Below are 55,265 nucleotides of genomic sequence, written 5' to 3' on the forward strand. Positions count from 1 at the left end.
GACGGCGTCGGGCTCGCGGACCTCGTCGGCGGCAAGCTGTACGCGCGGTAGCGCCCCGAGCGGCGCTACGCCTCCGTCGCGTCGATCACGTCGAAGTCCGCGAGCGTCTTGTCCGTGCGAGCGATCCGCTCCGCGACCAGCAGCTTCTCCCGGCGTTCCAGCCGGTCCCAGTCGAACTCCGACGGCGGCGACGCCTCGAGCGACTCGAACTGCTCGATCACCGCCTCGTTCGCGAACCGCTCGAACGACTCGCAGTTCGGACAGGTCATCGAGAGGTGAGAGGTGTCGAACGAGCGCGTGACGGTCTCGTCGAGGCAGTTCAGACACCGGTAGGTGCGAGTCCGGGACACGACCGTACCGAGGGGCCGAACGGACGAATATCTGTGGGCGCCGGCGCGGGGGTCGCCGACCGAAAGCCGCCGCGTCGGTCCGACGCCGCGACGGTCGGCGCCGTCGCTGGGGGCGTGAGACGCGTGGAAAGAAGAGCGGTTCCGCGGCCGCTCTAAAACAGCGCGGAGGCCGCCGCCTCGGCCGTCTCGATGACGGGGCCGAAGCCGGGCAGGAGCAGCACCGTCGCGACCGCCGCGAAGACGACCGCGGCGTACAGCGCCGTCGGTCGCACGTCGATCGCGTCGAGCGCGCTCGGCGACTCGGGGTCGTCGAGGAACAGCGCCTTCACGACCCGGCTGTAGTAGTACAGCGACACGACGCTGTTCACCGCGCCGAGGCCGGCCAGCCACAGGAAGCCGTTGTCGATGGCCGCCTGGAACAGGAAGTACTTCGAGAAGAACCCGGCGAACGGCGGGAGCCCGGCCAGCGAGAACATGAACACGGCCATCGCGACGGAGGCGACCGGCGCGCGCCGCCAGAGCCCCGCGTAGTCGGCGAAGGTCCGGCCGACGCCCCACCGCTCCGCCATCGCGACGAAGAGGAACGCGCCGGTGTTCATGAACCCGTAGACGAGCAGGTGCGCCATCGCGGCGCCCATGACCGTGCCGTTGGCGGGGCCGTCGACCGTGAGCGCGGCGACGCCGATGAGCGCGTACCCGGCGTGCCCGATGGAGGAGTACGCGAGCATCCGCTTGACCTCTTCCTGGACCGCGGCCGCGAAGTTGCCGAGCGTCATCGTGACGGCCGCGAGGACCGCGAAGGCGAGCATCCAGTCGACGTTCGCGGACACCGCCATCTCCAGCGGGAACGCCTCGGTGAACACGCGGAACGCGACGACGAACCCGGCGGCCTTCGAGGCCGACGAGAGGAACGCGCTCACCGGCGCGGGCGCGCCCTCGTACGCCTCCGGCGCCCAGAAGTGGAACGGGACGGAGGCGGTCTTGAAGGCGACGCCGCCGATCATCATCACGACGCCGACGCCGAGCACGCCGGCCAGACCCTCGATCGACGCCGACGCGATGTCGGCGAGGATGAGCGACCCGGTCGCGGCGTACACGAGCGAGATGCCGAACAGGAAGACCGCGGACGAGAGCGCTCCGACGAGGAAGTACTTCATCCCCGCCTCGACGCTGCCCCGGTCCTCCTTGAGGTACGCGACGAGCACGTACGACGGCAGCGACACCATCTCCAGGGCGACGAACACGACCGCGAGCGAGTTCGCGACCGCGAGCAGCGCCATCCCGGTCGCCGCGAACGTCACGAGCGAGTAGAACGCCGCCGGGTTGGCGTGGTCGTGGAAGTAGTCGTGCGCGGCGACTAACACCAGCGCGGTCACCGACGCGAAGATGGCGGTGAAGAACAGCGCCAGGGTGTCAACCTTCACCGCGTCGGCGAACAGCAGCACCGCGCCGCCGTCGGGGCTCACGCCGCCGCTGGCGGTGAGCCAGACGGTGGCCGTCAGCGCGGCGAGCGACCCGACCGCACCGACGACCGCCATCGACGTGTTCGAGCGCGCGTCCGGCCGCACCGTGTCGACCAACAGCAGCGCGAGTCCGGTGACGGCCAACAGCAGCGCCGGCAGCAGCGCCGTCACGGCGGGCAGTCCGTTAACCATCGATCGTCACCCCCTCGACGACCGGCAGGGCAGCGTCACGGATCATCTCGAAGAAGATGTCGGGCGCGACGCCCAGCACGATGATCGCCACCAGAAGCACCGCGAGCGGGGCGACGTCGTGGAACGCCGCGGGCCCGACGTCGTAGTCGGTCTCCAGTTCGAAGGGACCGAACAGCGTGCTCTGCATCGCCGACAGCAGGTAGCCGGCGACGATGACGATACCGAACATCGCCAGCGCCGTGAACACCGGTGCGTACGGGAGCGCCGGCGCGGACAGGGAGCCGACGAAGATGAAGAACTCGCCGGCGAAGCCGGCCATCAGCGGCAGCCCCATGTAGCCGAAGGCGCCGGCGACGAGGATGCCGACGGTGACCGGCATCCGGTCGGCCATGCCGGCCATGTCGCCGACCATCCGGGTGTGGGTCGCGTTGTAGATGACGCCGACCGCCATGAACATGAGCCCCGAGATGAGGCCGTGCGCGACCATCTGGAACGTCGCCCCGCCGATCCCGTACTCGGTGAACACGATGAGCCCGAGGATGACATAGCCCATCGACGAGACGGACGAGTAGGCGACGATCCGCTTGAGGTCCTTCTGTGCGAGCGCCAGCATCGCGCCGTAGATGACGCTGATGACGGCAATGGCCGCGATCGGGACCGCGAGCATCGACGCCTGCTCGGGGAGCATCGTGAAGTTGAACCGGAGCAGCGCGTACGTCCCCATCTTCAGGAGGACGCCCGCCAGGAGCACCGACGCCGGGGTCGGCGCCTGAACGTGGGCGTCCGGCAGCCACGTGTGGAACGGCACGATCGGGACCTTCACCGCGAACCCGAGGAACATCGCGAGGAACGCGGCCATCGCGATGCGGTCCGCCGGGATGCCGAACCACGCGCTCAGGTCGCCCGCGGCGATCGCCTGCGCGATCTCCGGCAGGGCGAACGACGACACCGAGTCGCCGAGCGCGAACACGAGGCTCATGAAGCCGATGAACATCAGCAGCGACGCCGCGTTCGTGTAGACGAAGAACTTGATCGCGGCGTACTTGCGGCGCGGACCGCCCCAGATCCCGATGAGGAAGTACATCGGGACCAGCACGGCCTCCCAGAAGACGAACCACAGGAAGAAGTCGAGCGCGGCGAACACGCCGAGCAGGTTCGCCTCCATGAACAGCATGAGCCCGTAGAACTGGCTCTGTCGCGTGTCGACGGGCGTCCACGCGCTGAGGATCGCTAACGGCACGAGGAACGTCGTGAGCACGAACAGCGGGAGGCTGATCCCGTCGAGCCCGACGAACCACGAGACGCTCCGGCCGCCCACTTCGAGCCATTCCATCCGGGTCGCGTAGGCTATCTCGCCGCCGAGCAGCGCGTTGCCGCCGGCTTCGAAGCCGGACCAGAGGGAGAGGCTGCCGACGAACGGGATCAGGCTGATCGCGAACGCCAGCCGGCCGGCCCACTCGTCGGGCGCGAGGAACACCGTCAGCGCGCCGACGAACGCGGCCGCCATGAGCGCTTCGAGTATCACAGGAACCACCCCCCGGTCGCGCCGAGCACGAGCAACAGCGCGACGAGTCCGAAGGTGAGCAGCGCGGCGTACTGCGAGACGACCCCCGACTGGAGCTTGCGGATCCGGCCGCCGCCGGTCAGGCTCACCGAGGAGACGCCGTTCACGACGCCGTCGATGATTCCCTGGTCGAAGGTGTTCGCGCCGCCCGCGACGTCTTCCGTCCGATACGCGAGCCAGACCTGCAGTTCGTCGAGGTAGTAGTTGTTGTACAGCACGTCTTTGATCCCGCCGAGTTTGGCGGTGTGTTCCGTCGGCGACGGCACGTTGTACAGCCGCCAGGCGAGTCCGAGTCCGAGCAGCGCGAGGCCGAGCGAGACGGCCGCGCCGACGAGGACGGTCCCGGCCTCACCGCCGACGAGGTACGCGCTGCTGTACGGACCGATGTCGGCGTAGTGGTGCGAGGAGAGCCCCTCGATGCCGCCCCACTCGTTGTCGAGCCAGCGGTGAAGCACGTCGATCCCCTTGATTCCGAGCACCTTCTTCACGGGGACCATGTTGATGAAGCCGGTGACGACCGCGAGCGAGCCGAGGACCGTCAGCGGACCCTTCACGTTCCAGCGGACGGACTCGGGGTCGCGGGCGGTGTCGCTGCGGGGCTCGCCGTGGAACGTCAGGAACACCATCCGGAAGGTGTAGAACGCGGTGACCGGCACCGCGAGCAGCCCCATCAGGTAGCCGCCGAGCAGCAGCGGGTCGTTGAGCCCGTGGACGAGCGCCTCGTAGAGGATCTCGTCTTTCGACCAGAAGCCGGCGAACGGGAAGATTCCCGCTAGCGCCAGCGAGCCGGCGAGGAACGTGTAGTAGGTGACGGGGAGCTTCGACTTCAGCCCGCCCATGTCCCACATGTCCTCGTTGTGGTGCATCGCGATGATTACCGACCCGGCGCCGAGGAACAGCAACGCCTTGAAGAAGGCGTGGGTGGTCAGGTGGAAGACGGCGGCCACGTACCCGCCCGCGCCGAGCGCGAGCATCATGTAGCCGTACTGCGAGATGGTCGAGTACGCGAGCACCTGCTTCAGCTCGTCTTTCACGAGCCCCATCGTCGCCGCGAACAAGGCCGTGAAGCCGCCGACGAAGGCGATGACCGCCATCGTCGTCGGCGTCAGCACGTAGAACCCGTACATCCGCGCGACGAGGTAGACGCCGGCCGCGACCATCGTCGCGGCGTGGATGAGCGCGGAGACGGGCGTCGGGCCCTCCATCGCGTCGGGGAGCCACGTGTGGAGCGGGAACTGCGCGGACTTGCCGACGACGCCGCCCAGGACGAGCAGGCCGACGACGGTCAGCCATGTGCCGAGGTCGAGGCCGCCGGGAGTCCACGCGACCGACCCGGAGCCGTTGAGCGCCGCGTCGGCCAGTGCCGGGAACGAGTCGGGACCGGCGAACTGCGCCGTGCCGAAGGTGGCGAACACCGCGACGACGCCGACGAGGAAGAAGTAGTCACCGAAGCGGGTGACGAGGAACGCCTTCTTCGCGGCCGACGGCGGACCCGGCTCCCGGAAGTGGAAGCCGATGAGCAGGTACGAGCAGAGCCCGACCAGCTCGAAGAACATGAACGCCATCAGCAGGTTGTCGGCGACGACGAAGCCGAGCATCGACGCCGTGAAGAGGCCGAGCCCGGCGTAGTAGCGCGGCAGCCCGGTCTCGCCCTCGTCGTTCATGTAGCCGAGCGAGAACACGTGGACGAGCAGCGCCACGAGGGTCACGATGACCAGCATGAGCGCCGACAGCGGGTCGATCAGGACGCCGAACGTGAGTTTGATGTCCGTCGGACCGATGCCCGCGCCGCCTTCGCTCGCCCAGTGGTACAGCGTCTCGTTGTACGCCCGTCCGCCCGCGACGGTCGCGGCGACCCAGATCGACAGCAGGAACGAGCCGGCCGTCGCCGCGATGCCGCCGAAGGCGCCGCCCTTCGGGAGGTACCTGCCCGCGCCGAGCGCGACCAGGAACGAGAAGAACGGGAGGAGTACGATCGCCGGAACGTATGCGAATGCGTTCACCATCTTACCACCTCATCTCCGCGGGAACAGTCACGTCGGTCGTGCCGAAGTTGCGGTATAACACGAGTATGATGCCGATACCGATCGCGACCTCGGCGGCGGCGAGCGCGATGACGAACAGCGCGAACACCTGCCCCGTGAGGTCGCCGTAGTACAGCGCGAACGCGACGAAGTTGATGTTGGCCGCGTTCATCATGAGCTCGACGCTCATGAGGAAGTACAGCGCGCTCCGCCGCGTCAACACGCCGAACAGGCCGATACAGAAGATGGCCGACGCCAACAGCAGGTACCACGACGGCGGGATCGAGGACGCGAGCGCCGTCATCGACGGTCACCCCCGTCGCGTCCGCCGTCGGTGAACGCCTGTCCGACCGCCGCGACGACGGAGCCGTCCTCCTCGCGTTTGGCCAGGTAGACGGCGCCGTCGACCGCCACGTCGAGTGCGACCGCGGCGATCAGGAACGCCGCGAGGAACCCCTCGGACGGAACCGCGCCGAGGTCGTACTCGGCGAGGTTGAAGAGGGCGTACCCGATGTTGTGGACGACCGAGGCGTCGGCCGGGAAGCCGACCTCCTCGAAGCCGAACGTCGCCCCGTTGACGGTCGCGGCCAACACCGCGAACAGTCCGCCCACGGCGATCGCGGGCGCGATCCGGGAGCCGCGGCTCTCGTCGCTGCTCACGCGCTACTCACCTCCGTTTCCGAATCCGATCGCGTGAGCATCACGGCGAACGTGACCAAGATGAGGACCCCGCCGACGTAGACGAGGATCTGCATGGCGGCGATGAACTCCGCCCGCAGCATCACGTAGTGCACCGCGACGCTCGTGAGGGCTCCGCCCAGAAGCAGCGCGGCGTGGAACACGTCGCGCGCCAGGACGACCCCGAGGGCGAACGCCAGCGTGACCGCGGCGAACAGCCCGAACGCGATAGTAGCATAAACCATTGTGTTTGTCTCCTATGAGAACCCCTTTGAAGATTTCGAGACGTGCCCGCTACTGGTAGTCGACCTCGCCGTCGCCCTCCCCGATCCACGCGCCGCGATCGGGGTTGCGGGACTCCAGCGGGTCGATGCCCTTGTACCACGGGACGTTCTTGAGCTGTTCTTTGTTGAACACGAAGTCGTCTTTCGTGTCCGCGGTGAACTCGAAGTTCTGGGTCAGCAGGATGGCGTCGACGGGACAGACCTCCTCGCAGAGCCGGCAGTAGATGCACTGCCCGATATGGAGGTTGTACTGCTCGCCGTTGCGCTGGTCGTCCTGAACGATCTGGATCGTGTCGTTCGGACAGACGTTCTCGCACTGCCGACACCAGATGCACCGCTCTTGGCTGAACTTGTGGACCCCGCGGAACCGCGGGCTCACCTCGGGCGCGTCCTCCGGGTATTCCACCGTGAACGTCGACCCGTCCAGCGCGTGTTTCATCGTCGTCGCCATGGATTTCATCAGTCCGATCATATCAAGCGATCACCCCCACGATTACGGCCGTGAGAACCAGGTTCGCGAACGACAGCACCAGCATTCCCTTCCAGCCGATCTCGATCAGCTGGTCGATGCGGACGCGCGGCAGCGCCGAGCGGGCCCACTGCGTGAACAGGAAGAAGCCCCAGATCTTCACCACGAACCAGATGAAGCCGATGCTCTCCGGGCCCGGGCCGGACGCCCCGCCGAGGAACGTCACGGCCAGGATCGCGCCGCCCAGGAAGATGTGGACGAACTCCCCGAGGTAGAACAGGACGAAGTAGGCCGAGGAGTACTCCGTCTGGTACCCCGCGACGATCTCCGTCGGCGCCTCGGGGATGTCGAACGGGTTCCGACCGATCTCGGCCATGTTCGCGGTGAGGAACAGCACGAACGCGAACGGGTTGACGAACGCGTACCACGACGGGATCGCGAGCCCGCCGATCGTCACGAGCGTCTGCGTCTGCGCGCCGACCACGCCGCTCATCTGGAGCGTGCCGGCGAAGATGACGACCGACATCGCGGTGACGATGAGCGGGATCTCGTACGCGAGGTTCTGCGCGACGGCCCGCAGCCCGCCGAGGAGCGAGTACTTGTTGTTCGACGCGTAGCCGGCCATCACCAGCGAGACGGAGGCGATGGAGGCGAACGCGAACACCAGCGCGAACCCGACCTCGGGGTCCGCGAGATGCAGGTTGATCGGGCCGAGGTGGCCCATCGGGATGACGGAGAAGCCGAGGAGCGCCGACGCGGGCAGCAGGATCGGCGCGATGTCCCACGAGGGGCGGTCGACGCCCTCGGGGATGATGAGCTCCTTCGCGAGGAGCTGGACCGCCGCCGCCGGGATGATGAGGAGCCCGAAGGGACCGATCCGGTCGACCGCGATCCGGTCGGTGAACGCGGCCGTGATCTTCCGTTTCGCCCACGGGCCCGCGACGCCCGTGAACGCCAGGATGATGTTGCCGACGACGAAGGCGGCGACGAGCGACGCCGCCACCTCGCCGATGACGCTGTCGAGGCCGAGCGTGTCGACGATGAACTCGGGGAACAGCTGCGCGGGCGCCGTGCCCATCAGCGGTCCACCTCCCCGAGAACGACGTCGAGGCTACCGAGCGCGGCGATCACGTCGGGGATGTACTCCCCGTTCGCCATTTCCGGCAGCGTCTGGAGGTTCGAGAAGCACGGCGACCGGATCTTGAACCGGGCGGGCTTGTCCGTCCCGTCCGACCGGATGTAGATGCCGAGTTCGCCCTTGGCGCCCTCGACGGCGCGGTAGATCTCGGTGTCGTCGTCCGGGCGCAGCGTGCGCGGCACGTTCGCCTGAATGTTCCGCTCGTCTTCGGGCCAGTCTTCGAGCAGGTCGACGCACTGCTCGATGATCTTCGCGGACTCCTCGACCTCGCGCATCCGGACGAGCAGGCGGCTGAAGTTGTCGCAGCCGTCCTCGGTCACCACGTCCCAGTCGAGCTCGTCGTAGTAGCCGTACGGGTCGTCGCGGCGCAGGTCGTAGTCGACCCCGGAGCCGCGGGCGACCGGGCCGGTGGCGCCGTAGTTCTTCGCGACGTCCGGCGGGAGGATCCCCGTGTCGATCGTCCGCATCTGGAAGATCTCGTTCGAGGTGATGAGGTTGTGGTACTCCTCGACGGACTCGGGGAGCTGGTCGAGGAAGTCCCGCGTCTTCGAGAAGAACTCCTCGCGCGGCTCCGGCAGGTCCCAGACGACGCCGCCGAGCCGGAAGTAGTTGAACATCAGCCGCTGGCCAGTCAGATCCTCCAAGAGGTTCTGGACGCGCTCGCGGTCGTTGATGGCGTACATGAACGTCGCCGTAAAGTCGCCGTTGATGTCGAGCGCGAACGTCGCCAAGGCGAGCATGTGCGCGGCGATCCGACACATCTCGGCGCCCATCGTGCGGATGACCTGCGCGTACTCGGGCACCTCGATGTCCGCGAGGTCCTCGGCCGCGCGGGCGTACGCCCACTCGTTGAGCAGCCCCGCCGAGATGTAGTCCCAGCGGTCCGGGTACGGCATGATCTGGTGGCGGTACGTCCCGGACTGCGCCATCTGCTCCTCGCTGCGGTGGAGGTAGCCGATGTCCGGCTCGACGTCGGCGACCTGCTCGCCGTCGAGGACCGTCTTCAGGTGGAGCACCCCGTGGGTCGCCGGGTGGTGCGGCCCGATGTTGAGGAACATCGTGTCGGACTCGGAGTCCTTGTGGTGGTCCTCCAACGGGTTCGCGTGCTCCGGGAGCGTGGCGATCTGCGGCCGGTCCTTGTCGTAGTCCATCGACAGGGGGTGGCCCTGCCAGGTCTCCGGCAGGAGGATCCGGCGCAGGTCGGGGTGGTCGTCGTACTCGATCCCGATGAGGTCGTACGCCTCCCGCTCGTGCCAGTCGGCGGTGCGGAAGACGGGCTCGCCCGACTCGGAGACGGGGTCGTCCTTGTCGGCGGGGACGACGACGCTGACCTCCTGGGTCGGGTCGTCGTACTTCTTCAGGTGGTAGATCGACTCGTATCGGTTCTCGTACTCCTGTGCGGAGACGACGGAGAGGTGGTCGTACCCCGCCTGCTCTTTCAGGGTCCGAAGCGTCTCCTGAACGGTGTCCGGGCGGATGACGAAGCCGGGCGCGTTCAGGTGGTCGTCGCGGTCGACGACGAGGTCACCGAGCAGCGCCTCAAGCTCGTCGGGCGTCTGCTCGACGGTGCCGTCGTCGACGGTGTCTGGTCGTTCGAGGCTCATGGCGAATCAGCGAAGTTGTACCGCATGACGAGCTCGTCGTCGTCGATCTGGTCGGCCAGCTTGTCGACGAGTTCGTCGCGTTCGAGGTCCGAGAACTCCTCCAGCTCGTACGGCTTGACCGTGACGGGCGCGGCCTCGCCGTTGGCGACGCGCTCCTGTAGCTTCACGACGCCGTACACGAGCGCCTCGGGGCGAGGCGGGCAGCCGGGGACGTGGATGTCGATCGGGATGACTTCCTCGGCGCCTTTGATCACGTTGTACCCCTCCTGGAACGGGCCGCCGGAGATGGTACACGAGCCCATGCCGACGACGAACTTCGGCTCGGGCATCTGGTCGTAGACGCGCTTCATCCGCGGGGCGAACTTGGAGACGATCGTCCCGGGGACGATCATCACGTCGGCCTGCCGCGGCGAGGCGCGGGGGACGCCCGACCCGAAGCGGTCGAGGTCGTGTTTCACCGCGTAGGTGTGCATCATCTCGATGCTGCAGCAGGCGATGCCGAACTGCAGCATGAACATCGAGGATCCCCGACACCAGTTCAGGAACTTGTCGAACTTGGTGAGGATGAACGGCGAGGAGCCGAACGCCTCACGCAGGCGGGAGTTGAACCGGTCTCCCTGCCCGGTCATCCGGGCGTCTCGGGTCTCGGTTACGACTTGCGAATCGTCGGTGATAAACGGTTGATCGCTGCTCATTAGTTGAGGTCCTCCGTCGTCTTTCTGCTGGTCGCGCGGGGGCTGCGGGCCCAGCTGATCGCCCCCGACCGCCACGCCCAGACGAGCCCGACGGCCAGGATCCCGACGAACGCCAACATCGGCCACAGCAGGTCGGCCATCGGCACGCCGGCCTGGACGGCCGGACGGTAGATGACCGCCCACGGGAACAGCAACACGGTCTCGATGTCGAACACGACGAACAACAACGCGACCATGTAGTACTGGATGTTGAACCGGATCCGCGTCCCGCCCGTCGGGGTCTCGCCGGACTCGTAGGTGGTACTTTTACCGGTCTCAGGCACGCTCGGGCGGAGCAGCGCCGACACTGACATCATCGCTACCGGGATGAGCAGGCCGACGACCGCCAAGGCGCCAATCGCTATCCAATCGCTCATATAGGTCTCCGTAACGTGCTGGGGTTTGGACCGCCCCCTCATAAGCGTTGAGTCTTGTGCGTCCGCGTGCGTGCGGGCCGGTACCGGCCGTTCGCGGTCGAAGCGCCGGAAATGTCACCGAGAGCCGCCGAACGGGTTCGTCGCGGAATGAAAGGGCGACGCGTCCGGGGCAAGCCGGCCGAACGCGACGCGTTCCCGCTACCGCTCGCGGAACCCGTCGAGTCCGCGGTCGTGGAGGGCCGCGGAGACGTCCGCGACGTCCGCCCGCTGCTCGTCGTGGAGTTCGACCAGTCGTTCCTCGACCGCCTCGTGTTCGCGCGCGAGCACCTGCGCGGCCGACAGCGCGGCGTTGTACGACTTCCCGGCGTCGACGGCGACGATCGGCGCGCCGGTCGGCATCCCGATGACGGAGTCGACCGACTTCTCCTGAACCGGCACGCCGATGACGGGCACCGGGTACGCGATCGACGCGGTCATGTTCGGCAGGTCCGCGGACTTCCCCCCGGCCCCGGCGATGATCACGTCGAGCCCGCGGGCGGACGCCGTCTCCCCGTACGCGTACATCAGCTCCGGCGTGCGGTGCGCGGAGACGACGTAGCTCTCGTAGGTGAACCGGGCGTCCGGCGGCTCGTCGAAGTCGGTCTGTTCCGCGAAGCCGAGGTCGTCGAGCGCCTCGTAGGCGTCCTCCATGACGGGGAGGTCCGAGTCCGAGCCCATGATGATCCCCACGTCCGGGGTAGTCGCCGGGTCGGCGTCGGCCGCCGCCTCCGCTTCGAGCCGGTCGATCAGGTCGTCCACCGTGGTCATGGGCAGGGATTCGGCGGAGGCCGGTAAGGAAGTGCCGGATGCGGCGAGCCGGAGGGAACTTCCCCTCGAAGCGCGGTCAGAGGAGCCCCCGGAGCAGATCCCCGTCGTGGAGGTTCGCCGGGACTTCGTCGAACCACCTCGCGGCGCGGATCTCGTCCGGATCGACTCCGAGATCGGCCGTGTCGGGAATCCACCCCTCGGCGCGCGCCGCGAAGACGACGTACTCGGCCTCGAACGCGAACACGTCGCGCTCGGCGTCGACGTACGACTGCTCGAAGACGACGACCGGGTCGCCGATCGCCGCGTCGAGTCCGGTCTCCTCGCGGACCTCCCGCGCCGCCGCGGCCGCCGGCGACTCCCCCGGTTCGACCGCGCCGCCCGGGAGCACCCAGCCGTCCGACCACGAGGTCCTCACGAGCGCGAGCCGACCGTCGGGTCGCAGACGCGGACCGCAGCCGTCAGGGCGGTTCCCTCCTCCGCCCACTGGCGGAGCGCCTCGATCCGGTCCGGCGGGAGCCGGATCGACTGGCGTTCGCGTGGCGCGTCGGGTGCGAGACCGTCCGGCATCGAGTCGTCACTTGGTCGGCGCACCGGTATCAGTCGTTCGTCTGCCCAACCCTTATCAACGAAATCGGACGAAAGATACGGTAATGCCGAGCTCGACGGAAGACGGAGCGGACCGCGACGGGGAGATCCGCCTCTGGCGAGACGAGGGGTGGTGGATCGCCCGAGACGTCGGGACGGGCGTCACGACGCAGGGAGAGTCCCGGTCCGACGCGCTGGAGAACCTCGACGAGGCCGTCGCGCTCCACCGAGGAGAGATCGGTCGCGAGCCGACCGACGAGGAGCTTCGGGAACACGGGATCGACCCCGAGGAGAACGCGACCGGAGACGCGGAACCGCCCGACGTCCTCGAATAGCGTGGCGAGGCGCACGTTCTCTGGGCGGGAGGTCGTGAAGGTCCTCGTCAACCGCGGCGGTTTCGAGTGGCGACGAACGACCGGCGACCACGCGCAGCTGTACTACGAGCATCCGGCGAACGAGAGGGACAGACGGCACGTCACGGTTCCGCTACACGACGAGCTTCGGGAGGGAACCCTCAGCGGTATCGCGGACGACGCCGGCGCGCGTGACTTCGACGCCTTCTGCGCGTGGATCGACCGAAACTCCTGAAGACCGGACGGTCCACGGCTACGCGTCTCGGAAGGTCAGCCCGTCGCGGAGCTCTCGCGCCCGAGAGAGCAGCGCGTCGGGGTCGGCTTCGTCGGTCGCGCCCCGGTCCGTCACCGTCAGGTGGCCCATCTTCCGGAGCGGGTACACGTCGTCTTTGCCGTACCAGTGGAGGTCGGCGTCGGGCGCGTCGAGGACGGACTCGACGTTCCGGAGCGTCGCCGCCCCCCGCTCGTCCACGTCACCGGAATCACGCCGTGATTCCGGTTGGCTCACGAGAGCCCTGCTCTCGTGAACGTCGCCGAGCACGTTCACCGTGACCGCGGGCGCGACGAGGTCGGTCGGGCCGAGCGGCCAGCCGAGGACGGCCCGGACGTGGTTCTCGAACTGCGAGGTGCGCGCGCCCTCGATCGTCCAGTGGCCGGAGTTGTGCGGGCGCGGCGCGATCTCGTTGACTAACACCTCGCCCTCGCGCGTCTCGAACAGTTCGATGCCGTAGACTCCCCGGCCGTCGAGCACGTCGAGCACGTCGCGCGCGACCGACTCGGCCTCGGCGACGACCGCGTCGTCGGCCCGGGCCGGACTGACGCTCTCGCGGAGGATCTCCTCGCGGTGGACCGTCTCCGTGACCGGGTAGGTCCGCGTCTCGCCGTCCGCGCCCTTCAGACCCATCACGGCGACCTCGCGCTCGAAGTCGAGGAGCTCCTCGGCCATCGCGGCGCCGCCGATCTGATCGAGCGCGTCGGCCGCCTCGTCGGGCGTCTCCACCGGGACGTTGCCGCGGCCGTCGTAGCCGCCCTGGCGGGCCTTCAGCATGACGCCGCCGAACTCCTCGACGACGCGTTCGAGCCCCTCGGCGGTCGCGACCGCGACGAACTCCGGGACGGGGATCCCGGCGTCCGCGAGCGCCTCCTTCTGGACCAGCTTGTCCTGTATCGTCTCCAGGGTGCCGGGGTCCGGGTGGACCGGCACGCCGTGCTCCTCGCTCGCGGCCGCGAGGCGGTCCGGGTCCGCGAGCTCGATCTCGAAGGTCAGGGCGTCGACGCGGGCCGCGAGCTCGTCGAGTGCGTCCGCGTCGTCGAAGTCGCCGACGATCTGGTCGGTCGCGACCGGCGCCGCCGGACAGTCGGGCGTCGGGTCCAACACGACGAGGTCGACGCCGAGCGGCGCCGCGGCTTCGGCCAGCATCCGGCCCAGTTGTCCGCCGCCGACGACGCCGAGCGTCGGCCCCGGAAGGGTGATCGACATGTGCGAGTCGGTACCCAACAGAGATGAATAAGTATTGCCAAAACACGATCGAGATAGGCACGAACGCGCATCGATCGAGCGGGAGGAGCGCCCGACGACGTCGCTGAGAGCCGAGGCGACCGGTCGGTCACTCCCGGCGCAACAGGAGGAACCCGCCGGCCACGACCAGCAGCAGGCTCACGAGCCCGACGACCTGCGTGAGGCCGACGCCGAACCCTTCGAGCGGCGCGCCGTCGTCCGAAGCGTCCCCGCTCCCGTCGCCGGTCGCGCCGGCGCCGCCGCCGTTCCCGGAGTCGGCGTCGTCGGTGGACTCGACGACCGAGACGGTTCCGACCTCGGTCGAGCCCACGGCCACGTCGTACTCGCCGACCTCGGGGAACCGCGGCGTGAACGTGACGCGCCGCGTCGCGTCGGCGGGGACCGTGATCGTCCGGTCGGCGACGAGCTCGCCGTTGATCCGCAGGCCGACGTTCGTCGTCCCCTCGGCGTCGCCCGCGTTCCGCAGCCTGACCGCCACCTCCGTCTCGCTCTCGGGGGACACCTCGGCCGCGCCGAGCGAGGCCTCGGCGACCGTCACGTCGGACTGCGGGCCGCCGACCGCGAAGTAGGAGAACCCGGGCGTCTCGGCGACGTAGACGCCGTCGCCCTCGTACGTCGTCGGGAGCTCGCGCCACCGGTTGTTGACGTAGCGGTACAGGGCGACGCCCTCGGGCGACTCCGCGTCGGAGAACGCCGACATCTCCGTCTCGAAGCGGATCTCGGCGGACTCGACGGCGCCGGAGTCGAAGGTGGTCGGCTCGATCTCGAAGACCGACACCGTCTCCGCACCCTCGTGGTCGCGCACGCCGTCGGGCAGCTCCGAGGGGGCCATCGCCGTCGCCTCGACGCCGAACGAGAGGATCTCCGAGGAGGGGGCGACCGAGAGCGCGGCGAGCGTCGCGTTCGGCGTCGCCGTCCCGTTCGGCAGGTCGGCCTCGACGACCTCGTCGGTCCCGACGCTGCCCGCGGAGAGGGTCGCGGTGCCGTTCGCCATCTCGACCGAGGCCGCGGTCGTCTCGACGGCGTCGCCGCTCGGCGGAGGCGCGACGGCGCCGCCGCCACCGCCGCCATCGGTGTCGGCGCCGTCCGACCCGTCTCCGCCGCCCGAACCGTCACCGCCGTCCGACCCGTCCGAACCGTCGCTGCCGTCGGCACCGTCTGATCCGTCGCCGCCGTCCGACCCGTCCGAACCGTCGCCGCCGTCGGCGCCATCGCCGACCGCGAGGTCGACGCGGCGGACCTCGCCCGGCTCCCACTCGATCGCGTCGTCGGTCGAAGCGACCTCGCCGTTGACCCGGAACTCGACGGTCGCGCCCGCGTCGGCGTCGGTCCCCTCGACGACGAGCTTCCGGTCGAACGCCGAGGAACCGCCGTACGCGCCGATCTGGGTCGTGGTGAGGCTCCCGCGCAGTTCGCCGTCGACGTACGCCGTGACCTCGACGCCCTCGGGGGCGGGCTCGCCGTCGACGGTTATCTCGCCGAAGTAGGCGGCCGGCGTCGGAGGCGGCCCGTCCTGCGCGACGGCCGCCGGGGCGCCGGCGACCGCGGAGACGACCAGCAGCGAGGCGATGACGACCGTGAGCGATTTCGAGGGAGTTCGTGACATGAGGGATCGTCCCACGCCGGTCCGAACGGAGCGCCCCTGTGGGGCGTCCGAGCGTCGCGGGGGGAGGGACGTGAGACACCACGCCACCGAGGATAAGTAGGTATTAACCGATTGCTACGACGGATTACCGCGGCGGCGCCGGCGGTAACGAGTCGTTTCGCCGGCCGACGGCGTCGCGCCGTCGGCGGGACCCGGATCCGCTCCGGGCGGCGGCGACGGACCGGCGGACCCGCGCAGCGTTCCCGGCCGGCGTGACGCGACCGACTGAGGCAATCACTCATGTTCGTGATCATATCGGCCAATACATTAGTCGGCCGTCGCCGTAGAAAGTGGTATGTTACCAACAGACACGAGACGCGACGGGGAACGAGGTGGGAGACGCGGATTGCGCGCCGACGGCGGTGCGTCCGTGGGAGACGACGGACGTGGCCGCCGTGGGGACGCGACCGGAGACGACGGCGTCGGATCCGCCGACTCCGAGAGTGGCGACGACGGGCGGAGACCGCTCGGCCCGGCGGACTCGGAGTCGGTCGTCGACCGGGACGACCTGCTCGGGATCCTGGGGAACCGCCGGCGCCGGCTCCTGTGGGCACTGCTCCACCGCCGCGACGGCCCCGTGAGCCTCGCGGAGGCCTCTCGCCGGGTCGCCGCCCGCGAACGGGGGATCGATCCGGCGGCCGTCGCGAGCGAGGAGCGGAAGAGCGTGTACGCGTCGCTGTACCAGCACCACTGCCCGGTGATGGCCGAGGCCGGGGCCATCGAGTTCGACCGGGAGGCCTCGACCGTCGCGGCGGTCCCCGCCGCCGAGCGACAGCGGTTCCTCGACCTCGAGATCGACTCGCGGGCCGTCGCCCGAGCGGTCGCGGGCGCGCTCGCCGCCGCCGCGGGGCTCGTCGGCGTCGGGTGGGCCCTGAACGCGCCGGGGCTCGCCTCCCTCTCCCCGGTCGGGTTCGGGGTCGCCGTCGCGGTGAGCGCCGGGGTCTCGGCCGCCGTGTACGCGGCGGTCGTCTCGCGGCGGTACCCGGTTCTGCTCGGCGACCTCCTGAGCGCCGCGGACGGGACGGAGCGGTGAGTGCGCGAAGAGGCCGGCCGGTCGGTCGAGACGGAGCCTCAGACGGAAATCCGTTCGAGGTCGCTTTCGAGGCCGTCGACGAACTCGTTGTACGCCGCGACGAAGCCGCGGAACCCGTCCGCGTACTCCCGGACGTCGGCCGCGGAGGGCGCGCCGTACTGCGAGAGGAGGTAGAGGCCGCCCGACCCGCCGATCCGGAGGTACGAGACGCTCCCCTCGTCGTACTTCAGTTCCCAGCGGTCGCCCTCCACGCGCGCCGTGAACGTCCCGTAGTCGTCGCCCTCGTACCGGTGGATCTCCCCCGCGATGACCGCGCAGGTCTCGCGGATCGCGTCGAGGACGCGGTCGCGCTCCGCCACCACGCCCTCGGTGGTCGCCGGCTCCGGGAACTCGGCGCTCACGTCGTCGAGGACGCCGGACAGCGAGTCGACGTGGTCGTTCCAGGCCGCCACGAACGCCGCGTAGTCGTCGAGCGCGACCGCGAGGTCGGCGGGGTCCGGCGGCTGCTTCGTCGAGATGACGTACGTGTCCGAGCCCGACTTCGGCGAGAACAGGAGGAACTCCAGCTCGCCCGCCTCGTGTTTCACCGTCCACTCGCCGCCGCGCGTCGACAGCGTCTCCCGGCCGTAGTCGCCGCCCTGGAGCCGCGCGAGCTGGTAGGCGATCGCCCCGGCGTGGTCGCGCACGGCGGCGACGAGCTCGTCGCGCCGCTCCGCGACGGCCGCGGCGTCGCGCACGTCGAGGTCGATCCCGAGGTCTGCCTGCGTCGTCACGGGGTTACTGGGCGCGCCACCCGGTTAACCGGTTCGGGTCGCCCGCCGGGCGTCGGCCGCCGGCCCGCGCCGGCGCGGTCACTCGATCGTCTCGCGGATCTCCCGGACCCGGTCCGGCTCGTCGATCCCCGACCGGATCACGACGGCGAACACCTCGTCGCCCTCCGGGACCGGCGCGTCGCCGCTCAGGATCGCGTCCGAGCCGGTCTCCTCGGCGAGCCAGCGCCGCCCGTCGGCGATCGCCTCGCGGTTGAGCCACGCCGGCGGGCCGCCGACCACGAGCAGGGTCCGGTCGGCGCGCCCGTCGGGGACCTCGACCGTGTTCTTCCCGCGGGTCGCCTTCCGGATCACCGTCTCGATTGCCGACACCGCGGCGCTCGTGTCGACCTCGGCCGGCTCCGAGGAGCCGAACAGCCCGAGCCCGAACTTCGAGCCCGAGTCGGGCGCGTCGACCGCCTGCGTCGCGTGCCCGATCGCCGCGATTTCGCCGTCACCGCCCGCCGCGCGGGCGACGTCGCTCGCGTCGAGCACCTGCTGGGGCGTCTCCGTGCCCTCCGGCGTCTCGCCCGCGCCGAACAGGGCCGCGATCCGCTCGGCCGCGACCCCGTTGAGCCGGTCTCGCGCCCCGCCGAGCGTCTCGCTCGGACGGAGCCACGCCGCGTTGTCGAAGGGGAAGACCGCCGCGCACTCCTCGGAGAGCGCGTCGAGCGTCCGGGCCGCGTTCCGCTCGGCGAGCGGGCGGTGCGGGGTCGGCGGCGCGGGCCCGTCACCGGCTCCCGCGCCCGCCCCCGCGCCGCTCGCCCCGCCGGCGGACGCGCTTCGCGGGGCGTCGTCGTCCGGTTCCTCCGTCTCGTCGCGGGTGGGGAGGAAGCCGAAGGCGTAGACTGGGGCGTCGTAGAGCCGCGAGAGCTCCGCGGCGAGCGCGGGCGCCGCGCCCGCGCCGGCCGCGCCGCCGAGGCCGACGACGAGCAGGAACGCCTCCGCGAGCGACGGCCGCTGGTCGTCCATGGCCCGCCCGAGCTCGCTCGCGTGCGCGTCGCCGAGGCGACGCCCGGCGTGGAGGTCGCCCTGGAGCCCGTCCCCGCCCGCGGCGTCGCCGAACCGGTACCGACGCTCCTCGCCGAGCGCGTCCAGCGCCCCGAGCGCGTCCATGTCGGTGTCGAAGGCGTTGACGCCCCCGAGGAACGGGTCGTCGCCGTGCGCCGCGGCGAGCCGGTCGGCGACCCGCCCGCCGGCCCCGCCGAGTCCGATGACGTGGAGTCGCATACGTGGCCCGGTCGTCGACCGAGGATATATGACTTCGGCTCGCCGCGAACCGTTACCGAACCGCCCTGCGCCCGCGACGGCTCAGAACTCGTCGAGCTGACGCTGTCCGGCGGAGATCTCGGGCCCCGAGTCCGGCTCGACGCCGAGCAGGCGCAACAGCGCGGTGTCCGCGAACGTCAGCGCCAGCACGAGGATGATCGGCGCGAGGAACAGCCCGTGGAAGCCGAACACGACCGGGCCGAAGATGTACGCGAGCATCAGCAGCCCGACGTGGGTCGTCTTGCCGCTGAAGTACGGCCGCAGGACGATGTCGGGGATGGTGTCGACGACCACGACCGCGACCGCGAGGAACCCCGCGACGTACACGAGCAGCGAGAGGTCGCCGTCGAGCGCGAGCGGGACCGACATCGCCGCCGCGATCGGGATGTAGACGATCTTCATCCCGATCACGGGGATCAGGCTGGCGACGCCGGTGAGCGCGCCGGCGAGCGTGGGGTACGGGATCTCGACGGCGGCCGGGGCGACCGCGTTGTACCCGAGGTAGGTGACGACGGCGATGATGCCGATGGCGATGACGTTGAGCAGGTTCCCGTACAGCACCGCCTCCAGCTCGTCGTCGGCGGTCTCGAGGTACTCGCGGACGACCGCGTCGTCGTCGAACGAGAGGAGCCAGCTGTGGAACCGGGACCCGTCGATGAGCAGGTAGTAGGTCACGACGATGGTGATGAGGAGGTTCAGGGCGAGCCCCGAGAGGGTGCTCGCCAGCAGCGACGCCTGTTCGGAAACGAGGTCGATGAGGGGGTCGAACTGCCCCGACCGGTACGCCGCGAGCAGCTCGTCGGCCGTCGGGTTCGACAGCTCCGCGAGGTCGCCGATCACCGAGTTCTCCGCGCCGATGGTGTCGGCCACCGGGTACGTCTCGATGAACCGGCGCGCCTCCAAGATCAGCAGCACTAGGGTGTAGCTCACCAGGCCGATGAGCGGCACGCCGATGAGCGACAGCGACATCACGGCGCGCACCCGAGCCGGCAGTCGGAAGCGTTCGAGCCGGTGGTAGAACCGCCGCGTCGAGTAGTAGAGGAAGACGGCGACCGTGAGCGGGGCGACGAACCGGTAGGCCACGTAGCCGGCGACGAACGCGACCGCGAGGCCGAAGAGGGCGACGACGAACCGCTTTTCGTCCATGGGCCACGGTCGCCATCGTCTGACATAAACCATGGTGGTCGCCGCGGCTCGCCCGCGCCCGGGACTCGCCGCCGCGCGGATCCCAAAGCCCCTAACGGCGGGCGGTGAAGGAGGGCCTATGAACGACATTCACCCGGACCAGCGCGTCGCGGTGTTGGCGGACTCGCAGAACCTGTACCACTCCGCACAGAGCGTCTACTCGCGGAACATCGACTACTCCGGCCTCCTCGAAGAGGCCGTCGCGGACCGGTCGCTCGTGCGCGCCATCGCGTACGTCATCCGCGCCGACTCGCCCGAGGAGGAGAGCTTCTTCGAGGCGCTCCGCGACATCGGCTTCGAGACGAAGATCAAGGAGATCAAGACGTTCGCCGACGGGTCGAAGAAGGCCGACTGGGACCTCGGGATGAGCCTCGACGCCGTCTCCTTAGCCAGCCACGTCGACACGGTCGTCCTCTGTACCGGCGACGGTGACTTCGCCCGGCTCTGCTCGCACCTCCGCCACGAGGGCGTCCGCGTGGAGGCGATGGGGTTCGGCAACTCGGCCGCCGACGAGCTGATCGCGGCCGCCGACGACTTCGTCGACCTCGCGGAGAAGGAGGAGACGTTCCTGCTGTAGCCGGCGAGCGTCCAGTCCGGCGTTGCGAGCGGACGCCCGAGCGCGGCCGCGCTCACCCGAGCAGCGCGGCGACCGTCTCCTCGACCGCCGCCGCCGCCGCCTCGACCTCGCGCACCCGGACGTACTCCCGCTCGGCGTGCGCGACCGCGCCCGCCTCGTCGGCGAGGTCTCCGGGCCCGAACACGACCGTCGGCGCCGGCGCGAAGTAGGAGGCCTCCGTCGCCGCGCCGAACGGCCGGACGCCGCCCCCGCGCTCGTCCGAGAGGCCGACCGCGTCGCTCGCGTCGCGCGCCGCGTCGGCGACGGTTCGGACGAGGTCGTGGTCCGGGTCCGTCGCGAACGCCTCCAGGAACGGCGACTCGCGGTCGGTGAGCGCGACGGCGGCGTCGACGCCCCGGTCGCCGGCCGGGCCGCTCGCGAGCGACTCCCGCACCGCGTCCGCGAGCGACGACCGGAACTCCTCGGCGGTCTCCGGCGGGACGCTCCGCCGGTCGACCGTTATCTCGCAGTCCGCCGGCACCTGGTTCGTCGCCGCGCCGCCCTCGACGACCGTGGGAGTGAGCTTCGGCGGCCCCAACTGCGGGTGGGCGGTCGCGTCCGCGTCGAACGTCCGGACCGCTGCGAGCGCGTCCTCGGCCGCCGCGACCGCGTTCGCGCCCGCGAACTCGGCGGCGTGCGCGGCGACCCCGGACAGCTCGACGGTCGCCTGGAACCGCCCCTTCGCGGCGGTGCAGGCGTCGAGCCCCGTGGGCTCGCCGACGAGGTACAGGTCCCCGTCGAGCCGGTCGTCGGTCCCCGGCAGCCGGCCGGTCAGGGCCGCGGCGCCGAGCGACAGCGCCTCCTCGTCGGGGGTGAGCGCGAGCGTGAGCCGCCCGCGGTCGGGGTCGGCGGCGAGGAAGCCGGCGAGCAGCGCCGCGAGCGGCCCCTTCGCGTCGCAGGCGCCCCGGCCGCGGATCACCTCGTCCGGGTCGTCCCCGGCCCCCGTCTGAGCGCCGCGCTCGCCGTCGCGCGTCGGCCCGCGCTCGAACGCGACGTGCGGCGTCACCGTGTCGAGGTGCGTGTTCAACACGAGGTGCGGCCCCGCCCCGGGCGCCGGCGAGCGCTTCTCCGCGAGGACGCAGCCGTCCGCGACGACCGCGGGGTCGGCGCCCCGTCGGTCGAGGAGGTCGACGACGGACTCGCGCATCTCGTCGGGCGACTCGTGGGAGGGGATCCGGACCGCCTCTTCGAGGAACGAGACCGGGTCGAAGTCGGGCCCCGCGTCCGAACCCGAGCCGGCATCGCCGTCGCCGCTCATCTGGGGTCAGCGGGGAGCGCCCCCGAGAACTCGTGGGCGACGGGGCCGGCGAGCGTGGCGTGGCCGCGGTCCGGTACCGTTATCCGCAGTTCGCCGCCCGGCGGCCGGCTCACGGCCGACTCGCCCTCGATCAGGCCCAGGCGGCGGGCGGCCGCGACGACCGCGACCGCGCCGGTGCCGCAGGAGCGCGTCTCGCCCTCGACGCCGCGCTCGAAGGTGCGCTGGTCGAGGACCGCCGGTCCGTCGCCGCCGCCGTCGTCGACGACGGCGGCGAGGTTAACGTTCGCGCCCTCGGGGAAGACGTCGGCGTGTCGGACCGGCGGCGCGACCGCGTCGAGGTCGACCGCGTCGATCCCGTCGGGGTCGTCGCGGCCGCCGTCGACGAACGCGACCGCGTGCGGGACGCCGGTGTGGACGGCGGTGACGGGCAGCCCCGCGACCGGCTCGTCGACCAGCGGCTCGTCAGCGAGCGCGCCCTCGCGGGCGACCGGGACGCGGCGGGGGTCGAACGTCGGCTCGCCCATCTCGATGGTGGCGGCGCTCCCGTCCGCGGTCACCGTGGCGCGGCGGGTGCCCGCCTGCGTGTCGATCATGAACTCGCGGTCGCCAGTCCGGTCGTGAGCCCAGCGCGCGACGACGCGGGCGCCGTTGCCGCACATCGTCGCGGTGGAGCCGTCCGGCTGGACCAGGGTCATCACGACGCGGGTCGGGTCGAACCGCTCCTCGATCGACAGGAAGAGGACGCCGTCCGCGCCGCGTCGGCCCGACGGCGCGCCGCGGTCGTCCGCAGCGGTGAAGTCGCCGCCGTCGACGCCCGTCTCGCGGTCGCAGTGCGCCCGCGCGAACGCCGCGCGGTCGCCGACGTTCTCGGCGGCCGCGTCGACGACGAGGAAGTCGTTGCCCGTGCCGTGGTACTTCTCGACCGGGACGGCGTGGGTGCTCATCGGCCGCCCTCCGTCCGGTCGGCGCGGTCACGCGCCGCCTCTCGCTCGACCGTCGTCAGATCGTCGAGCGCCTCTCGGCGCCGGACGACCGTCGCGGTCCCGTCGTCAAGCGCGACCTCCGCCGGCCGCGGTCGTGAGTTGTATTGGCTCGCCATCTCGTACCCGTACGCGCCCGCGGTCCCGACCGCGAGGAGGTCCCCCCGGTGCGGGTCGGCGAGCGCGCGGTTCGTACCCAGTGTATCGCCGGTCTCACAGATAGGTCCGGCGACCGTGACAGGGGTTGCCTCCCGCTCGGCGACGGGGGGCGCGTCGCCCCCGTCGCGGTCCCGCCCGCCGCCCAGGTTGCGGATCGGGTGGTAGGCGTCGTACATCGCCGGGCGGAGCAGGTCGGTCATCCCCGCGTCGGCGCCGACGACCGTCTCGTCCGGCGTCGGCTTCACCGTGTTCACCCGCGTCAGGAGGACGCCGGCGTCCGCGACGACGTAGCGCCCGGGCTCGACGGCGAGGTCGATGCCGTCGGGCAGCGGCGCGACCGCCTCGCGGGTGGCCTCGGCGACCGCCGGCAGGTCGAGCGGCGGGGCGTCCTCCTCGTAGGGGACGCCGAACCCGCCGCCCACGTCGACGTAGTCGAGGTCGACGGGGGCCGCGTCGCCGTCCGGGTCGGCCAGCTCGCGCGCCAGGTCGCCCATCCGCGCGACCAGTTCGCGGTGGCTGTCCAGCTGCTCCGGGTCGATCCCCGAGCCGGCGTGGGCGTGGACCCCGACCACGTCGAAGCGCTCGGCCGCGTCTCGCGCCGCGTCCGCGGCCCGGTCGTACGGGATCCCGAACTTCGCGGCGCCGCCGGTGGTGACCTTCTCGTGGTGGCCCGCGCCCACGCCGGGGTTCACCCGGACGCAGACGCGGCCGTCGTAGCCCCGCTCCAGGAGGCGGTCGAGCGTGTCGACGGCGCCGACGGTGACGGTGAGGTCCGGCTCCGCCGCGGCGACGCCGGCGACGTAGTCGAGGTCGCGGGCCGGCGGGTTGACCGCGGTGTAGTGGAGCCGCGAGCCGTCGAAGCCGGCGGCGAGCGCGCGGTCGACCTCGCCCGCCGAGGCGCACTCGGCGTCGAGGCCCGCGTCGCGGACCGCCTCCAGGACGGCGCGGCCGGTGTGCGCCTTGACGGCGTACCGCACGTCGGCGTCGGGGAACGCCGCGAGCAGCCGCTCGCAGTTCTCGCGGACGCGGTCGAGGTCCTGGACGTACAGCGGCGTCTCGTGTGTGGCCGCGAGGTCGCGGAGGCGGTCGGCGTCCCAGTCGCTCACGCGGCGGACCTGGGGGTTCTCGTCGGGGGCGGTCGGCGCCGCGCTCGCGTCCGCGTCGCTCATTCCCGGAGCGCGTCCTCCCGCCGCGTCGCCTCCAGCGTCTCCTCCTCGACGTGCGTCGCGACGACCGCGGGCTTGTACGCGCCGCCCTCGAAGAGGTCGTGGTCGCCGACGGACGACTCCACCATCCGGGTGAACGCGCGGCGCTCGGCCGGGAGGTGGCCGTAGACGACCTCCTCCTCGACGAGGTCGTAGACGGGGATCCGGGGCGTGAGAAGCGTGTTCTCCCCGACGATCGAGTCCTCGCCGACGCGGAACCCGCTGGTGACGCGACAGCCCGCGCCCAGCGAGACGCCGTCCTCGATGATCACCGGCGCGTCCTCGACCGGTTCGAGGACGCCGCCGATCAGCGTGTTGGCGCCGAGCTTGACGTTCTCGCCCAGCTGCGCGCAGGAGCCGACCGTGTCACAGGAGTCGACGAGGGTGCCGTCGCCGACGTACGCGCCCACGTTGACGAACGAGGGGCTCATCATGATACAGTCGCTGCCGAGGTACGCGCCGCGGCGGATCGTCGTCCCGTCCGGGGTGTTCCGCGTGCCGCGCTCGGCGAGGTCGTCGGTGTCGCGCAGCGGGAGCACGTCGTGGTAGGTGACGCCGCCGTACTCTCGCGGCTCCGTCTCGCGCAGGCCGAAGTTCAGCAGGATCCCCCGCTTGACCCACTCGTTGGCCTCCCACGAGGTCACGTCGTCGCCGGTCTTCTCGGCGGCGCGGACCTCGCCGGCCTCCAGGGCGGCGAGGAACTCGTCTATCACGGCCGCGTCCGCGTCGGTCGCGTCCGCCGCGGTCAGCCCGTCCTGATAGCGGTTCCACAGGTCGGCGACGTCGGCTTCGAGGCTCATTGGCTGGAGTATGGATGAGTGTCGGTATTTACTCGTCGATATTCAGATGTCCTGAGGTTATTCATCGGCGCCCCCGTCGGTGCGGTCGGTCCCGTCGTCGGCCGCGTCGAGCACGTCGTCGAACCCGTACCAGCCCGGGTCGCGGCCGGCGAGCCACGCGGCGGCGTCGAGCGCGCCCTCGGCGAACACCCCGCGGTCGCCGGCGCGGTGCGTGAGTTCCAGCGTCTCGCGGTTGCCGGCCAGCAGGACCTCGTGTTCGCCGGTCACGTCGCCCGCCCGGCGGGCGTGGACGCCGACCTCGCCCGGGCTTCGGGGCGCGTCGCCCTCGCGGCCGTGGACGCGCTCGTCGAGGTCGCCGCGCACGGCCGCCACGTCGTCGAGGATCGACTTCGCGGTCCCCGAGGGGGCGTCGCGCTTCGCGTTGTGGTGCGTCTCGGTCAGCTCCGCGTCGTAGCCGGGCAGCGCCGCGGCGGCCTCGCGGACCGCGCGGCGGAGCGCGGCCACGCCCCGGGCGAAGTTCGACGCCTTGAGCACGGGCACCGCCTCGCTCGCGGCTCGGAGGTCGGCGACCTGGGCGTCGGCGAACCCCGTCGTACCGGTGACGAGCGGGACGCCCGCGTCGGCGCAGGTCTCGGCGTACGCGACCGCGGAGTCGGGGCCGGTGAAGTCGATCAGGGCGTCGGGCGCCTCCCTCGCGAGCAGGTCGTCGAGGTCGGCGGCGTCGGCGACCGGGACGCCCGCGACCGGCTCGGTCTCGGTGCGGTTGACCGCGACCGCGACCGCGACGCCCTCGCGGTCGGCGGCCGCCTCGATCACCTCGCGGCCCATGCGGCCGCCCGCGCCGGTGACGGCGAGCGAGAGCGCGTCCGCGCTCATTCCGCGCCCTCCGTCGCCGCGGGGTCGACGGCCGTCGGGTCGATCGCTCCCGGCGCCTGCTCCTCGTACGCGGCCAGCAGGTCGCGGAGCGACTCGCGTCGCTCGGCCGAGAGCCGCGAGAGCGGCGAGCGGACGCGGGGGCCGCCCCGGCCCCGGATGTGCATGGCCTCCTTCACCGGGATCGGGTTCGTCTCGGCGAACAGCTCGCGGACGAGCGGCGACAGCTCGTGGTGGAGCGTCCGCGCGCGGTCGTAATCGCCCGAGAGCGCGGCGCCGACCATCGCGCAGGTCCGCTCGGGCTCGACGTTGGCGACCACGCTGATCGTCCCCGTGCCCCCGATAGAGAGGACCGGCAGCGTGAGGCCGTCGTCGCCCGACAGCACGGCGAACGCCTCGTCGCGGGTGCGCTCGATCACCTCGCTGATGAGGTTGAGGTCGCCCGAGGCGGCCTTGTACCCGCGGACGTTCGGGTGTTCGGCGAGCTCGGCGGTCACGTCGACCGGGATCGACTGGCCCGTCCGGCTCGGCACGTTGTAGACGATCTGCGGGAGGTCCACCTCGTCGGCGATGGTGCGGTAGTGGTCGAGGAACCCCTGCGGCTCGGGCTTGTTGTAGTACGGCGAGATCAGGAGGAGGCCGTCGGCGCCCGCGTCGGCCGCGCGCCGCGACAGCGAGAGCGCCTCCGCGGTGTTGTTCGAGCCGGTGCCGGCGATGACGGGGATGTCGTCGAGGGCGTCGCGGACCGTCTCGATCACCGCGACGTGCTCGTCGTGGCTCATCGTCGCCGACTCGCCGGTCGAGCCGACGGGGACGACGCCGTCGACGCCCGCGCGTTCGAGGAACCGGGCGTTCGCGGCGAGCTGGTCGTGGTCGACCGCGTCGTCGTCGGTGAAGGGGGTCGTCATCGCGGGGTACACGCCCTCGAAGGGCGCGTCGGTCGGTTCGCCGTCCGTCGCGTCGTGCGTCGCGTAGGGTGTCGTGGTGGTCGTGTCTGTCATGGGTGCTGCGGTGAGTTCGGGTCGGTGAACGGGTCGATGCGCGCGAGCCGGGGGTCGTCCGGGACGGGGTCGCCACTCCCGCCGGCGGACGGCTCACGCGCGTTTTTTCGAGAAGAGCCGCGCCGCTGGCGTCGACTGCGGGCCGCGTGCGGACGCGGGTCGGGTCACATCGCCATATGGATCGGTCGCGCGCTTATACGTTGTGTCTCGGGTCGAAACTGCCGCGGCGGTCGCTCACGGACCCGCTCCGCGGCCGTCGCGGCGGACGGCGGGCCGCGTCGCGAGCGCGACCGCCGCGACCGCGGTCGCGAGGTTCAGCCGGAACGTCGGCCTGTCGAACCCGGCCACCGCCTCGACCGCCACAGCCGCGACACCGGCTCGCGGTCGGCGACGCGGTTCGCGAGCGCCGCCTCGGCGGTCCGGACGGGGACCGAGGGCTCGCACATTTATGCCGGCCGGGCGACTCTGGGAGACGCATGAACGACCCGTCCGACGACGCCCGCGACCCGATCGACGGCGACGACGTCCCCGACCCAGCCCCACCGGACGAACCGACGGCGGCCGACGAGATCAGCGCCGACACCGACGCCGCCCGCCACGAGTACGACCCGGACGCCGAGCACGCGTTCCCCGACGAGCGCCTCAACGAGGTCCTCGCGCGGCTCGAATCGGACGAGGAGATCGTCGCCTACCTGGAGGCGCAGAACGTCAACCCGGTCGCGCGGAAGGGGTACAACGACCACGGCGCCAAGCACGTCGGGATCGTCCGCGACCGAGCGCTCCGGCTGTACGACCTGCTCAAGTCCGGCGGCGTCGAGTTCAACGGCGCCCGCCAGCAGGGGCTCGACGAGGCGGACGAGCCCGTGATCGTCGCGCTGGCGGCGACGCTCCACGACATCGGTCACGTCGTCCACCGCCACGACCACCCATACTACTCGATCCCGCTGGCGGCGGACCTGCTGGACGACCTGCTCCCGGCGTTCTACGGCGTGGCGGACCGGGTGCGCGTGAAGGCGGAGGTGCTCCACGCGATCCTGTGTCACCACACGGAGGAGCAGCCGCTCACGCTGGAGGCCGGCGTGGTCCGGATCGCCGACGGCCTCGACATGGAACGCGGGCGCTCGCGGGTCCCCTACGAGGAGGGCGGGCGCGGGATCAACACCGTCTCCTCGCAGGCGATCGAGCGCGTCTCGCTCCGCGAGGGCGACGAGACCCCCGTTCAGGTCGTGATCCGGATGAACAACGCCGCCGGCGTCTACCAGGTCGACTCCCTGCTCAAGGCGAAGATCGAGGGCTCGCTGCTCGAAGACCGGATCCGGACCGTCGCGATCAACACCCACAGCGACGGGCGGGACGGGAACGGCTCGATCGTCGACCGGATCGAGCTCTGAGCCGGCCGACCCGCCCGATCCCGACGACGCGGCTCAGGGACCGCGGAGCGTGTCGCCGGCCCCGTTCCGGTGGGACGCCTCGTCCGCGACGCTCGTCGCCGCGACGGTCGCCGTCTGCGCGAGGCGGTCGGGCGTGAGCCCGCCGCGGAGCTGGCTCCCCTCGGCGGCGCCGCCCCCCAGCACGGGCGCCGCCTCGAACCCGTTGGAGCGCGCGCCGGTCGCCGCGATCCCCGGCTGGTTGACGACGAGGCGCCCGGGCGCGAGCCGCTCCGCGGCGCGTCGCGCGCGGCGCTGCTGGGTGGTGTGGACCGCCGCGGCGTGCGGGGACCCGATCTCCGCGGCGAGCGCGAGCGCGCCGTCGAACCCGCTCCGACCGTGGACCGCGACCGCGGGGATCCCGGGCAGCGCCGCGAGCCGGTCGTCGACGCCGTCGGGCTCGGCGACGAGGAACGCCGCCTCGCGGGCCGCGCTCGGGAGGTCGAGTTCGGCCGCCAGCCACCGCGGCGAGTTCCCGCGGGGGTCCGTCGCCCCGTCGTCGGCGTCGCCGAGGAGCGACCGCAGCCGGTCGCGCTCGGCCGCGTCGAGGACGTAGCCCCCCTCCGATTCGAGCGCGGAACACAAGGAGTCGACCGCCGGCGACACCGTGACGACCGCGGCGTCGCCCGCGGGGTGCGCGCCGAAGTCGTACGTCGCGCCGACCGCGACGCGCGTCGCCACGGCCTCGGCCGGGACCGACCCGTCCGCGACGGCGACGACGCCGTCGGCGCCGGCGGCGAGGTTCGGCGTCCCGCAGCGCTGCCCCGCCGCGACCGTCGCCGCGGAGCCGGCCGCGACGACGAGGTCGGCGCGCTCGAACAGCGCGTCCGTCTCGGGCTTCGCGGCGGGCGCCGGCAGCATCGAGACCGCGCCGGTCGGCGCCCCCGCGTCGGCGAGCGCGCGGCGGACGGTCTCGACGACCACGTCGCACGTCTCGACGGTCGACGGCGAGGGCGCGAAGACGACCGCGTTCCGGGCGGCGAGCGCGTACAGCGAGAGGACCGCGGGGACCACGACCGGGTGGGTCGCGGGGACCGCCGCGCCGACGACGCCGACCGGCCCGGCGACGGTCACGGTCCCGCGCGCGCCGTCGCGGTCGACCACGCCGGCGGTCGGCGCGTCCCGCAGCGTCCGCCGAGCGGCGTCGAGCGCGGTCGCTATCTTCTCGGCCTTCGTCCCCGGGTGGCCGCGCCCGGTCTCGTTGGCCGCCGACCGCGCGAGCCGGCTGACCGTCTCCCTGTCGGCCAAGCGCTCGCCGACCGACCGCACGAGCGCGTCGACGTCGCCGGGGTCCCACGCCGCCAGGTCGGCGGCGGCCGCCCGCGACGCCGCGACGGTCCGCGACGCGCGGGTCGGCAGGTCCGCGGCGCCCGTCCCGGACCCGCCTGACGTCGAGCCGCCGTCGCCCGCCGCGTCGGAGTCGGTGTCGGCGTCGTCGTCGGACGCGTCGGCCCCGTCCGGCGCCGCCCCGGCGGACTCGACCGGCTTGGCGTCGTCCTGGCCGCTCGGTTCCGCCTCGTCGAGCCGGGCCGACGCCTCCGCCTCGTCGCCCCCGCTCCCACGGTCCTCGTTCATGGGAGCGAGTGTGACGGTGACGCCCTTATTCTCACCCAGTGAAACACTGTGCCACCGCGCGCGAGAGTCGTCACCGAAGAAACAGTTATACCGGTGGGTGTGGTGCGGAAGCACGTATGACGGAGGCGTCGGAGCTCGTTGGCGCCGTCGAGCGCCGGCTCGACTTCCTCGAACGGCTCGCCGCGGAGCCGCTGCGCAAACACGAGCTCGTCGACGCGCTCGGCCACTCCCGGTCGACGGTGAACCGGGCGATAGACGAGCTCGAGGCGGCCGGGCTCGTCGCGAGCGAGACCGACGGCTATCGGACGACGCTGTCCGGCCGCCTCCTCGCCACCGAGTACCGCGAGTTCCTGACGGCCGCCGACGACCTCGCGGCCGCGGGCGACGTGCTGGACCCGCTCGGCGCGGACGTCGACGTCGACCCCGCGGTCCTCCGCGAGGCGGAGACGTACCGGGCCGCGGCCCCGGACCCCTACCGGCCGCTGGAGGTGCTCGACGGAGCGCTCGCCGACGCGGACGCGGTCGCGGCCGCGCTGCCCGCGTTCCCCTACCCGCGGGTCGCGGAGCGGCTCCGGCGCACGGCCGCGGGCGGCGGGACCGTCGACCTGGCGCTCGCGGACCGGGCGTACCGACACGCCGCCGAGCGCTTCGCGGACGACCTCGGCGCCGTCGCGCGGCGGGAGGGGTCCCGCGTCGCCGCGGTCGACGCCGTCGACGCGGGGGTGGTCGCGGCCGACGGGACCGCGCTGCTTCTCACCTTCGACGACGGCGGGACGCTCCACGGGGCGGCGGCGTCGACCGAGCCGGAGGCCGTCGAGTGGGCGGAACGGAAGGTGCGGGGACTGATCGACCGCGGGCACGACACGGGCGACGCGCTCGCGGCGATGGACGACGCCGAGACGGGCGAGACCGGGCGCGACGCGCGCGGTAGCGACCGATCCGAGGGGGAGGCCGGCGACTCGTCGGCGGGCGGCGACCCCGACGCGACCGACGGCCGGGAGCGATCCGCCGGGGCGGACGAGAAGACAGGGCACACCGGCGGTCGGCTCTTCGGGGGGATCGGGTCCGACGACACCGGGCGGAGCCCGCTCTCGGCGCAGGGGTTCCACGCGGTCGACGAGGACCGGCTCTCCGGCGAGCCGGACCCGTACGGACCGCTCCGCGCGACGGCGTCGTTCCCGGAGGTCGACGCGGGGTACGTCCTCGACAGGACCGCGGTGCGCGACGGCGAGCGGCGGTCGATCGCCGGGCTGCTCGTCGACGGGCTCACTGAGGGCACCGACCACGCGCTCGTCGGCCCGCCGGGCAGCGGCAAGAGCACGGTGTGCCGGAGCGTCGCGGTCGAGTGGTACCGGTCGGGACGCGGTCCGGTGACGTACCGGCCGAGCGACGGCGGCGACCCGTTCGCCGCGACGGAGCGGCTCCGCGAGCGCGTGACCGCGGGGGACGGCCACCACCTCGTGGTCGTCGAGGACGCGGTCGACCCCGGGGCCGCGGAGGCGGTCGGTCTCGCCCGCGAACTGGCCGACCGCGACGACGTGTCCTTCCTGTTCGACGCCCGCGAGGAGCCGTACGACGACCCCGACGGGCTCCCGCTGTCCCCGGCCGACCTGCGCTACCGCCGGGAGATGGCGACCGTGCGGATGCCCCGGCTCGACGCGCGCGAGGTGGAGCGGTTCGTCGCCCACGTCGCCGACTGTACCGGGTCGGCGCCGGTGGCCGACCCGAACGCGCTGCTCGACGACGTGCGGCGCGCGGACGACGAGCGCGTCGGGGAGCTGCTCGCGCTCGTCCACCGCCTCGTCCGCGCGAGCGGCGAGGGCGCGACCGGGTCGGTCGCCGGCGCCGACCCGGGGGAGAGCGCGGCCGGCGCCTCGGGAGAACGCGAGACAAGCGACGGAACGGCCGGACGCAGCGGAGACGCCGGCCCCGAGTCCGGACTGGAGGTGGCGGTCGCGGAGGCGGTCCGGGAGGTCCGGAACCGGCCGCCGCCGACGGCGGACGTGGCGGCGCTCGTGAACCTCCTCAACGTCGCCGGCGTGGGCGACGTCGGGACCCTGGCGTACGCGCTCGTCGACGGGCCGGCGGGGAGTTCGGGAGGCGACCCCGAGGGGGGCGACGGCGACCCGTCGCCGACCGTCGACGGGGTGCGGCGCGCGCTCGACCGCCTCGTCGGGACCGCCCTCGTCTGCTCCGGGGACGAGGGGTACCGCGCGGTCCACGACGAGTGGTCGGTGCTGTTCCTGGAGCGGCTCGTCGAGCGGGAGCCGGCGCCGATCGTCGCCAGGCGCGTGGGGCGGGCCGTATCGCGGGTGCTCGCGCTCGCGGACGACCCGACGCGGCGCGCCCGCGTCCGGCGCGCCGTTGGCGGCGACGCGCCGACGGTCGATCGGATCGAGCGCGACCCGGGCGCGTGGGCGGCGGAGACCGTCCGGGCGGTGTACGGCGTGGGCCGTCGCTACCCCCGGCTCGCGCCGCTGTACGGGCGCGTTCGCTACGCCTGGATCGACCTCCCGGACGCGTGCCCGGACGGCCTGCGCGACCGGCCGCCGGAGTGGGTGGCCCGGATGTACGTCGACGCCGGCGACCTCGACGGGGCGACGGCGGCGCTCGACGCGTGGCGGCCCGCCGACGAGGCGGGCGCCGCCGAGCGCCAGCGCGGGTACGGCGACGTGGCGCGGCGGCGCGGCGAGTACGACGCGGCGCGCGAGCGGTACGAGCGGGCCGAGGAGCTGTTCGGGGCCGCGGGCGACCGCGGCGGGCTCGCGGCGGCCGTCCGCGGTCGCGCCCAGGCGGCGCACTTCGACGGGGACTTCGAGGAGGCCTACGAGGCGGCCTCGCGGGCGTACGCCATCGCCGTCGAGGTCGGCGACCCCATCGCGGAGGCGAAGGCGCTGATGGACGTCGGCAACGCGCTCGACGGGCTCGACGGGACCGACGCCGTCCTCGCCCACTACCGGGTGGCCGGCGACCTGTTCCGCGCCTACGACGACACGCACGGGGCGGCGAACGTGCGCGCGAACCAGGCGGTGGCGCTGCGCCGTCGCGGCGACCTCGACGCGGCCGAGCGGACGGCGCGGCGCTCGCTCGACGGCTACCGGACGGTCGGCGACGAACACCGCGAGGCCATTTCGCTTTTGAACCTCGCGGCGGTCGCCGAGCAGCGCGGCGCCGTCGGCGAGGCGGTAGCCCGCGCGGCGGAGGCGCGGGCCATCGCCGAGCGGGTCGGCTCGGAGCTGTACGAGGCGTTCGCGCTGAGCCACCTCGGCAGCGCGGCCCACGTCGCCGGCGACCTCGACCGGGCGGAGCGGTACCTCACCGACGCGTTGGACCGCCTCGACGCGCTCGGCGCCGACACGCGCTGCGCGATGGTGACCGCCATCTTGGCGGAGGTCGCCATCGACCGCGGCGACCTCGGCGCGGCCGAGCGGCGGGTCGACCGGACCGCGTCGCTGCTCGACGACCACGCGGGGCACAAGCGGCTGGCGGAGTTAGACCGGGTCCGGGGCCGGCTGGCGCTGGCTCGGGGGGACGGCGACGCCGCGGCGGCCGCGCTGGAGTCCGCCGTGGAGTCGGCCCGCGCCGGCGGGTTCACGCAGGTCGAGGCGCAGGCGCTCGCGACGCTGGGCGCCGCGGCGGCCCGGCGCGGGGACGGCGAGGCGGCGGCGTCCCGGCTGACCGCGGCGCTCGACCTCGGCCACCGGATCGAGGCGGTTCGGGCGGTCGTCGCGGCCGCCGACGAGCTGGCCGGTCTCCTCGGCGAGAGTCCCGGCGGCCCGACCGCGACGGACCGCGAGGCGGTGGCCGAGGCGCTGCGGGAGTCGCCGCCCGAGGCGGTCCCGGCCGAGTCGGCCGCCGACCCGGCGGCGTACCGGGCGCTCGCCGACCGCTGGCGCGTCGACGGCGACGGCGCCGCGACGTACCCGCCGCTCGGGTGAGTCGCGAGCGGTGTCGCAACCGCTTTGGGCGCGCGCGGAGAACCGCGGCCATGACCGACGCCGACACGCTCGCGGACCTGCGGACGGCGGCAGACTACCAGTTCGGGGCCGGCGCGGGCGACGCGCTGTTCCCGCCGGGCGACCCGCTCACCGTGCGCCGGTCGAGCGGCGGCCGCCCGCGACAGGTGATCGACGGCGACGTCGACGACACGCCCGGCAGCAGCGAGGGCGACCGGCTCGTCTCGTACGGCACCGACGGCCGGTTCACGCTCGGGCTCGCGGGCGGGAGAAGAATCCACAGGGCGTTCGCACCGCCCCGACACCGGATGGTCGTCGGCGAGGAGAGCGAGCCGTTCGTGCGCGAGGGGCGCAACGCGTTCGCGAAGTTCGTCACCGCGGCCGACGGCGGGATCCGGCCGGGCGACGAGGTGCTCGTCGTCGACGAGTCCGACGCGATATTCGGTGTCGGGCGCGCCGAGCTCTCCGGCGCGGAGGCCGAACAACTCGGCTCGGGCGTCGCCGTGAAGACGCGCGACGGGAACCCCGCAGACGGCGGATAGCGAATTTTTTGCGGTGGCGCGTGCCCGCGAGCGGCCGACGCGAAGCGGAGGCCGCGAGGCGGCACGCGCGAGGGACGCGGTGAGCGCTCGGAGAGCGCGAACCGCGAGGCTGGGGAGGTGTGAGGTGCGGTTGCGGTCGGGCGGGACTCGAAGGGGCAGCCGCGAGGCGACCAGAGGCGACGTAAGCACCGCAGAAGCGAGCAACGCGAGCGACGAGGAGCGCAGCGAGCGTCTGGTCGCCTCGCGGCTGGGGCTTCGGGGGTGTTCGTGTCGGTCGGTGGTCCGTGGACGAACTCATCGTGCGCCGAATTGACTTATAAGAATCCCGCCAGTCCGAGCGCCTCGATCAGCGGGACCCCGGCGACGACCGAGCCGATCAGGTAGCCGCCGATGGCGCCGCCGTTCAGGAGGGGAAGCCCCGCGTGCGGCCGCCCCTGTATCACCCACCGCATGAGGACGAGCAGCCCCGCGAGGGTCCCGACCATCGCCAGCAGCGAGGGGAGGTTGACGCCGAGGAGCGGGACCGCGAGGTCCCTCGCCGGCGAGAACGTCGCCGCGCTCGCGATCAGCACCGTCGGGATGACGGCGTCGCCGAGGCCGATGAAGAACGCGTCGCGGTCACCGGTGTCGGCGGGGTCGGCGGCCACGTCCTCGGCGTCATTCGCGTCCGCGACGGCGTCGTCGGCGTCCGCGTCGGAGCCCGTCGTCTCGCCGCCTTCCGCGTCCGACGCCGACTCGTCGCCGACCCCCGCGGCCTCGTCGCTGGCCGACCCGTCGTCGAGCAGCGAGTACGACAGCGACAGCGGGATCACCAGCACGACGGGGATGTTCAGGTCCATCACGCCCTCCGCGAGCGACAACATGTGTTCGGTGCCGTACACGGAGACCGCGTCGTAAACGGCGAGGACGGCGAGCAGGATCAGCGCGGGCAGGAGGCCGAAGGAGATGCCGAACAGCCCGGCGGCGCCGGCGCCCATCAACACACCGGCGGTGTCGATGACGTACCACTCGGGGTGGACGAGCAGGCCGACCGCGACCGCGACCGCCGGGACGGCGGCCGCGAGCGGCGGGACGAGCGCGGAGAACACGTACCACGAGAGCCACGCCGACACGCCGACGATCAGCAGCCGGATCGCCCCGTCGAAGTCGTACCGGAACGCCGCCAGCATCAGTCCGGTCATCACGACGATGGCCGCGACGTACACCACGCTGTTCACGGGGTTGTCCGGGTTCTCGACCGCCTGGTACCCGCTCTCGGCGAACTCGGGGACGAGCGCCAGCGCGCCCACCTGGACGATCAGGAACAGCCCGACGACGAAGGCGACGCCGCGGTACTCGCGGGGGAACATTCGACCGCCGGTTCGTCGGCCGAGGGTTTCGTCCTTGCGCTTCGGCCGCGCGCGGCGGCGACGGCGGTCACTGTTCGAGGAGCGGAGCGGGGCGCGAACAGAAGCGGGTTCGGGCTCGGTGTGGGAGCGGGTGGACCCGAACCCAAGCCGACGGACGACGGACGGTGGAAGCGAGTGGCCGACCGGCCCGCCCGGAACGGGATGGGGCCTGTCGGATTCGTCCGCGGCGTTTACTTTCTATCCCGAGCGACCTAAGAACCTACCGCCCGAGTTATCAGGAGAGATACTCGGAGTGTGAAAGAGACAAAACCGGACGGAACGAAGACGACGTTGGCCGTCGAGGGAACGAGGGAAAGGGGTGGGAGAGGTGGGAGGCGGGCGAAAGGCGAAGCGGCGGCGAGAGGCGGCGGGCGACGGCCGGACAGCGGACCCCCAGGCTGTCGTCGGCGTCGCCGCCCGGGCGGTCGGGACGGGCGCGCGGATCGATTAACGCCGAATTCCAACGAGAAAAGCGTCGGTCTTCGGCAGAAGGCGCTATGTCCCTCAGGTGTATAAATGTGTGAGATCCGGAACGGCGCGATCCGGCGAGACGGGATCCGGGCACGTGGGATCCGGCGAGGCGGGGTTGAGGCACACCGGATCCGACGCCCCACGCGAGGCACGCGCGGGTCGGCTCACCGGCGGTCGCGCAGCGCCGGGAACTCCTCGCGGACCGCCGCGACCCGGTCGGGGTCCACCGTCGCGGTCACGACGCCCGGTTCGTCGCCGACCGACGCGAGCGCGGTCCCCCAGGGGTCGTACACCGCGCTCCGGCCGCAGAGCGCGTCGTCGCCGAACCGCCCGCTCCCGTTGACCGCGGCGACGTACGCGAGGTTCTCGATGGCCCGCGCGCGGCCGAGCGTCCGCCAGTGTTCGATCCGCGGGTAGGGCCACGCGCTCGGCACCAGCACGCACTCGACGCCCCGATCGACCATCCCGCGGAACTGCTCCGGGAATCGGAGGTCGTAGCAGGTCGTCACCCCGATCGTGACGCCCCCGAGGTCGACCACGGGTGCCCGCTCGCCGGGGACCATCCGGTCCGTCTCCTCGGAGCCGTACCCGAAGAGGTGGCGCTTCCGGTAGACGAGGCGCCGTTCGCCGTCGGCGTCGAACAGCACCGCGGCGTTTGCGAGCCCGGACTCGGCCGGCACGTCGAGGCCGTCCGCGGCCGACGCGGACAGGTCCTCGACGACCGTGCCGGCCAGCACCGCCACGTCGTGGTCGTCGGCCGCGGCCGCGAACCGGGCGAGCCGGTCGCCGGCGAGGCTCTCCGCGGCCCGGCCGTACGCGTCGAACGCGAAGTAGCCCACGTCGAACAGCTCGGGGAGCACGACGAGGTCAGCTCCCTCGTCGGCGGCCGCCCGCACCCGGTCGAGCGCCCGGTCGACGTTCGCCGCGACCGCGCCGCCCTCGACCGCCAGTTGGACGCCGGCGAGCCTCATGCCGGCGAGGCGAGCGAAGCGCGGAGCGCGTCCTCCAAGTTGTCCAACTCGGCGTCGAAGTTCCGCTTGAAGAAGGACTCGACGCCGGGGAGCTTCCCGTCGACGACGAACTCGTTGGCGAGCCGGCAGCCGCCGTCGGTCTCGGTGATCTCGTGTTCGCCGGTGACGCGGAAGGCCCGCGACTTCCCGACGAACTTCACTCGGTTCGGGGGGTCGCGGGCGATGTCCTTCGTCTCGACGTCGATCGTCGAGCGGATCATCGGGATGGGGAGCGCGACGTGCCAGGTCGCGCTGCCGTCGTCGTGTACCTCGAAGGAGTCGACCACGCTGATGGCGCCCGCGCGCTGCTCCGCGTCCGAGATGAACGCCCACACGTCGGCCGGCGGCGCGTCGAACTCGAACGTCCGGGAGACTCGAACGGTCATACGTACTCGTTTGGGACTACGGGGGTTAAAAATGCGCGTCGACGGTGTCGGGTGCGGGGGACGCGGTCGCCCGACGACCTCAACCCTCCGGGGTCACGCGCCAGGTGGTCGACTTCGCACGGCCCCACTTCTCGATGTCTACGTCCTCCGACTTCTCGGCGAGCCGCGGGAGCCGGGAGCCCACCTGCTTCGCGGTGAGGCCGATCGCGTCGGCGATCGTCTTCGAGCGAACGTACCGCTCACCACGGGTGACGCTGTCCGTGAGGTACGCGAGGATCCGCTGTTCCTCCTCGGTGTACTCGCTCATTACCAGACCTACGCGTCTGACGTCCTTAACGGTTTCTCGTCTTTCGCGGTCGGCCGACCGGTCCGGGGCGCGGACCGGTCAGTCGAACAGCTGGACCGCGCCGACGGCGAGCGTCGCGAAGAGGAACGCGCCCGCGAACCCCCACGCTTTCCCGAGCTGACCCGGGTACGCTGCCATCACGACGGCGCCGACGACCGCGATGGCGCCGAGCGCGAGCGCGACGCCGACCTCCTTGTCCGACTCGATGGAACCCTCGCTCATACGAATCGCTTCGCGGGGGACCACTTAGTTCATGCGAACCGCGCGACACGCGTCGGGGAGACGGAAGGGAAGACTGCGGGCCGGACGCCGCGATCAGATGATCTCGACGTGGTCCGACGCCTCGTTGAGCGCGAGGTTCGCCGCGATCTCGGCGTTTCGCATGGCGTACTCCGCGGTGTGCTGGAGGCTGACGAGCACCTCCCGGGTCATGAGCAGCGTCTCGTTGTCCAGGTCGTTCGGGAGCTCGTCGAGAATCTCCTGTTCGCGGTCCTCCAACCGCGAGAACAGGTCGCGGCACTCGACCGTGAGGTCGTAGTCGCGCTCGACGACCGCCCGGACCGCGAGCGCCGTCAGCTCGTCAACCTGGTCGGTGAACTCGCGGATCTGCCGCATCGTCGCGCTGTCGACGTCGAGGGTATGCCCGTCCGCCTCCATCACGATCTCGGCGATGTCCTCCGCGTTGTCGGCGGTGAGTTCGAGGTTCTTCGCCACGGAGCGGTAGCCGATCAGCGGGAACCCCTCTTCGAGGCCCACCGCACGCGCGAGGTTGGGGTTTTGATAGGCGGTGAAGATGAGCCGGAGCAGGAGGACGAATATCTTGTTCGCCTGCCGCTCGCGGTTGAGCGCGCGTTGCGCGAGGTCGGGGTTGCCGTGGGCGAGCGCCTTCACGCCCTCGCCGCGCATCGTCGACCCCGTGTTCTCCAGGCGTTCGAGCAGGTTGTCGAGGGTGAAGTCCTCTGGGTCGACCGAACAGCGGATCGAGATGTCCTCCGGGGTCTCCTCGATGACGCCGAGCCCCATCAGCTGGGTCTCGGCCTTGTACACCGCGTTGATGTGCTCGCTGTCGAGCGCCCCCTCGCTGCGGACGTGGATCACGCGCCGCCCCAACACGTACTGTGCGACGATGGCGCGTTCGAGCGAGCGCGCGTCGAGCCCGTCGGCGTTGATCACCGCCTCCGACTCCTCGGTGCTCACCGACTCGGGAAGCACCGTGAGCGTCCCTTTCCCGCCCATCCGCAGCGACACCTCGTCGCCCTTGTTCACGCCGTGTTCCTGCGCCCACTCGGCCGGGAGAGTCATCGCCAGCGTCGACGGCCCCAGCCGCTGGACCTTCCGCGTTTCCATGCCCGACCGTACCGCCGGATAGACCTTAACCTTGTTCCCATGTTCATTATACGCCGAGCCGAATATACAAGGGATACTTGGCGCACCGCGGTGGGAGGTCGGACGCCGCCGCCGCGACGACGAGGCGGATCGAGGCCGAGATCGGATTCACGACGGATGGTCGGAGCGGGGACCGATCCGCGCGCTTATGTCGGTCAGGGTGAGAGAACGGGTATGACCGAGCGGGTACTCGTCGTCGACGACTCCTCCTTCCAGCGGACCGTCGTTCGGGACGCGCTGGCGGAGCGGTTCGAGGTCGTCGACGAGGCGGAGAACGGCGCAGAGGCGGTCGAACTCTTCGAGGCGTACGAGCCGGACGCGGTGTCGATGGACGTCGTGATGCCGGAGATGACCGGGATCGAGGCCACGGCGGCCATCAAGGACCGCTGGCCCGACGCGGTGATCGTGATGTGTACGAGCGTCGACCAGCAGGAGAAGATGATGGAGGCGGTGAAGGCGGGCGCCGACGGCTACGTGACGAAGCCCGTCGACGCCGAGGAGCTGGTCGGCGAGTTCGAGAGCCACCTCGGGTAGCGGCGCTCGGGAACCGACGCGGGATCAGGCGGGATCGAACGAGCGGAGGATCGACGCGAGCGCGCTCGCCAGCTCCTCGAACCGGTCCATCTCCATCGAGTCGGTCGTCACCCACACGCCGTGGTCGTTGGCGATGACGCGCGTGAGGTATCCGTTCTCGAACACGCGGACCGTGAACTGGTAGTCGCCGAGCTGGGTGTTGGCGTACATCGACTGCGCGTGGAACCCCTGACGCTCGTTCTCGGCGAAGCCGACCAGGTCGGCGGTCCGGCTCAGGTCGCTGCGGAGGTACAGCTGGTCGACGTCCTCTTCCGTGAAGTACGTCAGGCTCCGCAGCTCGTCTCCCGTCGCGGTGCGGGCGGCGCTGAGCAGTTCCTCTGCGCGTTGGTCCGGTGGGTGGGGCATACACTCACGATCAATGTTCACATACATGAGCGTGTGGGTGGCCGCAGCCCCGGCCGGCGACCGGGAGGGACAGAGTTTACCGACTCCCCCGTGATCGCTCGTCTGATGAGCGACCACGACGACGTCTGCGTCCTGCTGCCGACGATGAACGAGGCCGAGACGGTCGCACGCGTCGTCAAGGACTTCCGGGACGCCGGCTTCGAGAACCTCCTCGTGATCGACGGCGGCTCGACCGACGGGACGCAGCCGATCGCCCGCGAGGCCGGCGCGCGCGTCGTGGAGCAGTCGGGGCGCGGCAAGGGGCAGGCGGTCAGGGAGGCGGTCAGGGACCACGTCCGGGCGCCGTACGTCCTGATGGCGGACGCGGACGCCACCTACGACGCGAGCGACGCGGCGGCGATGCTCGATCCCCTGCGCGACGGCGAGGCCGACCACGTCATCGGGAACCGGTTCGCGGACATGCGCCCGGGCGCGATGACCCGGCTCAACCGGATCGGAAACCGCCTCATCAACCTCGCGTTCCGGGCGATCCACCGCGAGAGCTACCGCGACATCCTCTCCGGGTACCGCGCGTTCACCCGCGAGTCGTTCCTGCGGCTCCACCTCACCGCCGACGGGTTCGGTATCGAGACGGAGATGGCCGTCGAATGCGTGAAGAACCGCGTCCCGGTCGCCGTGGTCCCGATCACGTACCGGGAGCGGCCCGGCGGCTCCGCGACGAACCTCCACCCGGTCCGGGACGGCGGCGTGATCTTCCTGGAGCTGTACCGGAAGGCGAAGACGAACAACCCGCTGTTCTACTTCGGAAGCGCCGGCGCGGCCGCGACCGCGGCGGGGCTGGCGATGGGCGCGTTCGTCCTCTACCGGTACCTCGCGTTCGGGATCAGCCACGAGATCGTCGCAGTCGGCGCGGTCGGCGCGACGATCCTCGGGATCCAGCTGCTCGTGTTCGGCGTCCTCGCCGACATGATTCACTCCCTCCACCGCGAGCAGATCGCGCGGTACGAGCGGGCGGCCGGCGACGGATCGACGGGGAGGTCGTCGGCCGACGGCGGCGACGGCCGAGCGATCGGAACGGAGGAGGTCGCCGCCTCGGGCCGCACGAACGAAGGGCGGGACGCCGGAACCGACAACGTTGCCGGTCAGGACGGTCGCGGCGACTGAAGGGCGTGCGCGAGGCCGGTCTGACCGGGACCGTGCGAAGTGGAACACGGCCTCGCCGGAACTCCCGGAGCCTGCTCCGGGAGGCGTCCGGAGATTATTCCGGAGACGCCGACTCCGCGTCCGAGGTCACTGAGCGGTTAGTTGGGGTAAATTTCGCGACGTAGATTGTTTCAAACTGCCACAGCCGTGTTGAAACGGACCCCGACAGACCGGTTTTCCCGCCCGGATACGCCGATTATCGAAACGGATGTAAGGTGATCGTCCCCGACAACTGTCCCGAAGTCTGAAGTTTTTTATACACACGCTCGTATCGGATTGTATGCCACGGCGAAACATTGAGGATCGTGATGATTCTCGGCATATCAGCCGGCGACAATGGCTCTCCGCGCTCGGTATGGCCGGCGCAGTGACGCTCGCCGGTTGTTCCGGAAACGGCGAAACCAACTCCGACAGCGGCTCCGGTTCGGATGATATCAGTCAGGAAGAAATATACGCGACGGCCGCGGCATCCTCCTTCTCAACACTCAACCCGATATACAACGACGAAAACGGCGCCGGGAATGCGATCGCCCGCGCCCTTGACTTAGGGTACACGTTTGACGAGGAGAACGAGTACGTTCCACTCCTCTATGACATGTCCACCGAGGACGGCGAGGTGTGGACGTTCAAGATTCGTGAGGGACTCGAATTCAGCGATCCGTACGGTGAAGTGACCGCGAGTGACTTTGTCTACCTCATCCAAGAGGTTCATCAGAGCACCTGGGCCAGTTCGGTCGCGTCAGCGAGTTGGGACGGGGTCACAGTCGAAGAGACCGGCGAATACGAGTTCCAGGCCACGCTGAACACGCCACAGCTCCTCTGGCCCGAGAGTTTTGACCCCCAGCTGTACCCGATTCCGCAGGGCCTCCTTGAGCCGTACGTCGAGGAGGAGGACGCAGAAGGGCTTCGACAGGACGAGGAACTGCTAGAACTCCAGTTCTCAGGGAATCTCGGTCCGTACGTCCTTGACGAGTGGCAGCGGGACGGCGGGACCCGCTACAGCCGAAACGACGACTACTACCTCCAAGATGCGGACGATCTCCCGGACGTGTTCAACGAAGCCCCGTACTTCGAGAAGGCCGAAATCCGTGTGATCGGTGAGCAAGCCTCGCGACTCGGTGCGCTGGAGACCGGGGAGGTCGACACGGCGTCGATCCCGCCGAACCAGGTCAAGTCGTATCAGAACAATGACGAAATATACGTCAACCAGATCCCGCAGCCGTACAACGAGAAGATATCGGTCAACATGCGGGACAACGGTTGGACGACCGGGCCGGGGAACATGTTCCGGCACGTGCCGTTCCGACAGGCGATGGCCGCTGCGATCGACAAGCAGGGGCTTATTGAAGGCGTGTTCCGCGACTTCGCGGAGACGCACTTCACCTGGCAGCCGAGGTTCAGTAACTTCTATCCGCCCGAGAGCGACATCCCTCAGTTCGGCGTCGGTGATAGCTACGGGAGCGAAGTGGCCCGCGGGCTGGCAGAGGACGCGTTCGAGCAGTCCGAGTACGACTACCGGTTCGACGGTGAGACGATGGTCGACCCCGACGGGAACCAGGTCCAGCTTAGCCTCTACCACAGCGCCGGACAGAACACCGAGCAACTAATGGCCGACTTCATCGCACAGGAGCTCGGTGAGAACCTCGGCATAAGCGTGAACGTTGAGGCGATCGACGGGACCAGATTCAACAACGAGTACTGGACTCAGACCGACTTCCCCACTCCGGAGACGAACGATGACGGCGAGGTCGTCAGCGTGCCGGAGGAGCTCGTCGACACGGTGAACGGCGAGAGAGTAGAGTGGACTCAACCTGCCTCCACCAACCCCGGCCCGCGCAACATCACGTCGAACGAGTCGTGGGACATGGAAGTCGTGTTCGGCCTGAACACGTACCCGCGGAATCCGCTTGCAAACAGCGTCTTCTTCGAGGGCGCGAATCCGCTCTACAACCCTGTCGGTTACTACCCGGGATTCGACGCGGAGCAGCTGTTCGAGAACGCGCGGCAGGCGACGTCCGAGGAGGAGCTGGCGAACGCGCTCGTGGAACTGTTCGCCAACCTCGCGGAGGAGCAGCCGTACATCATGCTCGCGTTCCCCGACAGCACGGTCGGATACCGTGAGGGGCTCGAAGGTCCCATCGAGAACTTCTCCAACGGCTGGAACCTCCCGGCGTGGAGATACGAGGGGTAGAGCGGCTCACCTTCACCACACGTTTCTCACGATATCAACATGGGATTTGGAAGGTACGTTACCGCTCGTGTCCTCTGGGCAGGAGTCGTATCGCTCATCATCACTACGATCACGTTTCTGCTCCTGTCGGCCGCGCCGAACCCGGACGTACAGCGGGCCGCAACGCAGGCGGCTCTACAGGGAGGCGACCCAGCGGAGGCCGTAGAGCGGGCCAGGGAGCTCCGAGGGCTCGACGAACCGCTCTACGTCAGGTACTTCGACTTCATTCAGGGCGTGTACACCCTCGACTGGGGATGGTCGAGCAGTCGGAGTCAGCCGGTCATCGAGGCGGTCGGGAACGCGCTGTACTACACCGCGCAGTACTCGATTCCGTGGACGATCCTCACGGTCATCCTCGGGCCCCTCGTGGGCGTGTACTCCGCCGCAAACATGTACAGTTGGCGGGACCACGCGGCGACCGGGTTCGCCTTCTTCGGTTACGCCATCCCGAATTTCTTCTTCGGCATCATCCTTCTACTGGTCTTCGGTGTGTGGCTAGAGGTGATTCCGATTGTGTACAACACGGATGTTTCGGTCTTCAGCGTCGAAAACGCGGTTCAACTGGCGATTCCGGTGTTCGTATTGGTGACCGGTTCGATCGGCGCGGTCATGCGCGTCTCTCGGAACGAGTCGGCCGAGTTCCAGAACGCGGACTTCATGAAGACGGCGAAGGCCAAGGGGATGTCACCGCTTCGCGCGTACGCGTACCACGTCATGCGGCCGACGCTCGTCCCCCTCTCGACGACGCTCGTCGGACAGCTCCTCGCGCTGTTCCTCGGGTCGTCGCTGCTCGTCGAGGTCGTGTTCGGAATACCCGGACTCGGCCGGCTCACCTTCGAAGCACTGCTCTCACAGGACACGAACCTTGTGCTGGGAACGACGCTGTTCTTCACGTTCGTCGCCGTCGTGGGGAACCTTATCGAGGACCTCGTGTTTACCGTGCTTGACCCGCGTATCAGCTACGATGATAGGTAACTCAACAGAAAACAATGGCAACTGAAGGCTCGGAACGGTTCGATCAAGTCGACTGGAGCAACCTCTCACGGTCCGGGCGATTTGACCTGTCGGTCAATTCGATCGGGATGCTGGTGACGACCTTCCCGCTCGTGTTGCTCGCCGTGTACGACTGGCAGTTCATCGGTCAGCGGACACCGACTTTCGGGTTCATCGGGCTCGACCGGACGCTGGAGACAGTCGACTTCTTCTTTATTTTCACGCTGTTCTTGGCGTTCTGGTACCTCGTCTTGCCGCTGTACCAGAACCCGCGGATGACGCGGTACTACTGGAAGGAGTTCAAGCGCAACCGGCCGGCGGTCGTGAGCATGATCTGGCTCGGGATCGTGTTCGTGGGCGGGATCATCGGGCCGCTGGTAATGAGCGCACCGCAACAGGAACTGCTCGTCGCCTACCAGCCACCGGTGTTCACCTCTGTCGTCCAGTCAACGCCGGCGACCTGCGTCGGCGAAGTCATGAACGGGCGTTGTTACGGGACCTGGCAGTACCCGCTCGGAACGACGAACGCGGGCCGGGACGTGTTCACGATGATCGTCTACGGGATGACGATCAGCATGCAGATCGCGTTCATCACGACGACCATCGTCGCGACGATCGGTATCACGTTCGGTACGCTGAGCGCGTACTCTGGCGGGTGGGTCGACGAGATCATGATGCGCTTCGTCGACATCATCCTCTCGTTCCCGACGTTCCTGATGTTCCTGCTCATCTTATACATCTACGGCGGCGGTTTGGGCATGTTCATCGTCGTGTTCTCTCTGTTCGCGTGGGGGGGAACCGCCAGATACGTCCGCAGCAAATCGCTGTCAATCTCCGAAGAGGAGTTCATTAAGGCGAGCCGGATCAGTGGCGCGAGCACGTATCAGGTGATCCGCGGCCACGTGGTGCCGAACGTAGCGAGCAGCATCATCACCCAGCTCACGCTTCTCATCCCCGGCTTCCTGCTGTTCGAGGCGCAGTTGGCGTTCCTCGGCGTCGGCGACTCGACGGTGCCCTCGTGGGGACAGCTCATCTCGGCTGGACGGAGTGACCTCTCGTACGCTCCATGGATCGTGTTGGCGCCCGGTATCGTACTGTTCTTGACAATCCTCGCGTTCAACTTCCTCGGCGACGCGCTGTTGGACGCGCTGAACCCCGAAGCGGAGGCAGAGAACGAATAATGTCCGACGATCAGCCACTACTCGAGGTCGAAGACCTCACGACGACGTTCAGCACCGACGACGGAACGCTCACCGCAGTGGACGGGGTCGACTTCAGCGTCGACACCGGCGAGACGGTATGTATCGTCGGCGAATCTGGATCCGGAAAAACGGTCGCGACGGAGTCGATCACCAAGATCATCAACACCCCACCGGGAGAGATCGAAGGGTCCGTCGGATACAAGGGCCGCGACCTGCAGTCGATGCCCGAGTCTGAAATCCGACAGATCCGGGGCAACGACATCGCGCATATCTTCCAGAACCCGCAGGAGGCGATGAACCACTGTTACACCGTCGGGTGGCAGATCACCGAGGCGCTCCAGATCCACCAAGACGTCTCCGACGAGGAGGCGCGTACAAAGGCGGTCGACCTGATGGACCGCGTCGGGATTGCGAACGCGAGTTCGCGGTTCGACGACTATCCACACGAGTTCTCCGGCGGACAGAAGCAGCGGATAATGATCGCGATGGCCCTCGTCGGCGACCCCGACCTGCTCATCGCGGACGAGCCGACAACGGCGCTTGACGTGACGGTCCAAGCGCAGATCCTGGAACTACTCGACGACCTACAAGACGAGTTCGAGATGGGGATCCTGTTCGTCACGCACGACCTCGGTGTCGTCGCACAGATCGCCGACCGGATCGTGGTGATGTACGCTGGGAAGGTCATGGAACGCGGCAGTGTGCTCGACATCTTCGACAATCCCGCACACCCGTACACTCAGCAGTTGCTGGAGTGCCTGCCGGAGTTCGGCGGCACAGGAGGCGGAATACCGGGGACGCTCCCGGACCCGCACAATCCACCGGACGGCTGTCGGTTCGCGCCGCGCTGTGAGTATGCCGAAGAGGCGTGCCGAACCGGTGAGCAGCCGGAGGAAGTCGAGGTCGAACCCGGCCAGTGGGTCTCCTGCGTCCACTACGATCCGGGCGGCGATCCCTCAGTGATCAGCGGAGGGGAGTTCGGAATCGCCGGCGCGGCGGACGGCGACAGCGAGGTGGGTCCTGCCGATGACTGAGCCGCTACTTTCGGTCCGCGACCTGAAGAAGCACTACCCGATCCGGAAGGGAGTGTTCAACCGGCAGGTCGGTGCCGCGCGCGCCGTCGACGGGATCAGTTTCGACATCGAGGAAGGCGAAACGCTGGGGCTTGTCGGCGAGTCAGGCTGCGGGAAGTCAACCGCGGCCAGTTCGGTCATCCGTCTGGAGGAACCGACGGCTGGCGAAGTCATCTTCAACGGCAACGGACGCGGCAGCGCGAGCCGGAACCCAGATGGGACTCACCCGAACGACGTGACGGAGTTCGGCGACGACGAATTGAAGACATTCCGCCGGGGCGCGCAAATGATCTTTCAAGACCCGTCGTCGAGCTTCGACCCACGGATGTCCGTCGGCAACGGGGTCGGTGAACTCCTGAAGGTCCACGGGATGAGCGACCGCCACCGGCGCCGCGCCATCGTCGAGGACCTGCTCGAACGCGTCGGGCTCTCGGCGAACGACTTCGACCGGTATCCGCACGAGTTCTCCGGCGGGCAGAAACAGCGGATCGCGCTCGCCCGGGCGCTCGTGTTGAACCCGGACCTCATCATCGCCGACGAACCGGTGAGCGCGCTCGACGTCTCCATCCAGGCGGAGATCCTCTCGCTGATCAACGATCTTCAGGACGAATTCGGGCTGTCGCTGCTATTCATCAGCCACGACATGTCCGTTATCCGCCAGATCTGCGACCGCGTCGCCGTGATGTACCTCGGCGAGATCGTCGAGATCGGCCCGGTCGAGGAGATCTTCACCAACCCACAGCATCCCTATACCGAGGCGCTGCTCTCCTCGATCCCGACGCCGGACCCGCGCGCGAGCGTCGGCGGCATTGAGCTGAAGGGCACCGTCCCGAGCCCGACGAACCCGCCGAGCGGCTGTCGGTTCCACACGCGGTGTCACAAGGTGATCCAGCCCGACGGCGTCGACATCGACCAAGAGGACTGGCGGGGTCTATTGAACCTGCGCGACAAGGTCGCAACCGGCGAGATTGACATCGAACAGGTCCGTGAGAATGTTGCTGCTAGCGGGACCCAACCGACCGACTCGGAAGTCCGAGCAGAGATCCGACGTGAGTTCGACATCAGCGAGACGGTCGATGACGCCGATCTGGAGGAGACACTTTCGGAGGCGATGAACCTGCTATTGGGGGACAACGCCGAGATGGCCGACGAGTTGCTCTCGAACAAGATCACGACGCCGTGCGCCGAGACCGCGCCCGAACAGACGGTTCACGGACCCGACCACGAGTCCGCCTGCCTCCTCCACGGGGAGCGGACACCCGCGGAGCCGAACCCCGCGGACGACTGATCCGGGCGCGACCCGAGTTGGCGATATTTACTCGGCCGCCGAACCGACCGACGACGGATCGACCCGTCGCGGTTCCGGAACGTCCGCGTCCGGCGGGGCCACCGCCACGTCGCCGCGCGATTCTCCGTCCGGCTCGCCGTCGCCGGCCGGCGGCGCGAGTACTGCCGTCGCACTGACCGAGAGCGGCGCGACGAGCCCGGCCGCGAGCGCCGGCGGATCGGAGAAGGGGAGACGGAAGACGACGCGCGTCCCCTCGTCGATCGCGCCGGCCTCGACGGCCGCCGCCGCGGTCGAACACAACTCGCGGTGGCTGAACGCCCGGTCCGGCCCGACGACCGCGTCATCGGCGGGGGCGACGTCGCTCGGCGGCGTTCCCGGATTCTCGCTCCACAGTTCCTGTTCCCAGTGCGTGGTCTCGGGGCGCTCCGGCGACCCGCCGAACGCGGCGAGGTTCGTGCCCGGCGCCGGGTCGAAGGCGGCGGCGGTCGCGACCGGCGCGAGCACGACGCGGTCGCCGGCCTCGATCCCCGCCGCCGGGTCGAACCGGACCGGTGCGCCGACGGCGCCGGCGCCGAGGAACGCGAGCGTCGTGTGAAAGCCCGGCGTCGGGTCGACGGCGACGGTCGCGCCCGTGCGGACGCCGAGGTACCGGAGCACGTTCGCCGCCTTGTACCCGTTCGTGATCAGGTCGTGGTAGCTCCGCTCCCGACCGTCCGCCGTGACGAGCGCCGTCTCGCGAGTGCGTCGATCGCGCGCGAGCAGATCCCCGACGAGGTCCATACGCGACGTTCGGGGCGCCCGAGCCTTAACGCTGCGGCGCCGACGAAACGGGTCCGTGGTCGACCGCGCTGCGGGCGGGGGGAGAGGCGGGAGAACGCGCTCTCGCGGCGGCGTCACGGGGCACCGGAGGTGACCATCGTCAAGCCGGCGTCACGGGGCGCCGGCGATGACCATCTTCGAGCCGTCGGCCGAGAAGGCGAGGTCCCGGGTGGACCCGGGGTCGACGCGGACCGCGTCGCCGGGAGCGAGGTCGACGGCGTCCCCGTCGACCGTGAGCGTCGCCTCGCCGTGGAGCAGCACGTACACCTCCTCGTGATCGCCGTCGGCGTGGTCGTGTTCCATGCCCTCCCAGCCGGCGTCGGCCTCGACGACGGTCACGCCGAGGCGCTCGCAGTCGAGCGCGTCGCGGAGGAAGTACATGCCGGGCGCGCGCGGTTCGACGTCGTCGTAGGCGGTCGTGTCGTAGCCCATGCGCCGACGGACGACTCGGAGGGACGAAAAGCTACGGGCCGCGAAATGAGAGCGGTCCGAGCGCCGGACGAGGGCCCCGCTCCGCTCAGAACGAGCTCTTCAGCTTCTCGAAGAACCCGCCGCCGACGTCGATGTCCTCGCCGCCGGCCTCGGCGAACGCCTCCAGCGCCTCGCGCTGTTCGTCGTTGAGCGACTCGGGGACGACGACGGCGACCTGCACGTAGAGGTCCCCCCGTCCGCGGCGCCGGAGCCGGGGCATCCCCTTCCCTTGGAGGCGGAACGTCTCGCCGCTCTGCGTCCCCGCGGGGACGTCCATCTCGACGCTGCCGTCGACCGTCTCCACCTCGACGGTGTCGCCGAAGACGGCCTGCGGGAAGGAGATGGCCTCGTTGACGCGGAGGTCGTCGCCGTCGCGCTCGAACCGGTCACCGACGTCGACGTCGACCTCGATGAGGAGGTCCCCCTTCGGGCCGCCGTTCTCGCCGGGCGCGCCCTCGCGCTCCATCCGGAGGCTCTGTCCGGAGCGGATCCCGGCCGGGATCTCGACCGAGAGCGTCGCCTCCTCGCGGACGACGCCGTCGCCGCCGCAGTCCGGGCAGTCCTCGCTGTACAGTTCGCCCTCGCCCTCACAGCGGGGGCACGTCGAGGTCTGCTGGACGCGCCCGAGCGGCGTCTGCTGGACCTGCTGGACCTGCCCGCGGCCGTTACACTGCGGACACGTCTCCACGTCCGCGTCCGGGGGGTGGCCCGCGCCGTCGCAGGTGGCGCAGGTGGTGGGTCGCGTGAGCGTGACCTCCTTGGTCGCGCCCTCGAACGCCTCTTCGAGGTCGATGGTCAGCCCGGTCTTGAGGTCGCGTCCCTGCCGCGGCCGGTCGCCGCCGCCACCGCCGCCGCGGCCGCGACCGCCGCCGCCACCGAAGAACTGGTTGAAGATGTCCTCGAAGCCGCCGGCGCCCCCGGCGCCGCCCGCGCCGCCGAAGGGCCCGCCGGCGCCGCCCGGGCCACCGCCGCCGGTCGCGCCGCGCTTGTCGGCCTCGGTGAACCGGTCGTGGCCCATCTGGTCGTACTGCTGTCGCTTCTGCTCGTCGGTGAGCACCTCCTTGGCCTTCTGGATCTTCTTGAACCGCTCCTCGGCGTTCTCGGCGTCGCTGACGTCGGGATGATGTTCTGCGGCCTGTTTGCGGTACGCCTTCTTTATCTCCTCCTCGCTGGCGTCCCGCGACACGCCGAGGACGTCGTAGAAATCTTCGCTCATGCGTTGCGTTCGTTGGTTGGTGTTGATCGACGGGTCGATTTAAACGGCGGGGTCGCGGCGTCGAGAATCGGGTCGGAGCGGCTTACTCCTCGTCGTCGTCCACGTCCTCGAAGTCGGCGTCGACGTACTCCTCGTCGTCGCCGTCGGGCCCGGCGCCGCCGGGGCCCGCCGCGCCGCCCGGACCGGCGGCGCCGCCCATGCCGCCCATGCCGCCGGGACCGGCGCCGCCCGCGCCGCCCGGACCGGCCTGCGCGGCCTGGCCCTCGTACATCTGCTTGCCGATCTCCTGGAGCTCCTCGGTGAGCGCCTCGGTGGCGGACTCTATCTCGTCGGTGTCGGCGTCCTCGTCTTCGAGCACGTCCTCGACGTCCTCGACGGCGTCTTCGATGTCGCCGACGAGGCCCTCGTCGAGATCCTCCTCGTTCTCTTCGAGCAGGGTCTCGGCGCGCTGAATCGTCGTCTCGGCCTCGTTGCGGGCCTCGATCCGCTCGCGGCGGGCCTCGTCCTCTTCGGCGTGCTTCTCCGCCTCCTCTTGCATCTCCTCGATCTCCTCGTCGGAGAGGCCGACGCCGCCCTCGATGGTGATCGACTCGGCGTTGCCCGAGCCCTGGTCTTCGGCCTCGACGTTGACGATCCCGTTCTCGTCGATGTTGAACGAGACCTCGATCTGGGGGGTGCCCGCGGGCGCCGGCGGGATGCCGGACAGCTGGAACGCGCCGAGCAGCTCGTTCTCCTCGGCGATCTCGCGTTCGCCCTGGAAGACGCGGACGTTGACGGAGGTCTGGTTGTCAGCGGCCGTGGTGAACACCTTCGACTCCTCGGTGGGGATCGTGGTGTTCTTCTCGATGAGCCGCTCGAAGAGGCCGCCCTTCACCTCGATCCCGAGCGAGAGCGGGGTGACGTCCAGCAGGACGATGTCGTCGACGTCGCCGGAGAGCACGCCGCCCTGGACCGCCGCGCCGAGCGCAACCGCCTCGTCGGGGTTGACGTTCTTCTTCGGCTCCTGACCGACGAGCTCCTCGACCTGCTCCTGGACCTGCGGCATCCGCGTGGAGCCGCCGACGAGGATGACCTCGTCGATGTCGGACTTCGAGTAGTCGGCGTCGGCGAGCGCCTGCTCGGTCGGCTCGACGGTGCGCTCGATGAGGTCCGAGGTGAGGTTCTCGAAGGTCGCGCGGGTGACGGACTGTTCGAGGTGGACCGGGCCGCTGTCGGTCGCGGTGATGAACGGAAGGTTGACCGTGGTCTCCTTCTTGTTCGACAGCTCGATCTTCGCCTCCTCGGCGGCGTCTTTCAGCCGCTGGAGCGCCTGCCGGTCGTCGCGGAGGTCGATCCCGTGGTCGTTCTGGAACTCGTCGGCGAGGTGGTCGATGAGCGCCTCGTCCCAGTCGTCGCCGCCGAGGTCGTTGTCGCCGTTCGTGGCGACGACCTCGTAGACGCCGCCACCGAGGTCGAGGACCGACACGTCGAACGTGCCGCCCCCGAGGTCGTAGACGAGGACGGTCTGGTCGGACTCGTCGTCGAGGCCGTACGCCATGGAGGCCGCGGTCGGCTCGTTGACGATGCGTTCGACCTCGAAGCCGGCGATCTCGCCGGCGTCCTTCGTCGCCTGGCGCTGCTTGTCGTTGAAGTAGGCGGGGACGGTGATGACCGCCTTCTCGACGTCGTCGCCGAGGTACTCCTCGGCGTCGCGTTTGATCTTCTGGAGGATCATCGCCGAGACCTGCTCCGGCGTGTAGTCGTCGTCGCCGATCTCGACGGTGTAGTCGTCGTCGCCCATGTGCCGCTTGATCGACTGGATCGTGCGGTCGGGGTTCTGGACGGCCTGGTTCTTCGCCGGCTTGCCGACGAGGCGCTCGCCGTCGTCGGCGAAGGCGACGACCGACGGGGTGGTCCGGTCGCCTTCCGCGTTGGCGATGATCTCGGGCTCGTCGCCCTCCATCACCGCGAACGCGGAGTTGGTGGTACCGAGGTCGATACCGAGAATCTTGTTGCTCGCCATCTTGGTCATAGCTAGCGGCTTGTTTCGGTTAAAGGTTACTAGATGCTGCCATACGGCCGCGGAAACGAACCCGCCGCAGTCGTGCGATTTCTCGATCGTGTGAGTCGCTCACATCGATGTATTTATACAGATCCGCAAACGCAGCGGCTCCGGGACGGAGGGGGAGGGTCGCCCGCCGCGACCGGACCGCTGAGATCGGGACGTCGAGCCCCCGCAGCGGCTCAGATCCCGCTCACGAGGTCTTCGAGCACGGCCTCTGGGTCGTCGGCCTTCGCGACGCCGGAGGCCAGCAGGACGCCGGCCGCGCCGAGGTCGCCGGCGGTCGACACGTCCTCGCCGGTCGAGACGCCGGCGCCGCAGAACACGTCGACCGCGGGGTCGACCGCCTCGGCGGCCGCGACCGCGTCCTCGACGATCCCCGGGTCGGCGGTGGCGACGGAGACGTCGCCGCCGATGAGCGCCGGGGGCTCGACCGCGACCGCGTCGGGGCCGAGCGCGGCCGCAGCGCCGACCTGCGCGGGGTTGTTCGCGCAGACGATCGTCTCCAGGTCGGCCCGCTCGGCCGCCCGCACGGAGCCGTCGACGTCCGCGAGCTTCAGCCGGTTCTCGGAGTGGTTGATCAGCGTCCCCTCGGCGCCGTTGTCGGCGACGGCCTCGGCGAGCGTCGAGCCCGTGTGCGAGCCGTGCCCGGTCGGCGAGACGTGCTGCGCCCACGTCTCGACGCCGGTCTCGGCGACGCGGGCGACGTCCGCGGCCTGCGGCGAGACGGCGATTCGCGCGCCGGACGCCTCGGCGACGTCGCGGGCCGCGGTCGCTACCTCGATCGGATCGCACGGGTACGCCTTGAGGTTCACCAGGATGAACATACCCACGCTGGGGGAGCGCGGCGCAAATAGGTTCGTGCTTCGCGCCGCACCGCGCCCGGCGGCGGCCCGGTTCGCCGGTCCCCCTCGAATCCCGGTTTCCGGGGACAGTCGCGGTCCCGGGAGCAGAAACGTCCTTATACCCCGCTGTTGTGGGTCGGACAAGGGATGTCCCTCATCGAGCTCATCGCGGGCGTGGAGGCGCACGAGGCCACGCTGACCGTGTTCAACGCCGATCCGGCGGTGACCGACGAACTCCGGGAGCACTTCGCCGACCGCAACGTCCGGATCGTCGACGACCAGACCGCCTCGGGCCCGGAGGAGTTCGCCGTCCTGGCGCGGGACGGGGAGTTCGTCACGGCCGTGACCGTCGACGAGTTGCTGTCGCGGCCGGACGAGGGGGAGACGGCGGGCACCGGCGTGGAGGCCGCCGAGTCCGAGACGGGAAGCGGCGGATCGGGGGAACGAGGCGGCACGGGTGACCGCGTCGGGCGGCCGGTGTTGGACCACCTCGACGAGACGATGTTCACCTCCTACTCCCGCGACGACATGGTCGCCGCGTCCAGGGAGATCGAGGACCGCGCCTGGCGGGTGGGCGACGGCGAGCTCCACGCGGGGTTCCAGACGCTCGACGTGCTCACCGGCGAGGCGGACACGTACGCCCTGCTCGGCGAGAAGGAGCGGCTCGACGTCCACGCGTACGCGGCCGACGAGGGCGAGGCACCCGACGTGGAACACTACACCGTCCACGTCGGCGAGGCCGCCGAGATCCGCGAGACGTGGTTCGTCGCCTACGACGGGGGCGGCTACGACGAGGCGAAGTGCGCGCTGCTCGCGGAGGAGCGCGCGCCGGGCGAGTTCTTCGGCTTCTGGAGCTACGACCCCGAGACCGTCGAGTACATCATCGACTACCTCACGGAGCGGTACGGCGGCTCGGAGCAGACGGACGACGGCGGCGCGACGGTGTGACCGCCCGCCCGTCCCCGGCGACCGCGTGGCTGTCGGCCGCGACAGTCGTCGCGGCGGTCGCGACCGTGGGGAGCCTCTGGTTCAGCCTCGGACTCGGGCTCGCGCCTGCGACCTGTGCTGGTACCAGCGGATCCTCATGTACCCGCTCGTCGCGGTCCTCGGGGTCGCGACCGTCGAGCGTCGCCCGGCGGTCTGGCGGACCGCGCTGCCGCTCGTGGCCGTCGGCCTCCCGCTCGCCGCGTACCACTCGTACCTCCAGGCGACGATGACGCAGTGTGCGGTCGGCGGCCCCTGTGCGACCGTTCAGTGGCGGAGCCCGCTGCTCGGCCTCACGGTCCCGAACCTGTCGCTCGTCGCGTTCGGGCTGCTCGCGGTCGCGCTGCTCGGGCTCCGGCGACGCGTCTGAGCGCGCGGTCGACGGGGGACGAAAAGGTCGGTCGGGCCGAGCGGGGCGGTCAGTCCTTCCGCTTGACGACGTCGCCGAGCGTCATCGTGCCCGCGTCGTCGGTCTCCCAGTCGGCGTCGTCGGCCGACTG

55 protein-coding genes and 2 pseudogenes (2 of these 57 running past the window's edge) are annotated in these 55,265 nt (G+C 70.5%); 17 read left to right on the top strand and 40 right to left on the bottom strand.

The genetic code is table 11. The annotated features are described in order from the left end of the window. On the top strand, positions 1–51 hold the 3' end of the coding sequence (locus tag AMR74_RS08040; protein ID WP_053771558.1) for an H/ACA ribonucleoprotein complex subunit GAR1. It extends 180 nt beyond the left edge of the window; the window shows 51 of its 231 coding nt (coding positions 181–231); its start codon lies off the left edge, out of view; its stop codon occupies positions 49–51. A gap of 14 nt (positions 52–65) precedes the next feature. Here AMR74_RS08040 and AMR74_RS08045 read toward each other — a convergent pair whose 3' ends face one another. From AMR74_RS08045 to AMR74_RS08110, 14 genes and pseudogenes are all read right to left on the bottom strand, one after another. Then, positions 66–350, bottom strand: coding sequence for a hypothetical protein (locus AMR74_RS08045; RefSeq protein ID WP_053771559.1), 285 nt, complete (start codon positions 348–350; stop codon positions 66–68). Positions 351–502: 152 nt separating this feature from the next. Beyond that, positions 503–2,005: an NADH-quinone oxidoreductase subunit N gene (locus AMR74_RS08050; protein ID WP_053771560.1), complete on the bottom strand. Its 1,503-nt coding sequence runs from the start codon at positions 2,003–2,005 to the stop codon at positions 503–505. Beyond that, complete coding sequence (locus AMR74_RS08055) at positions 1,998–3,512, bottom strand: complex I subunit 4 family protein (RefSeq protein WP_053771958.1); 1,515 nt, start codon at positions 3,510–3,512, stop codon at positions 1,998–2,000. Before AMR74_RS08055 ends, AMR74_RS08050 begins: the two co-directional genes overlap by 8 nt. 14 nt (positions 3,513–3,526) lie before the next feature. Continuing rightward, positions 3,527–5,575 carry an NADH-quinone oxidoreductase subunit L gene (nuoL, locus tag AMR74_RS08060; RefSeq protein ID WP_053771561.1) on the bottom strand — a complete coding sequence of 683 codons (2,049 nt, stop codon included), beginning with the start codon at positions 5,573–5,575 and terminating at the stop codon, positions 3,527–3,529. A gap of 1 nt (position 5,576) precedes the next feature. After that, positions 5,577–5,897: an NADH-quinone oxidoreductase subunit NuoK gene (gene nuoK / locus AMR74_RS08065; RefSeq protein ID WP_053771562.1), complete on the bottom strand. Its 321-nt coding sequence runs from the start codon at positions 5,895–5,897 to the stop codon at positions 5,577–5,579. Beyond that, on the bottom strand, positions 5,894–6,253 hold the full coding sequence (locus tag AMR74_RS08070) for a hypothetical protein (protein WP_053771563.1): 360 nt from the start codon (positions 6,251–6,253) through the stop codon (positions 5,894–5,896). Before AMR74_RS08070 ends, nuoK begins: the two co-directional genes overlap by 4 nt. Then, positions 6,250–6,516: an NADH-quinone oxidoreductase subunit J gene (locus AMR74_RS08075; protein ID WP_017342604.1), complete on the bottom strand. Its 267-nt coding sequence runs from the start codon at positions 6,514–6,516 to the stop codon at positions 6,250–6,252. Before AMR74_RS08075 ends, AMR74_RS08070 begins: the two co-directional genes overlap by 4 nt. 49 nt (positions 6,517–6,565) lie before the next feature. Continuing rightward, positions 6,566–7,027 (bottom strand): NuoI/complex I 23 kDa subunit family protein, encoded by a 462-nt coding sequence (locus AMR74_RS08080; protein ID WP_004596401.1) that lies wholly within the window; start codon positions 7,025–7,027, stop codon positions 6,566–6,568. A 1-nt stretch (position 7,028) separates the two neighbouring features. Further along, positions 7,029–8,102, bottom strand: a complete 1,074-nt coding sequence (locus AMR74_RS08085; RefSeq protein ID WP_053771564.1) for a complex I subunit 1/NuoH family protein — start codon at positions 8,100–8,102, stop codon at positions 7,029–7,031. Further along, positions 8,102–9,766: an NADH-quinone oxidoreductase subunit D gene (locus tag AMR74_RS08090; protein ID WP_053771565.1), complete on the bottom strand. Its 1,665-nt coding sequence runs from the start codon at positions 9,764–9,766 to the stop codon at positions 8,102–8,104. Before AMR74_RS08090 ends, AMR74_RS08085 begins: the two co-directional genes overlap by 1 nt. After that, positions 9,763–10,461, bottom strand: coding sequence for an NADH-quinone oxidoreductase subunit B (locus AMR74_RS08095; RefSeq protein WP_053771566.1), 699 nt, complete (start codon positions 10,459–10,461; stop codon positions 9,763–9,765). Before AMR74_RS08095 ends, AMR74_RS08090 begins: the two co-directional genes overlap by 4 nt. Continuing rightward, entirely contained in the window at positions 10,461–10,877 is a 417-nt protein-coding gene (locus AMR74_RS08100) for an NADH-quinone oxidoreductase subunit A (RefSeq protein WP_053771959.1), read from the bottom strand. The genes AMR74_RS08095 and AMR74_RS08100 overlap by 1 nt, the downstream gene beginning before the upstream one ends. A gap of 198 nt (positions 10,878–11,075) precedes the next feature. After that, on the bottom strand, positions 11,076–11,684 hold the full coding sequence (purE, locus tag AMR74_RS08105) for a 5-(carboxyamino)imidazole ribonucleotide mutase (protein WP_053771567.1): 609 nt from the start codon (positions 11,682–11,684) through the stop codon (positions 11,076–11,078). 76 nt (positions 11,685–11,760) lie between these two features. Further along, a pseudogene (locus AMR74_RS08110) lies at positions 11,761–12,251 on the bottom strand (NUDIX hydrolase). Between the two features lie 83 nt (positions 12,252–12,334). Here AMR74_RS08110 and AMR74_RS08115 point away from each other — a divergent pair. Together AMR74_RS08115 and AMR74_RS08120 are read left to right on the top strand one after the other, a co-directional pair. Beyond that, positions 12,335–12,604: a type II toxin-antitoxin system HicB family antitoxin gene (locus AMR74_RS08115; protein WP_053771568.1), complete on the top strand. Its 270-nt coding sequence runs from the start codon at positions 12,335–12,337 to the stop codon at positions 12,602–12,604. 1 nt (position 12,605) lies between these two features. Beyond that, positions 12,606–12,857, top strand: coding sequence for a type II toxin-antitoxin system HicA family toxin (locus AMR74_RS08120; protein WP_053771569.1), 252 nt, complete (start codon positions 12,606–12,608; stop codon positions 12,855–12,857). Between the two features lie 18 nt (positions 12,858–12,875). Here AMR74_RS08120 and AMR74_RS08125 read toward each other — a convergent pair whose 3' ends face one another. After that, positions 12,876–14,102, bottom strand: a complete 1,227-nt coding sequence (locus AMR74_RS08125) for a 5-(carboxyamino)imidazole ribonucleotide synthase (RefSeq protein WP_053771570.1) — start codon at positions 14,100–14,102, stop codon at positions 12,876–12,878. A 127-nt stretch (positions 14,103–14,229) separates the two neighbouring features. Next, on the bottom strand, positions 14,230–15,747 hold the full coding sequence (locus AMR74_RS08130) for a PGF-pre-PGF domain-containing protein (protein WP_053771571.1): 1,518 nt from the start codon (positions 15,745–15,747) through the stop codon (positions 14,230–14,232). A 409-nt stretch (positions 15,748–16,156) separates the two neighbouring features. Between AMR74_RS08130 and AMR74_RS08135 the strand changes: the two genes are divergently transcribed. Then, positions 16,157–16,819, top strand: coding sequence for a DUF7344 domain-containing protein (locus tag AMR74_RS08135; protein ID WP_233561592.1), 663 nt, complete (start codon positions 16,157–16,159; stop codon positions 16,817–16,819). A 38-nt stretch (positions 16,820–16,857) separates the two neighbouring features. On the opposite strand, the gene AMR74_RS08140 is transcribed toward AMR74_RS08135, so the two are convergent. The 3 genes from AMR74_RS08140 to AMR74_RS08150 all read right to left on the bottom strand — a co-directional run bounded on the left by AMR74_RS08140 (position 16,858) and on the right by AMR74_RS08150 (position 20,043). Next, positions 16,858–17,592 carry a hypothetical protein gene (locus AMR74_RS08140; protein WP_053771573.1) on the bottom strand — a complete coding sequence of 245 codons (735 nt, stop codon included), beginning with the start codon at positions 17,590–17,592 and terminating at the stop codon, positions 16,858–16,860. 78 nt (positions 17,593–17,670) lie between these two features. After that, positions 17,671–18,858: a cell division protein FtsZ gene (locus tag AMR74_RS08145; protein ID WP_053771574.1), complete on the bottom strand. Its 1,188-nt coding sequence runs from the start codon at positions 18,856–18,858 to the stop codon at positions 17,671–17,673. A gap of 81 nt (positions 18,859–18,939) precedes the next feature. Then, on the bottom strand, positions 18,940–20,043 hold the full coding sequence (locus AMR74_RS08150; protein WP_053771575.1) for an AI-2E family transporter: 1,104 nt from the start codon (positions 20,041–20,043) through the stop codon (positions 18,940–18,942). Between the two features lie 118 nt (positions 20,044–20,161). Here AMR74_RS08150 and AMR74_RS08155 point away from each other — a divergent pair, with 118 nt between their 5' ends. Next, positions 20,162–20,659, top strand: a complete 498-nt coding sequence (locus AMR74_RS08155; RefSeq protein WP_053771576.1) for a LabA-like NYN domain-containing protein — start codon at positions 20,162–20,164, stop codon at positions 20,657–20,659. Positions 20,660–20,711: 52 nt separating this feature from the next. Here AMR74_RS08155 and AMR74_RS08160 read toward each other — a convergent pair whose 3' ends face one another. From AMR74_RS08160 to AMR74_RS19800, 7 genes are all read right to left on the bottom strand, one after another. After that, complete coding sequence (locus AMR74_RS08160; RefSeq protein WP_053771577.1) at positions 20,712–21,956, bottom strand: M20/M25/M40 family metallo-hydrolase; 1,245 nt, start codon at positions 21,954–21,956, stop codon at positions 20,712–20,714. Next, positions 21,953–22,900 carry a diaminopimelate epimerase gene (dapF, locus tag AMR74_RS08165; protein ID WP_053771578.1) on the bottom strand — a complete coding sequence of 316 codons (948 nt, stop codon included), beginning with the start codon at positions 22,898–22,900 and terminating at the stop codon, positions 21,953–21,955. Before dapF ends, AMR74_RS08160 begins: the two co-directional genes overlap by 4 nt. Then, a complete protein-coding gene (gene lysA, locus AMR74_RS08170; protein ID WP_053771579.1) occupies positions 22,897–24,264 on the bottom strand; it encodes a diaminopimelate decarboxylase in 1,368 nt (455 codons plus the stop codon). The genes dapF and lysA overlap by 4 nt, the downstream gene beginning before the upstream one ends. After that, positions 24,261–25,100: a 2,3,4,5-tetrahydropyridine-2,6-dicarboxylate N-succinyltransferase gene (locus AMR74_RS08175; RefSeq protein ID WP_053771580.1), complete on the bottom strand. Its 840-nt coding sequence runs from the start codon at positions 25,098–25,100 to the stop codon at positions 24,261–24,263. The genes lysA and AMR74_RS08175 overlap by 4 nt, the downstream gene beginning before the upstream one ends. A 57-nt stretch (positions 25,101–25,157) precedes the next feature. Continuing rightward, positions 25,158–25,976, bottom strand: coding sequence for a 4-hydroxy-tetrahydrodipicolinate reductase (gene dapB / locus AMR74_RS08180; protein WP_053771581.1), 819 nt, complete (start codon positions 25,974–25,976; stop codon positions 25,158–25,160). Continuing rightward, a complete protein-coding gene (gene dapA, locus AMR74_RS08185) occupies positions 25,973–26,974 on the bottom strand; it encodes a 4-hydroxy-tetrahydrodipicolinate synthase (RefSeq protein WP_053771582.1) in 1,002 nt (333 codons plus the stop codon). Before dapA ends, dapB begins: the two co-directional genes overlap by 4 nt. Positions 26,975–27,208: 234 nt before the next feature. Further along, complete coding sequence (locus AMR74_RS19800; RefSeq protein ID WP_274595424.1) at positions 27,209–27,337, bottom strand: hypothetical protein; 129 nt, start codon at positions 27,335–27,337, stop codon at positions 27,209–27,211. A gap of 113 nt (positions 27,338–27,450) precedes the next feature. On the opposite strand from AMR74_RS19800, the gene AMR74_RS08190 reads away from it, so the two are divergent. Continuing rightward, on the top strand, positions 27,451–28,365 hold the full coding sequence (locus AMR74_RS08190; protein WP_053771583.1) for an HD domain-containing protein: 915 nt from the start codon (positions 27,451–27,453) through the stop codon (positions 28,363–28,365). A gap of 33 nt (positions 28,366–28,398) precedes the next feature. Here AMR74_RS08190 and AMR74_RS08195 read toward each other — a convergent pair whose 3' ends face one another. Then, a complete protein-coding gene (locus AMR74_RS08195; protein WP_053771584.1) occupies positions 28,399–29,976 on the bottom strand; it encodes an aldehyde dehydrogenase family protein in 1,578 nt (525 codons plus the stop codon). 116 nt (positions 29,977–30,092) lie between these two features. On the opposite strand from AMR74_RS08195, the gene AMR74_RS08200 reads away from it, so the two are divergent. Next, entirely contained in the window at positions 30,093–33,914 is a 3,822-nt protein-coding gene (locus AMR74_RS08200) for a transcriptional regulator FilR1 domain-containing protein (protein ID WP_053771585.1), read from the top strand. Positions 33,915–33,964: 50 nt separating this feature from the next. Next, positions 33,965–34,474 carry a PUA domain-containing protein gene (locus AMR74_RS08205; RefSeq protein ID WP_053771586.1) on the top strand — a complete coding sequence of 170 codons (510 nt, stop codon included), beginning with the start codon at positions 33,965–33,967 and terminating at the stop codon, positions 34,472–34,474. A 314-nt stretch (positions 34,475–34,788) separates the two neighbouring features. On the opposite strand, the gene AMR74_RS08210 is transcribed toward AMR74_RS08205, so the two are convergent. From AMR74_RS08210 to AMR74_RS08235, 6 genes are all read right to left on the bottom strand, one after another. Beyond that, positions 34,789–35,823, bottom strand: a complete 1,035-nt coding sequence (locus AMR74_RS08210) for a presenilin family intramembrane aspartyl protease PSH (protein WP_053771587.1) — start codon at positions 35,821–35,823, stop codon at positions 34,789–34,791. Between the two features lie 674 nt (positions 35,824–36,497). Further along, positions 36,498–37,304, bottom strand: a complete 807-nt coding sequence (locus tag AMR74_RS08215; protein ID WP_053771588.1) for a nitrilase-related carbon-nitrogen hydrolase — start codon at positions 37,302–37,304, stop codon at positions 36,498–36,500. Next, positions 37,301–37,729, bottom strand: coding sequence for a CoxG family protein (locus AMR74_RS08220; protein WP_053771589.1), 429 nt, complete (start codon positions 37,727–37,729; stop codon positions 37,301–37,303). The genes AMR74_RS08215 and AMR74_RS08220 overlap by 4 nt, the downstream gene beginning before the upstream one ends. Before the next feature lie 79 nt (positions 37,730–37,808). After that, positions 37,809–38,036: a DUF7123 family protein gene (locus AMR74_RS08225; RefSeq protein ID WP_053771590.1), complete on the bottom strand. Its 228-nt coding sequence runs from the start codon at positions 38,034–38,036 to the stop codon at positions 37,809–37,811. Between the two features lie 78 nt (positions 38,037–38,114). Beyond that, positions 38,115–38,297 carry a DUF7525 family protein gene (locus tag AMR74_RS08230; RefSeq protein ID WP_053771591.1) on the bottom strand — a complete coding sequence of 61 codons (183 nt, stop codon included), beginning with the start codon at positions 38,295–38,297 and terminating at the stop codon, positions 38,115–38,117. A gap of 93 nt (positions 38,298–38,390) precedes the next feature. Next, entirely contained in the window at positions 38,391–39,422 is a 1,032-nt protein-coding gene (locus AMR74_RS08235; RefSeq protein WP_053771592.1) for a phosphate signaling complex PhoU family protein, read from the bottom strand. Positions 39,423–39,635: 213 nt separating this feature from the next. Between AMR74_RS08235 and AMR74_RS08240 the strand changes: the two genes are divergently transcribed. After that, complete coding sequence (locus AMR74_RS08240; protein ID WP_053771593.1) at positions 39,636–39,995, top strand: response regulator; 360 nt, start codon at positions 39,636–39,638, stop codon at positions 39,993–39,995. Between the two features lie 24 nt (positions 39,996–40,019). Here AMR74_RS08240 and AMR74_RS08245 read toward each other — a convergent pair whose 3' ends face one another. Beyond that, entirely contained in the window at positions 40,020–40,400 is a 381-nt protein-coding gene (locus tag AMR74_RS08245; RefSeq protein WP_053771594.1) for a DUF7522 family protein, read from the bottom strand. 105 nt (positions 40,401–40,505) lie between these two features. Here AMR74_RS08245 and aglJ point away from each other — a divergent pair, with 105 nt between their 5' ends. The 6 genes from aglJ (at position 40,506) to AMR74_RS08275 (ending at position 48,389) form a co-directional block, all read left to right on the top strand. After that, positions 40,506–41,564: an S-layer glycoprotein N-glycosyltransferase AglJ gene (gene aglJ / locus AMR74_RS08250; RefSeq protein WP_053771595.1), complete on the top strand. Its 1,059-nt coding sequence runs from the start codon at positions 40,506–40,508 to the stop codon at positions 41,562–41,564. A 319-nt stretch (positions 41,565–41,883) separates the two neighbouring features. After that, positions 41,884–43,794: an ABC transporter substrate-binding protein gene (locus tag AMR74_RS08255; RefSeq protein ID WP_053771596.1), complete on the top strand. Its 1,911-nt coding sequence runs from the start codon at positions 41,884–41,886 to the stop codon at positions 43,792–43,794. Between the two features lie 39 nt (positions 43,795–43,833). Beyond that, on the top strand, positions 43,834–44,808 hold the full coding sequence (locus tag AMR74_RS08260; RefSeq protein ID WP_053771597.1) for an ABC transporter permease: 975 nt from the start codon (positions 43,834–43,836) through the stop codon (positions 44,806–44,808). Positions 44,809–44,822: 14 nt separating this feature from the next. Further along, a complete protein-coding gene (locus AMR74_RS08265) occupies positions 44,823–46,007 on the top strand; it encodes an ABC transporter permease (RefSeq protein WP_053771598.1) in 1,185 nt (394 codons plus the stop codon). After that, a complete protein-coding gene (locus AMR74_RS08270; RefSeq protein WP_053771599.1) occupies positions 46,007–47,062 on the top strand; it encodes an ABC transporter ATP-binding protein in 1,056 nt (351 codons plus the stop codon). Before AMR74_RS08265 ends, AMR74_RS08270 begins: the two co-directional genes overlap by 1 nt. Then, positions 47,055–48,389, top strand: coding sequence for an ABC transporter ATP-binding protein (locus tag AMR74_RS08275; RefSeq protein WP_053771600.1), 1,335 nt, complete (start codon positions 47,055–47,057; stop codon positions 48,387–48,389). Before AMR74_RS08270 ends, AMR74_RS08275 begins: the two co-directional genes overlap by 8 nt. 27 nt (positions 48,390–48,416) lie before the next feature. On the opposite strand, the gene AMR74_RS08280 is transcribed toward AMR74_RS08275, so the two are convergent. The 5 genes from AMR74_RS08280 to tpiA all read right to left on the bottom strand — a co-directional run bounded on the left by AMR74_RS08280 (position 48,417) and on the right by tpiA (position 53,763). Then, positions 48,417–49,169, bottom strand: a complete 753-nt coding sequence (locus AMR74_RS08280) for a hypothetical protein (protein WP_053771601.1) — start codon at positions 49,167–49,169, stop codon at positions 48,417–48,419. A 150-nt stretch (positions 49,170–49,319) separates the two neighbouring features. Further along, positions 49,320–49,640 (bottom strand): cupin domain-containing protein, encoded by a 321-nt coding sequence (locus tag AMR74_RS08285; protein ID WP_053771602.1) that lies wholly within the window; start codon positions 49,638–49,640, stop codon positions 49,320–49,322. A gap of 85 nt (positions 49,641–49,725) precedes the next feature. Continuing rightward, positions 49,726–50,895, bottom strand: a complete 1,170-nt coding sequence (gene dnaJ / locus AMR74_RS08290) for a molecular chaperone DnaJ (protein ID WP_053771603.1) — start codon at positions 50,893–50,895, stop codon at positions 49,726–49,728. Between the two features lie 82 nt (positions 50,896–50,977). Next, the gene (gene dnaK / locus AMR74_RS08295; RefSeq protein ID WP_053771604.1) at positions 50,978–52,906 is read right to left on the bottom strand and encodes a molecular chaperone DnaK; all 1,929 of its coding nucleotides are present in this window, start codon (positions 52,904–52,906) and stop codon (positions 50,978–50,980) included. Between the two features lie 212 nt (positions 52,907–53,118). Continuing rightward, complete coding sequence (tpiA, locus tag AMR74_RS08300) at positions 53,119–53,763, bottom strand: triose-phosphate isomerase (RefSeq protein WP_053771605.1); 645 nt, start codon at positions 53,761–53,763, stop codon at positions 53,119–53,121. Between the two features lie 165 nt (positions 53,764–53,928). Here tpiA and AMR74_RS08305 point away from each other — a divergent pair, with 165 nt between their 5' ends. Then, positions 53,929–54,729: a DICT sensory domain-containing protein gene (locus tag AMR74_RS08305; protein ID WP_053771606.1), complete on the top strand. Its 801-nt coding sequence runs from the start codon at positions 53,929–53,931 to the stop codon at positions 54,727–54,729. Continuing rightward, positions 54,726–55,135, top strand: a pseudogene (locus AMR74_RS08310) (disulfide bond formation protein B). Before AMR74_RS08305 ends, AMR74_RS08310 begins: the two are co-directional and overlap by 4 nt. 49 nt (positions 55,136–55,184) lie before the next feature. Here the strand turns inward: AMR74_RS08310 and AMR74_RS08315 are convergent. Next, positions 55,185–55,265, bottom strand: the 3' end of a protein-coding gene (locus AMR74_RS08315; protein WP_053771608.1) for a multiprotein bridging factor aMBF1. 447 nt of this gene lie beyond the right edge of the window; 81 of the gene's 528 nt are visible here — the last part of the coding sequence; its start codon lies off the right edge, out of view; it ends in the stop codon at positions 55,185–55,187.

This window comes from Halorubrum tropicale (genome assembly GCF_001280455.1).
In the GTDB taxonomy this organism is placed as follows: Archaea; Halobacteriota; Halobacteria; order Halobacteriales; family Haloferacaceae; genus Halorubrum; species Halorubrum tropicale.

What these genes read in the sequence shown, in the direction of transcription:
- AMR74_RS08050 (WP_053771560.1), bottom strand. Translation starts at nt 2,005, where the DNA reads ATGGTTAACGGACTGCCCGCCGTGACGGCGCTGCTGCCGGCGCTGCTG.
- AMR74_RS08055 (WP_053771958.1), bottom strand. Translation starts at nt 3,512, where the DNA reads ATGGCGGCCGCGTTCGTCGGCGCGCTGACGGTGTTCCTCGCGCCCGAC.
- nuoL (WP_053771561.1), bottom strand. Translation starts at nt 5,575, where the DNA reads ATGGTGAACGCATTCGCATACGTTCCGGCGATCGTACTCCTCCCGTTC.
- nuoK (WP_053771562.1), bottom strand. Translation starts at nt 5,897, where the DNA reads ATGACGGCGCTCGCGTCCTCGATCCCGCCGTCGTGGTACCTGCTGTTG.
- AMR74_RS08075 (WP_017342604.1), bottom strand. Translation starts at nt 6,516, where the DNA reads ATGGTTTATGCTACTATCGCGTTCGGGCTGTTCGCCGCGGTCACGCTG.
- AMR74_RS08080 (WP_004596401.1), bottom strand. Translation starts at nt 7,027, where the DNA reads ATGATCGGACTGATGAAATCCATGGCGACGACGATGAAACACGCGCTG.
- AMR74_RS08085 (WP_053771564.1), bottom strand. Translation starts at nt 8,102, where the DNA reads ATGGGCACGGCGCCCGCGCAGCTGTTCCCCGAGTTCATCGTCGACACG.
- AMR74_RS08090 (WP_053771565.1), bottom strand. Translation starts at nt 9,766, where the DNA reads ATGAGCCTCGAACGACCAGACACCGTCGACGACGGCACCGTCGAGCAG.
- AMR74_RS08095 (WP_053771566.1), bottom strand. Translation starts at nt 10,461, where the DNA reads ATGAGCAGCGATCAACCGTTTATCACCGACGATTCGCAAGTCGTAACC.
- AMR74_RS08100 (WP_053771959.1), bottom strand. Translation starts at nt 10,877, where the DNA reads ATGAGCGATTGGATAGCGATTGGCGCCTTGGCGGTCGTCGGCCTGCTC.
- purE (WP_053771567.1), bottom strand. Translation starts at nt 11,684, where the DNA reads ATGACCACGGTGGACGACCTGATCGACCGGCTCGAAGCGGAGGCGGCG.
- AMR74_RS08115 (WP_053771568.1), top strand. Translation starts at nt 12,335, where the DNA reads ATGCCGAGCTCGACGGAAGACGGAGCGGACCGCGACGGGGAGATCCGC.
- AMR74_RS08125 (WP_053771570.1), bottom strand. Translation starts at nt 14,102, where the DNA reads ATGTCGATCACCCTTCCGGGGCCGACGCTCGGCGTCGTCGGCGGCGGA.
- AMR74_RS08130 (WP_053771571.1), bottom strand. Translation starts at nt 15,747, where the DNA reads ATGTCACGAACTCCCTCGAAATCGCTCACGGTCGTCATCGCCTCGCTG.
- AMR74_RS08145 (WP_053771574.1), bottom strand. Translation starts at nt 18,858, where the DNA reads ATGCGACTCCACGTCATCGGACTCGGCGGGGCCGGCGGGCGGGTCGCC.
- AMR74_RS08150 (WP_053771575.1), bottom strand. Translation starts at nt 20,043, where the DNA reads ATGGACGAAAAGCGGTTCGTCGTCGCCCTCTTCGGCCTCGCGGTCGCG.
- AMR74_RS08155 (WP_053771576.1), top strand. Translation starts at nt 20,162, where the DNA reads ATGAACGACATTCACCCGGACCAGCGCGTCGCGGTGTTGGCGGACTCG.
- AMR74_RS08160 (WP_053771577.1), bottom strand. Translation starts at nt 21,956, where the DNA reads ATGAGCGGCGACGGCGATGCCGGCTCGGGTTCGGACGCGGGGCCCGAC.
- dapF (WP_053771578.1), bottom strand. Translation starts at nt 22,900, where the DNA reads ATGAGCACCCACGCCGTCCCGGTCGAGAAGTACCACGGCACGGGCAAC.
- lysA (WP_053771579.1), bottom strand. Translation starts at nt 24,264, where the DNA reads ATGAGCGACGCGGACGCGAGCGCGGCGCCGACCGCCCCCGACGAGAAC.
- AMR74_RS08175 (WP_053771580.1), bottom strand. Translation starts at nt 25,100, where the DNA reads ATGAGCCTCGAAGCCGACGTCGCCGACCTGTGGAACCGCTATCAGGAC.
- dapB (WP_053771581.1), bottom strand. Translation starts at nt 25,976, where the DNA reads ATGAGCGCGGACGCGCTCTCGCTCGCCGTCACCGGCGCGGGCGGCCGC.
- dapA (WP_053771582.1), bottom strand. Translation starts at nt 26,974, where the DNA reads ATGACAGACACGACCACCACGACACCCTACGCGACGCACGACGCGACG.
- AMR74_RS08190 (WP_053771583.1), top strand. Translation starts at nt 27,451, where the DNA reads ATGAACGACCCGTCCGACGACGCCCGCGACCCGATCGACGGCGACGAC.
- AMR74_RS08195 (WP_053771584.1), bottom strand. Translation starts at nt 29,976, where the DNA reads ATGAACGAGGACCGTGGGAGCGGGGGCGACGAGGCGGAGGCGTCGGCC.
- AMR74_RS08200 (WP_053771585.1), top strand. Translation starts at nt 30,093, where the DNA reads ATGACGGAGGCGTCGGAGCTCGTTGGCGCCGTCGAGCGCCGGCTCGAC.
- AMR74_RS08205 (WP_053771586.1), top strand. Translation starts at nt 33,965, where the DNA reads ATGACCGACGCCGACACGCTCGCGGACCTGCGGACGGCGGCAGACTAC.
- AMR74_RS08210 (WP_053771587.1), bottom strand. Translation starts at nt 35,823, where the DNA reads ATGTTCCCCCGCGAGTACCGCGGCGTCGCCTTCGTCGTCGGGCTGTTC.
- AMR74_RS08215 (WP_053771588.1), bottom strand. Translation starts at nt 37,304, where the DNA reads ATGAGGCTCGCCGGCGTCCAACTGGCGGTCGAGGGCGGCGCGGTCGCG.
- AMR74_RS08220 (WP_053771589.1), bottom strand. Translation starts at nt 37,729, where the DNA reads ATGACCGTTCGAGTCTCCCGGACGTTCGAGTTCGACGCGCCGCCGGCC.
- AMR74_RS08225 (WP_053771590.1), bottom strand. Translation starts at nt 38,036, where the DNA reads ATGAGCGAGTACACCGAGGAGGAACAGCGGATCCTCGCGTACCTCACG.
- AMR74_RS08230 (WP_053771591.1), bottom strand. Translation starts at nt 38,297, where the DNA reads ATGAGCGAGGGTTCCATCGAGTCGGACAAGGAGGTCGGCGTCGCGCTC.
- AMR74_RS08235 (WP_053771592.1), bottom strand. Translation starts at nt 39,422, where the DNA reads ATGGAAACGCGGAAGGTCCAGCGGCTGGGGCCGTCGACGCTGGCGATG.
- AMR74_RS08240 (WP_053771593.1), top strand. Translation starts at nt 39,636, where the DNA reads ATGACCGAGCGGGTACTCGTCGTCGACGACTCCTCCTTCCAGCGGACC.
- AMR74_RS08245 (WP_053771594.1), bottom strand. Translation starts at nt 40,400, where the DNA reads ATGCCCCACCCACCGGACCAACGCGCAGAGGAACTGCTCAGCGCCGCC.
- aglJ (WP_053771595.1), top strand. Translation starts at nt 40,506, where the DNA reads ATGAGCGACCACGACGACGTCTGCGTCCTGCTGCCGACGATGAACGAG.
- AMR74_RS08255 (WP_053771596.1), top strand. Translation starts at nt 41,884, where the DNA reads ATGCCACGGCGAAACATTGAGGATCGTGATGATTCTCGGCATATCAGC.
- AMR74_RS08260 (WP_053771597.1), top strand. Translation starts at nt 43,834, where the DNA reads ATGGGATTTGGAAGGTACGTTACCGCTCGTGTCCTCTGGGCAGGAGTC.
- AMR74_RS08265 (WP_053771598.1), top strand. Translation starts at nt 44,823, where the DNA reads ATGGCAACTGAAGGCTCGGAACGGTTCGATCAAGTCGACTGGAGCAAC.
- AMR74_RS08270 (WP_053771599.1), top strand. Translation starts at nt 46,007, where the DNA reads ATGTCCGACGATCAGCCACTACTCGAGGTCGAAGACCTCACGACGACG.
- AMR74_RS08275 (WP_053771600.1), top strand. Translation starts at nt 47,055, where the DNA reads ATGACTGAGCCGCTACTTTCGGTCCGCGACCTGAAGAAGCACTACCCG.
- AMR74_RS08280 (WP_053771601.1), bottom strand. Translation starts at nt 49,169, where the DNA reads ATGGACCTCGTCGGGGATCTGCTCGCGCGCGATCGACGCACTCGCGAG.
- AMR74_RS08285 (WP_053771602.1), bottom strand. Translation starts at nt 49,640, where the DNA reads ATGGGCTACGACACGACCGCCTACGACGACGTCGAACCGCGCGCGCCC.
- dnaJ (WP_053771603.1), bottom strand. Translation starts at nt 50,895, where the DNA reads ATGAGCGAAGATTTCTACGACGTCCTCGGCGTGTCGCGGGACGCCAGC.
- dnaK (WP_053771604.1), bottom strand. Translation starts at nt 52,906, where the DNA reads ATGACCAAGATGGCGAGCAACAAGATTCTCGGTATCGACCTCGGTACC.
- tpiA (WP_053771605.1), bottom strand. Translation starts at nt 53,763, where the DNA reads ATGTTCATCCTGGTGAACCTCAAGGCGTACCCGTGCGATCCGATCGAG.
- AMR74_RS08305 (WP_053771606.1), top strand. Translation starts at nt 53,929, where the DNA reads ATGTCCCTCATCGAGCTCATCGCGGGCGTGGAGGCGCACGAGGCCACG.